Raw genomic sequence first — 40,464 nt, 5'->3', positions numbered from 1 at the left:
AAATTACAAATGCAAAGCTTGACTGCAAATCAACTACGTGAAGCCGTAGATCATGTGTTAAGTCTCTCATCTTTCAAGAACTCTGTCGCAAATATTAGGGAATCCTTTCAAAAATCAGGTGGGTATCATCAAGCTGTTGATGAGATTTTCGAATTTAAAAGTCAATATCATATCTAAATATAAAAATTTTTTGGCTACTACATTGTTGAGCAGGCCCTACAAGTCTGCTCTTTTATTAAATTAACGTGCAGGATAACCTGGTTCTCTTTTAGAATAGTGAGCATAGAGAAATCAATCTAAGAGGAGGCAAGCTATGATGATTAAAATGTCACTTTCGAATATGGGAGATTTTAAGAAGTCGAATGAGAATAAGGGCTTTATTGTGTCAGGACGGATTGTACCTAAATATGAGAACGACAATTGGACATTTATAGAGGAAAATTCCCCCTTCCTTCACGAGATTGTAATTCGAAAAGAGGCGTGGAAATCAACACATCCAGTCTAATACTTTATTTCCCTTGAATATTTACGAGACATACTTTGGGTAATGCAGCGTTTCTTTAGGGCATGCTGAAATGGTTTCATTTGATAGTGCCACCCTTGATCAGAATGTAGAAGTAATACATCCTCTTCAGCTAACCTTACGAATACCTTGTCCAGCATCTCTGATACAAGTCGTGCCCTGCTTGATATCTCAGAACGGCATCTTTTTTCTGTTCTAAATTAAATTTAATCATGAAAAAACTGCACCTCCAATTGTTATTGGTGTCTAACAATTGGGTTGCAGTTCAGTGATTCCCAGCCTGCCTTTTACACTTGCTCCAAATGTAATGAAACAGTCGAATATTCATATGCAATTACGGACGTCCCAATTCAGAACGACTGTCGTTATCATGGCACAGTTTGTTTGATACGTTCCAGAATTTCGGTGTCCGGTAGCTTATAATGTTCTGGTAACGAGGTGTTAATCCGGTTCCATATTTCATAATCCACCTCAAAATGCGGGTGCGATTGCTCAATTTCAAAAATACGGTTGTACAAGTCTCCAACTACAGGAAAAGTCATGTTCCCCCTCCTCACTATCGAATCAACGTACTTGATTGAGTGCTTGCCCGTAAATATTGATGAGTTGTGCAATCATGACATCCAGAGACCAATGCGCAGTTCCCCATGTCTTGGCACGGTTCCCCATAGCCATGCGCACGTCATCCTGAGCCAGCAAATGCTGCAAATGAGCTGCCAACACCTCCAAATCGCCAACCGGGGAAACCAGTCCAGTATGTTCATGCTCCACCATTTCCGGGAGTCCACCCGCATCCGATATCACTGCCGGAAGCCCTGAAACCTGCGCCTCCATAACCGAAAACGGCTGATTATCCTGTATGCTCGGATGAACAAAAATATCTGCCAATTGCAAAAGGGCTGGCACATCTTCACGATGCCCGAGGAAAACTACCTCTTCCACCAGCCCCAGCTCCTCCGCCTGTGTTTGAAGCTCTTCCCTTTTGTCTCCCTCTCCAACAATCCAGCAAACCCAGTCTGTACGCTGATCTTTTAGCAAACCAAGAGCACTCATTAAGTAATGCAACCCTTTGATATATACCAGCCGTGAAGGACAAATAATGACCTTTTTTCCTATGGGTCGTGTCATGTCCGTTCCCTTTGCTTGGACTTCCCAGAAGTGTTCAGTATCCAGGCCATATTGGAAAGTAGCAATCTGTTGCTCAGGCACTTCAAACTCACGAACGAGCGTCTGCTTCATCCATTCCGTAGATGTAATGGTAATATCAGCAGATAGTGCCCCATAGTGCTCCAGCGCCCAATAATATTTCCACATCAACGATTCCCGATATCCCGTCTCCTGATCTCGTTCAAGCGCCATCATGACTTCGCGGGCCAACGAGCCGTGAATATTGGCCACGAGTGCGCTATCCTTACGTTTGACCCGGCTTAGGGCACGTGTCGCAATGACATCCTGCGTATGAATGATATCATACTGTTCAACTCCAAAATACGCCGCCGCCAGTTCCATACAGTATCGGTCCTTTTCCACCGTCTGCACCCAGGAGTCCTTGTGTAATATAGGTACAGCCGCCTCATTCAGCTTCGTGTTCAGCATGGGCAACAACTGATCCTTCAGCAGTTCCCTATTTTTAAAAACAATATGGTATTTGGGTATATCCGGCCCGTTGCCCATCAAGTCCACGGTGTGACCCTGCAGTTCTAGCCGTCGTTTAATTTGCAGCATAAACGGCCACACGCCTCCCAAATGAGGGATCGGCCAGTAGGTAGCCAGTAAAATTTTCACAACAACCTCACCTCCCCTGTCTAGTACGCTACGTTCCGTCACTCCCGTAAATTTGCTGAAAGCCGGATAACGCATCTGTCCATACCGCAAAAAATCCGTTATTCGGCACGATGGTCACATGTCACATCAATGAAATTGCCGATCGTGACGACCGGAACCGGACTATTCTCGTTAGGATTAAAGGAGTTGTCTGTTACTCTGCAGTTCGTAAAGGTCTGCCCCCGTCCGCTGATTCGGCCAGAAATACATCTAATGTTATCCCTCCATCCTGTGAACGCTCGAAAAACATGACTGAGCCGCCGAAAAAGTCAGGATTGAACTGATGCGTATAACACAAATAGATTTTTCCGGTATAAGAGCTAACCTGAGATGTATCAAACTTCACACTCACCTCAACATTATTGACAAATGTACCGTATCTTTGCTGGGCAATCACGGGCGTATCAAATGTATTGCCGTTGTCCCTGGACACATGACAGGCTACGATGAACAAATTTGGAAAACCGCTGGGTGTCACCTGAAAATTAAAGGGCATGACAAGCATTCCTTCATTACAAATTAGTAATCATGGAAGAAGTATCTCCAAAAATGTACCTTTTTTCAGCATAGCCCACCGACAAGCATACAAGCTTTCTATTCAATAGATTCATAGTATAGGAGCATCCCTTCTGGGGTTTTCCAATATTCTGTTTTCGAAAGGATGATTCATTTGGCTTTTACAACCGGCTATATGACAAACACTAGGGATTTTGGTACTGCCTGCTCCAATGTCGTTGTGAATCTGGTGAATGAGGATACGGTAAACGCAGCAACCGTGACCATACAAATTTTTTTCTCGCTCGTACCGGATACCAAGATCCCATTGTACGTGTCATCGGTTAACGTACCTGCAAACTCTATTGCCCGACGCACCTTCTTTATACAAGGAGTACTTGCCTACGAGGTACAATACAACGTAGTCTCCGCTGCACCCGCAAATGTTGTACTTTCCAACTTCGGACTGGACCAGTTCGGCAATGTTGTACAGGAGCATCGTGTCCTTCAGTCAGAATTGACCACGATCGCCGCACTGTCTCCTGTTAGCTAAAAGCGACCCTGTTCCAGCACCTGATGCAGCCCGTGAGTGAAATACACGTAATTCCATTCCGGCGGTACGGACTGAACGCCTCGGCCGCTGCCTATGGTGGAATGATCATCTGTATAGTAGGAAAAGGCATGTGTATCCTGTAGCGGGCGCAGCAAATCGGTCAGATACAGCAGATCCGTCACAGCGATATAAGGTTTGACACCGTAGCACACAACAAAGCGGGTAACCGTTTCCCCAATCGCCTGAACCAGTGCTTCCGTGACAGAATAATGCGGTCTCGGCGTTATGATTAGCCGAGGATCGAGCATCATCGGCAGGAAGGAAAAGGCGCCCTGTTCCGGCGTAAGATCCAGCAACCGCACCAAGCAATTGCTGTAATGCTGCTCCAGCAACTGATCCAGCAACGGCTCAGCCTGAGTCATATCCGTGACAGGCATTAAAATGGTCATTTCAAGCGGAATACCCCGGCGCGCTCTCGCCTCATGCTTGGCGACTTGAAATGCGTGCCGCCAGCGTCGATGCTCCTTCTGGCTGTGCAAGCTGGCCGATACACTAAAAGCGGAATCCACCCGGTAATCCATAAGGACCTCCGGGATGAATTTCATGCTGCACGTCTCGGTCAGCCGCAGCCAGTAATCATAATCCTCCACGGGTTGCAACCGATAGCCGCCGATCCGGCGGGCATATTTGCTTTTGTACATAAATGAAACCCCAACAATGCTGGCGTTCAGCAGTTCCTCATGCGACTGGCTTTGATACCGGATCAGCGCTTGTTGATGCTGCTCATCATACAACGGGCTTCCTGAAGCATCAATCTGGCGGAAGGTGGAGAATACAAGGCCGAGCGAGTCCGGCCCATGGTTTAGCTCTCGTCGCAGTCGTTCTATAAAGCCGGGATAATATACATTGTCACTGGATACCCAGGTTACATATGTGATCGCAGGATATTGGAACAACTCGTCAAAACCCCGGTTGAGGGCATTGGATACTCCTTTGTTCTCAGGAAGTGTAATCAACTGGACACGAGGGTCCCCCCCTGCTGCGTGGAGCGCTGGTCCCACCATTTCTGGAGCTCCGTCAATAACGATGATGAGGCGGAATTCCCTATAGCTCTGAGCCAGCACAGATGAAATCGCGGCTTGCAGATAGCCGAAATCCTGTTTGTATAGCGGCATTACAATACCTGTATCTACCATATCAATCCCCCCTGACAAACTTCCGCTTTATTAGGAAAAACCGTTCAACAACTGACTGAAGCGATCTCGATACCGTGCTTGAGTTATGCTGTACTCCCGCTCAACGGCCGGCCAATGCTTTTGGGTTCCCATTTCATCATGCCAACGGTAGTTGACCAGCGGTTCGTTCAGAAAAGGAAATGGATATCCCGCCAGCATCACTCGGTACCACATATCCAGATCATGGGTATACGGCAGTAATTCATCGAATAGACCGATATGTGAGAACAGCTCCTTTTTAAACATGACCGTGCATCCGTTGACCGGATTTCCTTGCTGGAAAAAACGGTAAAACTCCGGTAGGGAAGGAAACACAGCCGCCGCCTGATGGTTTGTAATCTGGCTGTAGTTATTGATGAAATTGAAATTGGTGTGAGAGATATACGCGCCTTGTTCCACCATAAAAGATACCTGGTTGTTTATTTTATCCATATGATAGGTATCATCCGAGCTGAGCCACGCAATGTATTCGCCACTAGCATGCCGAATGCCATGATTCAGTGCGCTGGCCGTTCCTCCATTGGATTTTCCTAAATAATGTATATATGGAAGATAAGGTTGAAGCATTTCGGTATGTGTCGTGGAACCGTCATCGACGACAATAATTTCAAGCGGACCGTAGGTTTGCTCTAATGCGCTTTGCAGAGCCTGATCCACGTATCCACAGTTATAAAATGGAATGACGATCGTTACACTCGGTCTCATATCGTTCCTTCCTTTCCTGCTCGGTGGTATCGGATCATATCCTCCAGCGATTGCCCCAGCGGTATGATCGGCCTCCACCCCATGTCCTCCAGCTCCTTGGCCCGGTATGCATCTGTAGATGCTGACTCTGCCGCGTCCCCCCATTGGATGGCGACAGGTGTATCTGCCAGTGCAACCATGCGTTCCACGATGTTGCCCAGTTCCACGATTCGGCCTGTGCAGACCGGATAAACCTGCCCCAACACCCCTTGCTCCAGCAGCACACCGTATGCGCGGACGGCATCGCGCACGTCGAGAAAATCACGCTGCGCATGCCGGGAAGATACCCGGAACGGTGCGGGTTCGAGTGCGGGCAAAGACTCAGGTGCTAATTCGGTTGTCAGCTCCGTGTACGTGCGCTCTGTACTGATGATATGACCTGCCAGCAATGCGCAAAAGCCGGTGGAAGGACCCGGTCCAATCAGATTGCAAGGCTCTGCCAGCATGACGGATTGGCCGAACAACGCGCTCCAGGAGAGTGCGACTGCTTCTTGAAGGCTTTTACTGAGACTGTACGGATGCGACGGATGATACGGAGCCTGCAAAGCCGCTTTCAGCCGGGAACCCGCCACGACAATCCGGGTTTTTGGAAAAGGGCGTAGCGCATCCAGCAGATACAGCGTGGACAGCACATTGGATTCCATATAGAGCAGCGGGCTTTGCCATGATTCGGGCACCGAATTTTTACCACCCAGATGAAGCACATAATCGGGCGCAATCTGGCATATCACTTCGCGAAGATGTTCCTTATCGAGCAAATCGCATACATAAGACGTGATGTAGAAGCTGGTGCAAGAATCTGCGCTAGAGTTCTCATTACCGTTCAACTGCAAGATCAGCTCCCGGGCGGAAGCAGCCGTGCGGGTCAGCGCCGCTACCTCCCAGCCGAGCTTTGCAAAATGGCGGCAGGCGTGCATCCCGGTATAGCCTGCCGCTCCGGTAATTACAATGATGGGCCGACGTTGTTCCGCTGTGCTTCTGTCCATTCCAGCAGCTCCTTCAGCATGATGCTGTAGTGAGGAACATCGTAGAGCAGATCGGCCCGGGTAGAACGAAGTGTCCGGTCTTGCACCGGCTCATCCTTCGGCACGATCTGAATATCCTCCCTCTTCCAGATATCCTTGAACAACAGCAACAGATCATGCTTGCTGATCGGTTCAGGATGAACCAGATGAATGAGTCCATCCAGCGGCCCATTCATCAACACCCGTATAGCCTTAGCCAGTTCCAGCGTAGTAACCCCGTTCCAAAAGACACGGCGATACCCGTCAACGTCCCCGCTCTGCTGCAAGAACCAGTTCAGCAAACCAATGCCCCCCGGCCGGATTTCCGGGCCGATAATGGAGGTGCGAATCGTCAGATGTCCCGGCGCCTTCACTTCTCCGAGTATTTTCGTCAATGCATAGGCGCTTGTCCCGTCAGGCTGATCCGTCTCTTGATATAGACCTGGCACTCGCTTCCCTTCAAATACGCAGTCCGTGCTGATATGAATGAAACGGGCGCCGATGCTATCCGCCGTCCGCTGGAGAAGGTGCGGCAGCAGACCGTTAATTTGATATGCTGTAACCTGATCCTCTCCGGCATACTGGTTCAGCACACCCACCGCGTTAATAATGATGTCAGGCCGCACGCTCCGCACCAGTTGCTCCACCATAAAACTGTCGTTCACATCCAGCAGCAGGCCACCTTTATTCTTGGGATCACGCGTGGTGTAGAACACATGATATCCGCCCTGCTTTTGAAAGTATTCGACCAGCACATGGCCTGCCATGCCGTTACCGCCCAAAATAAGAAGCTTCATTTAATGAACCCCCCGCTCTGGAGAATCCTCCGTATCTCCTCTTTGGACATCAGATTGAACTCCGAGCTAAAGCTGCTGAACGACACTGGAGGGCATTGCTTGTAGCGATCCTTTAGTTGGGGGATATTCAGCGTTGGCAGAATGACCAAATACTGCTCGTCGTACACAACCGTCGTCAGGCTTTCAAAGTCACTCATCAAAATCTCATGAATCTTCTCACCAGGACGGACACCTTTTTCAACAATTTCTACATTCTCCACGCCCGAATCCTCGATGAGCACCTCTGCTAAATCCACAATGCGGCAGGTTGGCATGGTCATGATAAATATTTCGCCGCCGACACTTTCTACCGAAGCTTTGAACAAGAGGCTGATGGCATCACGCAGGGTCAGGAAAAAGCGGGTCATGTTCATATCCGTGATTGAAACGGTACCCTTTTGGCGAATCTGGCTCTGAAAAAGATGCACCACACTTCCGTTCGTGCCCAATACATTGCCCCCACGCACCGTAACGAACTGCGTATCGCTGTTCAGCAAATTGGCGTAGACAATCAGTTTTTCACCAATCGCCTTGGTCATCCCGTAAAAATTAGATGGGTTCGCGGCCTTGTCAGTCGATATATAAATGACTTTCTTTACCTGATTGGCGACAGCGGCTTCGATCACGTTTTGAGTGCCTACCACATTCGTTTTGAGCGCTTCATAGGGCTGATCTTCACACACAGGTACGTGCTTGAGAGCCGCCAAATGGAATATATAGTCCACACCCTGACAGGCGGCCAACAATGCATCCTTATCCCGAATATCCCCGATGCAGAAGCTAAGTCGTTCATCCTCAAACTGTCTGTTCATCGCAACCTGACTCGATTCTCCGCGCGAAAAGATAATGACCTCTTTGGGGTTACGCGGCAGTAACTGGGTAACCAACTCATGCCCCCAGGAGCCGGTGCCGCCGGTAACCAAGATACGTTGGTTTTCAAACATGCCGTTTCCCTCCAAGCAGAAATTTAACTACCTTATCAGACACATCCTGCGCCAGATATCCTGCGGGACACTGCCACTTATGACTCATCCTGGTCATTAAGGCTACCGCGTTCGCTATGACCTCTCCATCCAGTCCGGACACGATATTGCTGCCGCAATCTACGGTTTCTGGCCGTTCCGTCGTCCGGCGCATCGTGACCGTCGGCACACCCATGACGCAGCATTCCTCCTGCACAGTGCCGCTGTCCGTCAAAGCGCAGCGTGCATGCTGCTCCAGCAGTACGAAGTCAAAAAAACCGAACGGTTCGTGGAACTCCACCAGCGGATCAAGCTGGATCGGCGGATGGCTCGCGATACGAGCAGCAGTGCGGGGATGAATACTGCAAATGACCCGCTGTCCGGACTGCTGCGCTACCCGATTCAGGCCATCCAGTATAGCCAGCAAATGCGGCGGATGATCGACATTTTCGGCTCTGTGGGCGGTCACCAGGAAATATTCCCCTGGCGACAGTCCCAGCTTCTTCAAAATATCGCTGCCGGACACCTCTTTCTCGTAATGCTGCATCACTTCGTAAATCGGGTTTCCGGTCAATATAATTCGTTGGCTCGGAAAGCCTTCCCGTATTAGATGCTGCTTGCTTTGCTCCGTATATGGCATATTAATCGTAGAAATCGCATCAATGACGCGGCGATTCTTCTCTTCCGGCACATCCAGATCGTAGCAGCGGTTACCCGCCTCCATATGCACGACCGGGTAGCCCATACGTTCCGCAAGCAAGGCGCACAGGGCGCTGTTCGTATCACCAAGCAGCAGCACATGATCCGGGCACTCCTTGTTTAAAATATCCTCCATCTGCGAGTACATGGCAGACAGTTGTTTACCCAGCGTCCCCGCCTTCTCCTGAAGCACATAATCCGGGGCACGCAGCCCCAGTTCGCGGAAGAACTGCCCGCTCAGGCTTTCCGTGTAATTTTGGCCCGTATGCACAAGCACATGCTGATCCGCATGGTGATCCAGTTTCGGAATGATCAGGCTGAGCCGTATGATTTCCGGTCTTGTGCCGAGCACGGTCAATATTTTCATCGTGTTGGAACCCACCTTTGTTGTCGTTGTTTTCCAGTTGACTGTCTGTGCTCCAGCTAAACGTTCACCTCAACGGTCCGGTGTGCTCTCACCCGGACCGTTGTTTTTTGTGGCGTCCAGCCTTGAGCGCTAGTCGCTTCCGCTTGTTCGGATGCAGATGCCTTGACACGCGCTTGAGCTTGAGTCTCCGTTTAAGCTTCCGCTTCAACCTGGGCTTCTGTTTCGACCTGGATTTCGGCAGAAGCCCTGATAGTGGAAACCAGTGAACGCTGCTCATGCGATGGCTTCTACTGTTAGTGTTGCTCTTACCCCTGCGTTTGCGATTACGAGATCTGCTATGCTTGCGACCCACTGGCCATCTCGCCCGAATGCCACGCTTGTCGTGATGCGGGTCTGGCAATGGCTCCGGCACAGGAGCAGTTGGCTGCGGCAAGCCCGGAATGGCCACATACTCGATAGGCGGCAGACCAAGCACAGGCAGTTGGCAGACCACCGATTCGGGAAATTCCCGAATGGTGCTGGTAAAAGCCTCTGGTATCGCAGTGACCTGACGAAGCCCTTCCCCCTCACGCGTCCATATCGGTCCTCCCGGCTGCCGAATCAGCGGGAACCATTGCGGATCATGGCACACCCATTGGCTGACCATGACATGCAGGTTGTTTTTATAGGAATCAGGTCCGTATACACGCATAGCAGCGCTGTTGTTCCGTACACCGATCCGTTCCACTTCCTGAGGATGATTGAGCAGATAGCCCACTTTTTCCGCCAGCATATCGCTGTTTCCCGGCTCTACCAAAAACTCTGTATTTCCGGTCGCCTCCATCAGCTCCACAAGTCCACCCTGCGCAAAGGCCACAACCGGCTTGCCGTAAACCAGTCCCTCCAATGCCGTCAGACCAAAGCCTTCTTCCACCATGCTCGGGATAACGACCATATCCATCGCGCTATAGGCAGTGGATACAGATTCCTCAAATGAGCTGAACTGGAATCGGCGACTGTAGGGGGATTGGCGGATTAAAGAGACGCATTTTACGTAATATTCCGAGTCCACCGAGCTACCGATGATCCAGAAGCGACAGCGCGAATTCGTTTCACACAGCTTTAGAGCCATTTGAACAAAAGGTAGCAATCCTTTGGCTTCGTAGATAAAGGAAGAAATATAACCAATACAAATATGTGATGCCTTTAATCCCAGCTTTTCACGTTTGCGTTTCCGTTGCAGCACATGCTCTTTGTGAGGCGGCATATCCATATCCCGGCATGGAGACAACACCGTGTGGGGACGCGTCAGCCCCGCTCCGTGCAAAGGCCGCAAAACAGCTTGTGAGATGCCGATGACCCATCGGCTGTAACGCTCGATGATGGAAACCGAGACAGGTGTATGCTCATTCTGGTTAATGACTTCGGTTATTTTCCAGACCACCGGAATATTCAACTCATGGGAAGCCATCGCGGGCATGACGTTCACACAGGTATTGACCAGCACCACATCTGGACGTGCTTGTCGTAGCAACTGGAGCAAAGGTGCGTACGCGGCATGATTTCGCAAATTCTCCGCATCCTGCTCCAATCCCTCATACGGGGTATACATGCCGTGCAGCATGGGCAGGTTCTGAATTTGGACGGTAATTCCGCGCTTGCGGGCAATTGTGGTCAGCCGTCCTTCAGCGGGCGTTACCAGAATGCAGTCGAAGTACATACGAATGTCTACACAAAATTGCAATAACAGCTTCTCCGCTCCCGTAATGCTGCGGACATTGCTAACATGGCTGAATAGCATCATTTTCGGTTTGATCGGAGTTCACCTCCTTTAAAATAACGACCATCTGGCGTATGAACCGAATTAAGGAAATACGACCGACAGCAGCTGGTCAATCCGGTGACCGTACGTATGCTCACGCAGAGTCCGTTCCAGAGCACGCAGGGCAATCTCACGGCGTTCCTTTTCGTGTGTCAAATAAAACTCGATCTTCTCCAGCAGATCCTGCTGGGAACTGTACGTCTCAATTTCTTCTCCCGGCTTGTAAAAACGAGCCAGATCATCCCGTGTGTCGGTGAGCTGCAAGGTGCCGCTGGCAGAAATTTCGAACGTGCGTGGATTCGGCGACACTCCCGGAATTTTCAGAGCATTGTTATTCACGGAATCATCCTGATGTGAACGATGAAGATTAATGACAATTTTGCTGCCGTTATACGTGTCATTCGTCTCGGCTGGAGACATCCAGCGGCCCAGCTCGATTTTATCGCCGTACGATTGATAATCAGGGAGACGATCCCACCAGATTCCGTTGATTTTAATATTACGGGCCATAAGCTGCGGCATAATCGGATTAAAGAAATAGATGCGATTCCAGTAAGCCGAGCCGGTAAATCCGATTTCACGCCGTACGGAAGCGGGAGAGCTAAGCGGGAAATATTGAGTCAGAAAGGCCCCAAAGGGCAAGTAATGTACAGACGAACAGCCGAGCTGGCGGTACATTTCGATGCAATTCAGCTCCAGCGTGAACACATGGTCATAATGCGTAACAATTTTGGTCGTCGTGTCCGTGTAATAGGGATCATCCGTCAGCCAGATTGCAGTCGGAATGCCCAACTGACGTACCGCTTTCACCTGCTCCAGCGGAAGATCCATCCCATCCAGCGCCAGCATCAGATTCGGACGGAGCTGGGTAGCAATATCACCTACTGGCTGACGCGGGTCGGTTACGGTAACCTGAGCCGTCATACTTTGCAACGTGGTGATCACCGCTTCATCCAGTGGAGAATAGGGAAGACCCTTACCGGAGACTACATACAGCACATGGATTTGCCGAAAAGGGAAGACCGCCTTCGTCCGGGCAAGAATCGCATTTGCGCGTCCGCGCAAATAGCCTTCGTCGTATCCGTCACCGAGTCCCGCAGCTCTCCCCTTTTCCCAGGAGGTTGTGGCCGGGTCAAACGGCCCTGTCGTAGATATCGTCATCACTTTCACTCCTCACTGTTTTTGGTGTTTACTCTAGGCCATCGCCTTGTCCAGAAATTCTTCCATACGATTCGTGTACATATGCTTTTGCATGGTGGTGTGCAGCCCGCGCCAAGCCATGCGCTCACGTTCCCAGTCATGCTTGAGATAGTAGTCCAGCTTGACCTTCAGCTCCTCTGCTCCACCAAAGGTTTCAATGTCATAGCCTGGTCTGTAATAGCGGTCCAAATCTTTCCGAATGTCCGTCATCTGGAGCGTGCCGCAGGCAGCAATTTCGTAGGTCCGGGGATTAATGGACTCCGCGGATAGCTGATGCGTATTCCGGTTATCCAGTCCGGGGTCCGTTGGACGGTGCAGATTGATAACAATTTTGGAGCCGTTATAATATTTGGCTGTTTCCTCCGGCTCCATGAAGATTGGACGGATAAATCGTTCCAGCACATCCCGTCGGGTCAGCCGATCCCAGTGCCCACCTACGATCAGCACTCTTTTGTCCGCCAAGAAGGGAGCGAGGTGGTCAAACAGCTTCACACGGTTCCAGAAGGCATTTCCAATGAAGCAAATGTCATGCTGCTGCTCCCGCTCCACCCGCCGGGGATAAAAAATCCGGGCTGACGCAGCAAGCGGCAAATAGTGTACCCGTGCCACTCCCTGATCTCGATAAAACGGCAGGCATGACATCTCGTGCGTAAATACAACATCGTAGGATTGGCAGATCAACGCCGTATCCTCCGTAAAGTAGGGATCATCTACAAACCATATGGCCGTCCGAATACCCAGGCCCCGTATTTGCTGCACCTGCTCCAGATGATCCGCCGGAAAAACATGCAGCCCGTTCATGACCAGTACGAGGTCTGGACGGTGAGCCTCGGCGTCAGCCAGCATCGTGGCAGGAGTACCGATGACCAATTGGCTGCATGTTTGGCTTAATGCCTCTTGTACCCCGGTGTCTATGGCGGCGAAGCCTTGCGGAATGTACAGCACTTTCAACTGGCGAACAGCAGGCTTCGTAGCCACGACTTGTGACAGAGCAGCCGTGCAACCGCCCATTCTGCGTCCTTCCCGGTAGCCACATTGATAGGCTTCGCGTTCATTTTCGCTTCGTTGATCGTTCACATCCTTCACCCTGTCCTGTTGTAGAATAAACTTCTGTCACTCCTAAACTATATGCGGAGGGGTCAAACGCATCATGGACGACTGCCACTGCCCGGACAAAATTGGCGTTTGCCCGTCCATCTGCCAAACCACAAATAACCCCGAAGCTGTTAGCTTCGGGGGATCAGCGGCAATAGATGATGTTCACAGTTTACTGGGCCTTGTAAGCGACCTGGTGCCCGTCTTCGTAGCCTTTGGCAAAGCCTGAATTGAAGCCCTCGTTATAGGCCGCATCATATCCCTGCTGAAATGCCTGCGGATCATGCTCCAGCACAACAGGCTCGGGCTGTGGATTTTCCGCAGCAGGGGCTGTCGCCGGGTTGGGCTGAGGCTTTTTCTGCCTACGCCGAAGAGAACGACTTCTACGGGCGGAATGAAGCCCTCTTTTACGACGTCTTAAAGCGAGCAGACGTTTTCTTCTCAGCTTTAATCTTCGGATACTCGAACGCCGGGTACCTTTGCGTCTTTTGCGGACTTTTCCCCGCGTGACGCGTTCCCACCTTATACTCATTCTCATTCCTCCTTAGCTTCCTCGTCGTTCTTGCGTTTTTGAAACAGGCAACTGGAGCAACGGCTGAGCCGGTTTTCCGTATACCTGTCGTCTTAGCGGGATGCCAGCCAACATTTGCGTGATTTCCCCCTGATAGTTGCTGAGCAAACGAATGTTTTCTTCCAGACGGGCAGCGGAAATATCCGCATGGGGCGTCAAGTCCGCAAGACTGCTCAGCATCCGGGCAACCGCGTGCTGGCTGGCAGCAATGGACTCCATCATATCCAGCTTGATCTCACGTTCGCGCCTCATGCTCATTAGTTCATATCCCCCGCTCCCATTCCTCCCATCATCCCTTCCATTCCGCCGCCCTGCTCATCCTGATCCAGTAATGCCTTGAGATTGCTGCACAGTCCGGTTTGAAGCCGGGTTAAACCCTCCAGCATTTCCACCATCTGCTCATGAATTTCCAAAGGCCGTCCCAACTGCTCTTCATCTGTTTCAAATGCGTTAGGCTCCAGATGATTCAGCGTCCAGTTACGCATTTTTTCAGCTTCTACTGCCTTGGCCTCCAGGATTATGGACACATTCCACTGCATTTTGGAGGCTGCGTCCAGCATATGGAGCATCGCTTGTTCCCTGCTCATGTGTTCACTCCCTGCCCTCGGTTAGTGCGTTACTCCTCGTCCGGGTATGACGTTTCCTTCACAACGCGAACGAGCATTTCAGCCATCGCCTCCTGAAGATCGGCAATGCCGTTCAAGTAGGCAACGATGCTTTTGTTTACTTGTCCCGAGCTATCAATAATACCCGGGATTCCGTCAAAACGCGGCTCCTCGTCCGGCAGTTCATGTATGACCTGCGACATGCGCACGACTACCTGACGTTCCGCATCCAGCAACCTTGCCATCTGCTGCTGCGAGTGCGAAATATGGATCAGCAAATCATCGATTTCGTTATGCATAAGCCCCTCCTTAATGTGTTCCGCCGTGCGGAACGCACGAATTGCCTACGGGCTTTCCGCTACTACAGCGTATGCGGCAGCGTGGAGTCGGTTCCGCCTAAAAGCGCCTATTCCGAGCATTATAAATGTCCGTGCAATACCGGCGGTGAAATAATGGGTCTTTCCTCCGTCAAAGCCGATAAATCAGCGGCGGGCAACAGCCGAATCCGGTAGTCAGCCGCCCGCCAGCTCATAGCGTTATACGGCGTTAGGAACGGCCTTTTCCAGCCGTTCCCGATCTGATACAGTTGCCCGCCCTCAGCATAAAGGACCTCAATCCATCGCTTGCGTTGATCCGGGGCATTAAGCGTAGGCAGTGAAGGCAAATTTTCCAGTTCCGGAGCGACCAGCACAGGTGCATACTCGCCGGGAATATGCACAGTTTCCGCATTTTGCAGAACACCTGGCTGTGCAGTTACGGGTGCATCCGTGACATCAGAGATCGTCACCTCTGGCTCCGGTACCAGCGGAAGGGCCAGCAGATCAAGCTGGGATACCCCGACCGGGGCAACGTCCTCACCTCCCGCACCACTGACTCCATGCAGAAGGCGTCTTTTCCCCGGCTCCAGCCGATATATTGCACCAGACGGTCCCTTAACGAGTGCTCCAACGGGATAAAAGATTGCCGCCGACCCGTGTCGGGCCTTGGTTGACGATGTCGGGCTGTCCGGCTCTGATGTGCCGAATTTGAGGCTGTGGAGCAGCTTATCCGCATCCCCCCACTTTTGGACAAAAAAGGATCGGTTCCGGCTACCATCCTCCGTCAAACCGCCTTCTCCGGTCGTCTGAGGGAAGGCATAAGCCGTATCCCGATCACTTTCTGTGCAATGGATAAACGCATTTCCCGCAATAGCCAGACGTGTCCCCAACAAACGTACACGCAACAGCCAATCTGCATCTGCCTCCCGACCGCTGTGACAGGCTTCGTCCCAGTAGCCCGTCTTTTCCAGCGTCTCTCTGCGCAGCAGCAAACAAAATCCGGCCAGGCTTTGGGTTTCCCGCCATGCGGCCGAATTGGAAACATTATGAGAAATTGCGAAATGACGCGCTTCATGTTCGTTCGTATAAGGTACCTCAATCTGTTGCTCTCCGAACGGACCGTTCGCTACAGGCCCAACGACACCAATATGCGGATCACTGTGCAGGCACTCCAGCATTCGATCCAGCCAGCCTGGCGTTACCAGCGCATTGGGGTTCAGCACCACAATGGTGGTGCCTTTCGCCATCATCAATCCCTGATTCAAGCTGCCTGTCAAATGGATATCCTTTTGCAGTAGCGCATAACGCACAGCGATGCTTTTACGCAGCAGATAGGTGCGTGTCCCGTCCGTTGAGCCGCAATCCACCACGATGATTTCATGCGGACAGCTTGTATTTTCCTCAATACGATCAATACAGGTGCGAAGCCGATGAAGCTGATTATAGGACGGAATGATAATACTGACTCCTTCAAAGACCTTGCCGAACGAAGCCTGGCCCAATCTGTTACCCTGCTCCTGACCCCTTTTATATCCCGCCCAATAGCCTTTCTTACTGAGCCGCTTGCTGTGTTTCCTTTTTATACTCAGGCGTTTCATGCCGTTCACTCCTCCGGGTGGCATTATGCCCATAATATATGCCTGGCCCGGCCGGATGGTGTATCGCTGAGATCAGGGCAGAAGCCCTTTCATTTTCACCCCGGCTTCCTGAAGGGAATCGAAGGTCCCCGCATCGCTCCAATACCGCCGCAAAATGTCGTATTCAAGCTTGCCTTCTGCCGCATAGCAGTTGTTTACATCCGTGATTTCAAGCTCGCCACGCGTCGAAGGTGTAATCTGCCGGATCTTATCGAACACGGCGGTATCGTACATGTAGATGCCAGTTACACAATATCTGGACTGGGGATGCTGCGGCTTTTCTTCAATCCGCGCTATGCTCTCAGGCCGCTCGGGATCAAACACGGGTACTCCGTAGCGGTGGGCATCTGCCACCTTTTTTAACAATACTCTGGCGCTCCCCGAAGGCTGCTGCCCGAACCGTTCAATAACAGGTCCCAGATCTTCCTTGAACAGATTATCACCCAACAAAACGGTGAATTTTTCTCCTGGCTCCATGTAGCTTTTCGCCAGTTCGAGTGCTTCCGCAATGCCGCCCGCCTTTTCCTGAATCCGGTACGTCAGTTGAACATCATAATCGCTGCCGCTGCCCAGAAAATCGGTGTACAGCCCAGCCGATTGTTTGCCAATAATAAGAAGCATATCGGTAATACCCGCCTGTCGCAGTCTTTCAATACCATACACGATCATGGGATACTTGCCGACCGGAAGCAGATGCTTGTTGAGTAATAAAGTCAACGGATGAAGGCGCGATCCGGTTCCTCCTGCGAGAATAACCCCTTTCATATCTTCCTTCCTCCTTCGACAGCATGTTCGGTGCCTAAAGCTCCGCTATTTCCAGTCTCAATAAACGCTCTGGGGTCTATGTTCCATTTGTCCATAAACAAACGATGATTCCGCTCAATCAACTCTTCGACCCAGGCAGATTCCGAGCGTGAAAAGCTCGCACTCCCCTGGTGATATACAAAACAGTCACTGCACATCAACAGTTTGTAGCCATGTACACGTGCGCGCAGACAATAATCGTCATCCTCATAATGCCCGGGGTTAAACCGTTCATCCAGTAATCCGATCCGTTCCATCAGCTCACGCCGGAACATCAGACAAAACCCGACCAGCCGCTTGACCTCCTGCCATCTGGACGGATTACTTGCATTATTCTGCTCTGCAAACTGGAGACAGCTATCCAAATCCCCTGCTAATCCGTCAATCTGCTGAGTGCCGCTAGCATAATTCGTCACTGGTCCCACCAGTCCCACTGTGCTTTGGCTCCGCAATGCAACCAGCATATTGGATAACCATCCCCGTGTAACCGTCACATCATTATTCAAAATGACGAGCTGATCACCCGAAGCCAGCCGAAGCCCTTGATTACAAGCTGCCGGAAAACCCCGGTTTTTGGGGAGACGGATACTAATCAGCCGTTCGGCTTCACAAAAATCATCCGTTCCGTCATTTGAAGCGTTGTCCGCAACAATAATTTCATAAGGCACATCTGCTGTATGTGTCCGAATCGCCTCAATACACGGCTTGAGCAAGTGAAGACCGTTAGAGGTTGGAATAATAATGCTCGTCAGACTCATCGTGCATTCCTCCCTTTGGCGACGTCGGCCCGCGCTGGAACAGGTCCGAGCGGGGAAGCTCCGGCTACCTGAAACACCGCAGCCAGTGCCTCCGCATGATCGCCGACAATCAGTTGCTCCATGACATTCCCTTTGCCGATATTGAAAGCCCGCTTGCGGTTTGTTCCAATGACGTCAACAGCATGTACTGCCGTCACCTTCATACCGTGCAACACCGTCATAGCGTGGGCTTTCGGCGGAACAGCGAGCATGGCCGGACCGAGTAGCTCCAGCGAACGCCGTGATAACGCGTGCGGTACAGCAGTCAAGGAGCTTGCCCCCAGATCCGGCCTGCGCAGCACGCGGTTCAGAAATCCTTTGCATCGGGTCACGCTGTCCTGTCGGAAGTATGGCGGCAAATGTCTGCTCAGATCATTAAGCGCCACATCCGTTCCTTGATCCACTGCGTTGAGGAAAGGCAGCAAATCAGCCGCAGGAATCGGAAGATCCCCGTCCACAAACAGCACGATATCAGCCTGCGTTATACGTGCGCCTACCGCCCGTCCGACATCATGCCCGAGCCGATCCGGCACGCTGACGAGGGTCACACCCGGATGATACTTCGCTACTATAGAACGTGTGCCGTCCGTGCAACCGTTCAATACGACGATGATATCCGTAAACGGCAGCTTTTCCAGCTCGCTCAGCACCCCGCCAATCGTAGATTCCTCGTTGCAGGCACTGACCACTGCGGCGGCGGTTCCCCGCAGTAGGATATCCCCGGGCAATGCCCGAACCTCCCTGGGATGAACTTCGATCATTTCCCCCCGTCGGGGCGCAGGCTTCCTCACCCTGCGGCTGTTCATCGCGGTCGTCGTTCCATGTCTTCGCTGAACCCGACGTATGCCCCGGCTTCGGTCATCATATCTCCCTTTACGATACGCTCTGCTCACGGCTTCACCTCGTCTCTGATCCGTTTGCGTTTCAAATCCGTATATCCTGCACGCGTCCCCAGATGTGATGTAAGCCAGGCAATCGCGTCAAGATGATCCTGTACAACCACATCCGTAAGCAGGTCCCTGCCGTTCATTTTTTTGCGGGTCGCATTCACTTTACCCACGGCTATTCCGCGAACAGTCACCACCCGCAAGCCAGAGGCGATCGACATGGCCTGAAATAACGGAGGTTTCTCTAAGGACTTTAGACCTATTTTATTTAGAGCCCTTAGACTTATGGCATGCGGGATTCCCGTCATGGATGCCCCTCCTAAATCAGCACGGTTCGACAAAATATTCAATACATGCTTCGCTTCAACCACAGGATGCACCGACGTACGGTCTACCGGCCCATGGTAATCATTCAGTGCAACATCCGCTCCAGCACATACGGCTTGTATGAATGGCTTGAGTCTGACGCAGGGAATGACGATATCACCATCCAGAAAAAGCAGTACCTGCCCGGAAGCCGCTTCCGCTCCGACTCGGCGGCCAATATCATGCCCCAATGGCTGCGGGAAGGAAAGCACGCGCGCACCCGCTGCTTTTGCCGCCTTGGCTGTCCTGTCTCTTGATCCGTTCTCGACGACGATGACCTCGGTATGTGGATGAACATGGCGTGCCTCACGGACCACAGCCCCGATCGTTTTTTGCTCATTCATAGCCGGAATGATGACGGATACGAGCAATTTTCCCGCCGAAGACGAACCGGGTGGCCGTTCTTCACCTGTCTGTACTTCTGCTTCTGTGCCTGGTCCCCTCCTTGTTACAGGGGTCGGGGTGATATGCACGGTTGGCGTTCGTACAGGCAGCCACACCTTCGGGTAGGGGTCATGCGCATTGGAATGCCGCCTGCGATTGGCCTTGAATCCAAATCTTGCCTGCTTCCTCATGCTCCCACCTCACCTCCCTTGCTGCTATATGGATAGACAGCATAATTAGGACAGTTCAACATAACCTATGCGCTCTAAAACCCGTGTGTAACGGCAAGCGTGGAGTCTTTTCGACAAAGCAATTTTCGACTTTATTTGATATTTCTTATTAATCCTATTAAATAAATGAGTTATTAGGGTCTAAAGAATCATTTTGGATAAATTTGTGACATACATCTTCTCGTCCGTCATTCTCTGTGCTAATATCAGAGCCAGATGATGGGAGTTCAAAAAATCAACATTTGTTTTTTTTGCATAAGACAACTTTTTTCCATTATCCACCTTTATTCCACTTTTACTTATACGACAGGAAAGGAGGAGTTTGTTACCTTTTCAGACTGTAAGCTTCACATGCAGTACCCTCTTTTCACGCACGCTTCATGAAAGACACTTCGGTTTTTCTTCTTCACGTTCCATTTTCTTCATGTTCCAGACGACAACACGACCTACATAAACGGCGCAATGCCTATTTATTAACAGGATGGTCTTCATCCTGACATTAACCGGGGAGAGTGAATTTTAAATGAAAAAAGTATGGGTTTCGCTTCTTGGAGGAGCTATGTTATTAGGGTCGGTAGCGTCTGGTGCATCTGCGGAAAGTTCCGTTTCAGAGCCAAGTCAGCTTACGCCAACCTTCCACACCGAGCAATGGAAGGCCCCTTCATCAGTGTCGGGTGATGACATTGTATGGAGTTATTTGAATCGACAAAAGAAAACGTTGCTAGGTACGGACAGCACCAGTGTCCGTGATCAATTTCGCATCATTGATCGTACAAGCGACAAATCCGGTGTAAGTCATTATCGGCTGAAACAGTATGTGAACGGGATTCCCGTATATGGAGCTGAACAGACGATTCATGTGGGCAAGTCTGGTGAAGTCACCTCTTATCTGGGGGCCGTGATTACTGAGGATCAGCAGCAAGAAGCTACGGAAGGTACAACTCCCAAAATCAGTACTACCGAGGCCGTATATACCGCTTATGAAGAAGCAGCTACACGGATTCAAGCCCTCCCTTCCTCCGACGATACGATCTCTACAGATGCTGAAAAGCAAAGCAGTGTAAGTAAAGACACTTACGCAGAAGCTGCTAACAACGACAAAACAACATCTGTTGATAAGGACGAGCTTAGTCTTGATAAAGCGTCTGCCCTGAAAGATAGCAAAATTGAAGCGGTGGAGACAGAACAAAGTTCCATTGCCAAAATTGCTAATCTGCAGCCTGAAGTAGATCCTAAAGCCGATCTGTACTTCTATCCTAACGGGGATACCCTGCAGCTGGTTTATGTGACAGAAGTCAATGTTTTAGAGCCTGCGCCACTGCGTACTCGCTACATCATTGATGCCAATGATGGCAAAATCGTATTCCAATATGACATCATTAATGAAGCGACAGGCACAGGTAAAGGCGTGCTTGGTGATACCAAGTCGTTCAACACTACACAGTCCGGAAGCAGCTATCAGTTAAAAGACACAACACGCGGTAACGGAATCGTGACCTACACGGCCTCCAATCGTCAGACCATTCCAGGTACGCTCCTGACGGATGCCGATAACGTATGGAATGATCCAGCAGGCGTAGATGCTCATGCTTATGCGGCCAAAACATATGATTACTATAAGGACAAATTCGGACGTAACAGTATCGACGGGCGTGGCCTGCAACTCCGTTCGACGGTTCATTACGGCAGCCGCTACAACAACGCCTTCTGGAACGGCTCCCAAATGACTTATGGAGACGGGGACGGTACCACATTTATTGCTTTCAGTGGTGATCCCGATGTAGTTGGTCATGAACTCACGCACGGTGTTACAGAGTATACTTCGAATTTGGATTATTACGGGGAATCCGGTGCGTTGAACGAGTCCTTCTCGGACATCATCGGCAATGACATTCAGCGTAAAAACTGGCTTGTAGGCGATGATATTTATACGCCAAGCATTGCGGGTGATGCTCTGCGCTCTATGTCTAACCCTACCCTGTACGATCAACCAGACCACTATTCCAACTTGTATAAAGGCAGCTCGGATAACGGTGGCGTTCATACCAACAGCGGTATTATTAATAAAGCATATTATCTGTTGGCACAAGGTGGTACCTTCCATAACGTAACTGTAAGTGGAATTGGTCGCGACGCAGCTGTCCAAATTTACTATAGTGCCTTTACGAACTACCTGACTTCTACTTCCAACTTCTCCAATACACGCGCCGCTGTGGTGCAAGCAGCAAAAGACCTTTACGGTGCGAATTCAGCGCAAGCAACCGCAGCCGCCAAATCTTTTGACGCTGTAGGCGTTAACTAAATCATAATTGCAATCCCTCTTATTCATCCTCGTCCATAGACCATTGTCGTTGTGCAGCTGTCATCCAACCCTGCTCATAAAATGGACGAAAAAATAGGGGTGCAGTGTACAAGTCTGCGCCCCTTCCCCCCTTATGTATAGGGCGTCCCCTCAAAGGGACGCCCTTTTCTTGTCTTCTGTACGTTTTCGATCAATTTCGACTAAATAAGACAAATACAATCTAAATAAGGGTCTTTAGACTCATTTTGGAGTAATTTGTAATATACATCTTCTCGTCCTACCTTCTCTGTGCTAATATCAGAGCCAAGACGGTGGAATCACAAAAAAATAAAACTTGTTTTTTTGCATAAGTTCATTTTTTTTCATGATCTTCACGTTTTAAAAAAGCAACAAGACCTACATACATGGCGCCATGCCTAAAACAAAACAGGATGCACATCATCCTGACCTAAATTTGGGGAGAGTGATTTTTTTAATGAAAAAAGTATGGGTTTCACTGCTTGGGGGAGCTATATTATTAGGGGCTGTAGCACCCGGTGCCTCAGCAGCGGAGAATTCCGTTCCTGATCCCACTCAGCTTACGCCAACCTTTCACGCAGAACAATGGAAGGCTCCTTCATCCGTATCCGGTGACAATATTGTATGGAGTTATTTGAATCGACAAAAGAAAACGCTGCTAGGTGCAGACAGCACCAGTGTTCGTGACCAATTTCGCATTATTGATCGTACAAGTGACAAATCCGGTGTAAACCATTATCGGTTGAAGCAGTATGTAAACGGGGTTCCCGTATATGGAGCCGAGCAGACCATCCATGTGAATCCGTCCGGTAAAGTCACCTCTTATCTGGGCGCCGTCATTTCAGAGGATCAACAGCAAGACGCCACCGAGGATACCACTCCAAAAATCAGTGCTACCCAGGCCGTCTATACCGCGTATGAAGAAGCCTCTACACGAATTCAATCCTACCCTTCCGTCACCAATAACGTTACCGAGGGCAGCAAGGATCAAGGCAGTGTAAGTAAAGACACTTACGCGGAAGCATCTAACAACGAAACATCCATCTCTATTGATAAAATCAATCCCAGTCCGGAACATGCAGACGAGCTGAAGAACAGCCACATTGAAGCGACAGCAGCCGAACAAAGCTCCATTGCCACAATCGCCAATCTGGAGCCAAGTGTGGAACCTAAAGCAGAACTGTACATCTATCCTGACGGTGAGACTACACGGCTGGTTTATGTGACAGAGGTTAATATTCTGGAGCCTGCACCTTTGCGTACACGCTACTTTATTGATGCCAAAGACGGAAAAATTGTATTCCAGTATGACATCCTCAACTACGCAACGGGCACTGGTCGCGGCGTAGATGGTAAAATAAAATCGTTCACGACCACAGCTTCCGGCAACGGATATCAGTTGAGAGACACGACACGCAGTAACGGGATCGTAACCTACACCGCTGCCAACCGCCAAACGACACCAGGTACTATTTTGACGGATGCGGATAATGTATGGGATGATCCGGCGGGTATTGATGCCCATGTCTACGCCATTCGAACCTTTGATTATTATAAGAAAAAATTCGGACGTGACAGCATTGATGGACGCGGCATGCAAATCCGTTCGACCGTCCATTACGGCAAAAAATATAACAACGCCTTCTGGAACGGCTCTCAAATGACATACGGCGACGGCGACGGCAAATTATTTACCTTTTTCAGCGGTGATCCCGATGTCGTGGGGCATGAACTCACCCATGGTGTCACAGAGTTCACCTCCAATCTGGAGTATTACGGTGAATCCGGTGCGCTGAATGAAGCCTTCTCAGATATTATTGGTAATGATATGGATGGCAGCAACTGGCTCCTTGGCGATGGCATTTATACGCCTAACATTCCGGGCGACGCTCTGCGCTCTCTATCCGACCCTACAAAATATGGCCAGCCGGATCACTATTCCAATTTTTACCCGGACCCTAACAATGATGATGAAGGTGGAGTCCATACAAATAGCGGTATTATCAACAAAGCCTATTATTTGCTGGCACAAGGCGGTACGTCTCATGGCGTTACGGTTAGTGGTATCGGACGCGAAGCGGCTGTATACATTTACTATAATGCCTTTACGAACTATCTGACCTCTACCTCCAACTTCTCTAACGCACGCGCGGCTGTAGTGCAGGCGGCCAAGGACCTCTACGGTGCTGATTCGCCAGCAGTAACCAGCGCTATTCAATCCTTTGATGCTGTAGGAATCAAGTAAATCATATCCCGTATTCCTCGAAAGTGTTCCTCATTCAGTAGATAGAAGCCTGTTATGTGGCTATCATTTGATCCTACTTATAAGTGGACAAAAAATAGGGGTACAGTGTAAGTCTGTACCCCTTCCTCCTTGAGTCTAGGGCGTCCCGTTCTACAGGATGCTCCTTTTTTTGAATTTGTTTCGACGATATACGACAAATAAATTAATATTTTGGGACTATTGAATCATTTTGGGGTTATTTGTAAAATAATCCTTCCCGTTCGACAATCTCTGTGCTAACATCAGAGCCGAGAAGATAGAATTGCAAAAAAATATATATGGTTTTTTTGCATAAGGTAATTTCTTTTCATCCTCTTCACGTTTCAAAAGAGCAACAAGACCTACATACATGGCAAAATGCCTATTCAACAGGATGATTTTCATCCACACATTAACTTGGGAGAGTGAGTATTTAATGAAAAAAGTATGGGTTTCACTTCTTGGAGGAGCTATGCTATTAGGAGCAGTAGCACCCGGAGCATCCGCAGCGGAGAATTCTGTCGCCGAGCCCACTCAGTTTACGCCAACATTTCAAACGGTAGACTGGAAATCTCCTTCATCAGTATCAGGTGACAATCTGGTCTGGAGCTTTTTAAATCGACAACAGAAAAAATTAATGAGTATGGACAACAGCGGCACCAATGCCCGTGAGCAATTTCGGATTGTGGATCGAACCAGTGATAAATTCGGTACGCAACATTATCGCCTAAAACAGTATGTGGATGGAATCCCCGTATTTGGAGCCGAGCAGACCATCCATGTGAATAAGGCTGGTAAAATTACTTCTTATCTGGGAGCTGTCATTTCAGAAGATCAACAAGCCGACGCTAAAGAAAATACAACTCCAAAAATCAGCGCTACTGAGGCCGTATATACTGCATATGAAGATGCCGCTATACGCGTTCAATCTCTCTCTTCCTCTGCTAATACCGTTGCTGAACCTTCCGGGGACGTTAGCAGTGTGAGTAAAGACACCTACGCAGAGGCATCTAACAACGAAGGATCTTCCTCTATGGACAAGGATAAGCTGGATCTGGAAAAAGAAGCTGAACTGAAGAATAGCAAGTTGGAAGCGGTAGAGCCCGCATCTGCACCTATTGCCAAAATCGCCAATCTGGAACCAAGCGTAGACCCCAAGGCAGAGCTGTACATCTATCCCGATGGAGAAACAACACGTCTGGTTTATGTAACGGAAGTTAATATTTTGGAGCCTACTCTACTGCGCACACGTTACTTTATTGATGCTAATGACGGCAAAATCGTGTTCAAGTATGACATCCTCAATGAAGTAATCGGCACAGGCCGTGGTGTATTCGGGGATACCAAAAAATTCGAAACAACAGTTTCAGGAAAAAAATATCAATTAAAGGATACAACTCGTGGTAAAGGCATCTTAACTTACAATGTTCACAATACCGAGACGCTTCCAGGAACTCTTTATACAAGCACAGATAACGTATGGAAAGATCCGGCTGCGGTGGATGCCCATGCTTACGCCATTCGCACCTATGATTATTATAAAGAAAAATTTGGTCGTGACAGCATCGACGGACGTGGCATGGCTATTGCCTCGGCAGTCCATTATGGGGAAAAGAACTACAATAATGCCCACTGGGGCGGCACCCATATGCTATACGGAGACGGTGACGGCACGTTATTTGCCCCTTTCAGCAGCGACCTTGAAATTGTTGCACACGAGTTGACTCACGGCGTGACCGAGCATTCATCCGGTTTGGTGTATTTCGCCGAATCTGGTGCACTGAGTGAAAGCATCTCGGATATTATCGGTAACGACATTGAGCGTACCAACTGGGATTTTGGCAAAGTAGCTTATACACCTAACATTAAGGGTGACGCCATTCGCTCCCTTTCTGATCCTGTCAAATACGGTCAGGTCGATCACTACAGCAATTTTGATACAGATCCTAATAACGTGGATTATGGTGGTGCCCACTCTAATAGCGGCATTATTAACAAAGCCTACTATCTGCTGGCACAAGGCGGCACCTTCCATGGTGTCAAGGTAGATGGAATCGGACGTGATGCAGCCGTATATATTTACTATAATGCCTTTACTAATTACCTGACCTCCACCTCTAACTTCTCTACTGCACGCGCCGCCGTTATCCAGGCAGCCAAGGACAGCTATGGTGAAAATTCAATAGCAGTCATTTCTGCCATTAAGTCCTTTGACGCTGTAGGTGTGAAATAAATTGAGCTTAAACAAGCAAACATCTGGCTCTACTTAGGATGTACAAAAAGAGGGCGATATTACCATTACAAGTATGCCCTCTTTCCTCTCATGAATACGGCATCCCTTCATCGGGATGCCTTTTTCTTGTTTTAAGCAAATTCGCAACCATTATTTAGGCATCTTTTAATCGTGCCCGATTGCAATCCACAGAATCAAACCTTCACAAACCGAACCTGCATGTCCGCGTTCCACCGTGAACACCGTCGAATCTCTCTGACATTTCGTAACAGATATCGTTACCCCCGGTATGCTCGCATTTCCTGTGATTGCATAATGCACGTCCTTGAATGGCTGCTCAAACACAATACTCACTTCATCCCTGCACGATTCTGCGCGAATGTGAAAAGGAATGCTGCCAAACCGTGTTGAAGCCGCTCTTGAATTAAATGTGTGCTCGCGGAGAAGCCCGTCATCATAGGTCATGTTAAGTGGAGATTCGTCATCATCCGTAAGAGCAGCAACGGGCTTGTCAGCGGACAACGCTACCCCCTGCTGCTTGGGGCGATGTCTGCCTTCGGCAATGTGGATACTGGTAATGGAGCAATCAAGCAACGATTCCTGCTCTGTCTGACCTCTGGACGTTACAGACGTTTTGCCGTATTCCGTCCCAGGTTCCGCATCTGTCTCTGGCACAGACAGCAGCAGTACAGACCCACGGTTCATCAGCATGGCTTCCTCCAACGTCTTGGGAAGCTTGTGCTTCCTCCATGCTGCTTCATCCACTGCAATAAGGTCATGTGCTTGAGCTTGGCTTTCCACGATAGACTTTACACTCACCGTCTCCCGCTGGATCGGTTTGCTGTTGTCGGATGGGGAAGCCGTTTTATTTTTGTCTATACGAGGGGAAGGAACTGCATTGGAATGGTTACGCCGTACTGTTCTTTTATCCTTACTATTATGGTTCATACGATGGTTCATAATGACCGCTCCTTTGGCACAGAAGTGAACCAGCGGTCGCTCCGCTTCATTCACCCGGCTGGGAATCATGGCTAATGCCTATAGGATAGCCTATGCTCACAGCTGGGCTCACGTCACTACGTTACGCAATCCAGCATGATTTGCGCCCAGCGCTGTGCTGAATGCTGCCATAAAAACCGTTTTCGTACCTCGGCAATCCCGGCCTCTCCCATGCGCCGCCGCAAGTCAGGCTGCAGGAGCAGTCCGATGACAGCAGCAGCCATTTCCTGCTCCCCCGGAGATGGAGACACAAGCCAGCCCGTCTCCCCGTGCCGTACAACCTCTGGGATGCCGCCCGTACGGGAAGCAACCACAGGTACACCTGCGGCCATCGCTTCCAGATTAACCAGCCCGAAGGCCTCACTTCCCACCGAAGGAACAACGGTCACATCGGCCAACTGATACAGCGAGGCCAACGCCGGATGGGGAACATAGTCGAGAAACTTGACGTGCTTTCCCAATCTCAGCTTACGCGTCTGCCGATGCAGCGACGCCGAATAGGGCGTGAAGCGGCTCTGCCCGTAATAGGCACTGCCTGCAATGAGCAGCAGCACATCCGGGCAGGCACGGACGATGCCCGGCAGGGCCTTGAGCAGCCGATGAACGCCCTTGCCCGACACCAATCTGCCCGCGTACAGCACGATCCGGCGGCCTGCCCAGCCGTAATCGTTCAGCCGCGCCGTTCTGACCGCTTCTGCCGCAGGTGTCCAGCGCGGCAGAAAATCGCCGGGATGAATGCCCAGCTCATTTATAGCGATGCGTTCCCTGACAGCATCAGAGCTGTCAGTAGCTACGGTTGCCCCCATATAGGCGCTGTTCACGATGATCCGCTCCAGCGGCTGCAGCAGTCGATCCACTTCCTTCCGTTTGAGGTGCGGCTCCCGGATGAAAGTGGTCGAATGTAAAGTCAGCACGATCCGGCTATTGGGCAAAGCGTTGTGGATCGCATATGCCACAGTCGGGCGGTTGTGTACATCAACCACTGCAGGAGACCACCTTTTTAGGTCGGCAATCACCTCGGGAATATAACTTGGCCCTTGCTTATAACGTATGCATGGCACCCCGTCCACATCGGCGTTATCCGGCACCTCTTCTCCCCGTATGCCATATATCTGTACCTGAAGCTTATCGCTGGCCAGCGGTACCATATGGGCAATAACCCGCTCCACCGAGCTGCTGCGGGGCGAAGGTATAACAAAAGAGCCCGGTGTAACGACTGCCACCTTCGGCCTCTGCATCAGCCCAGCACCTTCTTTCCTCTTTGATTCAAGCGCTCACCTGTAATTCTCTTCAACACTCATGGTGTATCATATCGCCTCCCTGCTTGAAAGGTGCCTGGCTTCTCACTTTGGGCATGCAGTAAGGCTACCGTCCATGCCTGGCCGATCTTTGATACATATGATGGACTAGAACCACTGAGTTGTCAGTTGGAGTCTCAACAAGGAAGGGCGGACATACCCATGCTGCATGTCGGCGTCATGCTCAACCCGGTGACGTACCGGGGCATCCCCGCCATGAGGACGGGATATGAATCACTCGTTAATTACGAAGACGCCGGATTGAGCTACGAGCTAATCCCCTGCTTTCTTCGTCTGGAGGATATTCATATACCGACCGGAACATGCCGGGCTTTTGTTAAACATGGTAACGGCCATCGTCAGATGACTCTCCCGTTGCCACGGGTCATCCATAATCGGACCCTCTATCGACAGAACGAAAATGCCAGTGAAATCAACAGACTGGTGGAGAACGGAATTTACATCTTTAATGAACAAAACCGTTTCCGTAAGGACCACATACATGCAATATTGCAGGAAGACCCTCTGCTCCACCCCCATCTTCCACGTACGCTGCAAGGCAACCGGACTTCGATTCGTACCTTGATGGAGCAGACCGGAGATGTCATCATCAAGCCAAGCAGCGGGAGCATCGGCAGAGGAATTATGCGCCTGAGACATTCCCGTGGTGACTGGACTTTACAATGCGCACATCCCGCTGTACCCGATCGGTGGATCACACTGCGCCTGTACGCCGGAGAACTACCTTCATTTCTACACAAGCGGTTGCTGCGTAGTCCTCATATCGTGCAGGAAACATTACCGCTCGCTTTGTATAACAACCGTCCTTTTGATATTCGTGTGACGGTGCAACGCGGATATGGCGGTATTTGGAGCGTGACAGGCATGTTTGCCAAAATTGCTCCCTCCCACACCTTCGTTTCCAATGTGGCGCAGGGTGGCTCGGCCCGTTCCTTGCCAGAGGTGTTGTCACAGGAACAGACGGCTCAGCCATGGAACGCAGCCCGTCTGATGAATGAATTGGAAAGACTCGCGCTGCAAATCGTTCATCGGCTGGCACAAAACCTTCCCCGGCTGGCTGACGTCGGTCTGGACCTGGGCATTACGCAGGAAGGCAAGATTGTTTTTATCGAATGCAACGGCCGCGATCAGCGCTACGGCTTCAGCCAGGCAGGCATGAACAATGTCTGGAAGGAAACGTACACTCAGCCGATAGCTTATGCGCGTTGGCTTCTCGAACGGATGCCCCCGGCAGACACCGACCGTTCACTGTATTGATTTACGTCACATTCTGTGTCAATATAGTTCAGAGCGGTCGGACAGGTTCCGGCCAAGACGGCTCGGAAATGAACAAGGGGGATCTGAAATGGCAAAACAGTGGCTGCGGCTCATGACCGAGCTATCATCGCGCAAGTGGGTGTGTCGGGTCGTGGGTTCCTTCGCGCAAAGCGGTGCAAGCCGACTTTTTATCCCCACCTTTATACGTACGTACCAGATCCAGACGCATGAGGCTGAGCAGGAATGGAAGGAATATCCTTCCCTGAACGCCTATTTTACACGCAAATTAAAAGCGGGCATGCGCCCGATTGATACGAACGCCGAGGTGATGACCAGTCCGGTGGATGCGCGGATTACATTCACTGGCCCAATTACGTCCGGCACGATTTTGAATGTCAAAGGTCAGGACTATACGCTGGATGAGCTGCTTAACCGTTCGCCGCGTCTTGAGAAATACACGCATGGCTACGCTTTTGTACTGTATCTCAGTCCGACCGATTATCATCGTATTCATGCGCCGGTATCCGGTACACTGGTGGAGAAGGAGCATTTGCGCGGCAAGGTATATCCGGTGAATGACTTCGGCTTACAGCATATGAGAGCGGTTCTGAGCCGCAATGAACGGCAGATTACGTACATTGCCCATGAATACGGCGAGGTGGCGGTCGTCAAGGTTGGCGCGATGAATGTAAGCAGCATCAAATATACCGATGATGAAGCCGTCTCATGGGAAAAAGGCGACGATCTCGCATATTTCGAGTTTGGCTCAACCGTCGTTTTGCTGACCGAAAACGGCACGTTCGATCCTGACCCTGCGTTGAAGCTAGGAGATGTAGTAAGAATGGGGCAGCGACTCGGTTGCTTCCGGCACGCTCCCAAAGCGTAAGCGAGTTTGTCGTTACAGCATGACTACGACAACACATATGAAAGAGGACCCGGCAAAATTGCTCGGGTCCTCTTTCATATGTGTTTATCTTTTTTATTCGTTATATGACGATCCTCAGAACCACACGTTCATTTCCACTTCTGGCTGATAGCGTCGCCGGGAAGCTGAAAATACTCCATATCCCTCTCCTGCGACCTCACGTTCACCCGCTTATTCCTTTACCTGATCTCGGATGGACTTTTTCCCGTGTGTTGCTTGAACTGGCGGCTGAAGAAAAAAATATCGCGGTATCCCAAAGCCTCTGCCACCTCAGTTACATTCATTCCGGCATGCAGCAACAGATGCTGTGCGCGCTCAATTCGCATGCTGATGATATGAGATTGCGCAGAAACGCCCAGCAGCTCCTTGAACTTGATTGAAAAATAACGTGATGACAACCCTGCCCGTGCCGCCAAATCCTCGACACGATGAGGAAGCCCCGGATGCTGGCGCACATAATTGGCCGTTTCCCGGATGACCTCGGTGAGCTGGTGGCTGGCCGGCTGCTCCTGCGGCTCCTTGCGGTCGGCACGCAGCAGATGTATCATGAGCTGCTTCAGGATTAGCGCGCCCTCCTCCTCTGCCCCGTAGGCGCGTTCCAGGCGCAGACGGACGTACCTTGCAAGCATATGCTCCACCTCGACCGTTTCCTCCAGCATACGATAGCTGGCAGGGATGATCTTCGGCGGGTCGGTTAGATCAAAATGAATATAGGTAAGTATGAGCGGTTTTTGCGGGTTATGTGTGGCCCGGGTATCATCCCCCGGCTTGAACAGGAAGCAGCTTCCTTTGCTTACCGAATAAGACTCCCCGTTCAATACAACCGTTCCTTCACCGCTCCATACATAAAATAAATCGTAGTTTGGCATCGGTCTTTCGCGTACCTGCCATTTCCAGCCCGGCTCACACACAATTTTGGCAAAGGCAGGCAACAGGATAAACGATGACGCAGACGTATCCAGCAAAATCTGCACCTCCTTATGCTATTCTTTCGTTGTCCCATATCCCGTTAAATTATAATATAAGCGCAGAACTGCCATTACGCAAAAAATAAAGCCTTCTCTCCCCGTGGATTCATGCTCCAGCAGGTCAGGAAAGCTTCGTTAGATCAGAGTGTCAGTTCACTCATGTTATCCTTCGCTCTCTTGGGAAATGAAAATTATATTCAAACTTACCGGATGTGAATTTATATATTTAAACCATTATAGCAGGCGTTTTTATCGAGGTATATGGCTATTTACGTACCAAAAGCTTGTCATTTTGTAAGCATATTCAAGAATAATTCATCAAATTTGCATGTTTTCCGATCTTGTGTAAGCGCTTCTCTTTTTCTATGACGCTTTTGCGTGACGCTTACCGTGTGTAATGCTATAATATGTAATCAAAATGACTTGGAAGGATGAAACCGGAATGAATCCACTGGCAGCGCAGTTAAACCGCAACATTCAGGCAGGCAACGAGCATGTATATGAAATGCTTTCTCTTTTAGGTAAAGAGATTTATTTCCCAAAAGAAGGGATTTTAAGTCAATCCGCTGAGGCGGGGAAACTTGCTAAAAAGTACAACGCTACAATTGGTATTGCTACCGAGGGTAGCGGTCCTATGCATTTGGAGGTCATTCAGGAGAAGCTGTCTGCATACAGCCCCAAGGACCTGTACCCTTATGCGCCTCCTGCGGGCAAGCCCGAACTGCGTAGTGTATGGCGGGAAAAAATGCTGAAGGAAAACCCGTCGCTCGCTGGAAAAAGCTACGGCCTACCTGTGGTTACGAACGCGCTGACTCATGGTTTGAGCATCGTTGCTGACCTGTTTACGGATGAAGGGGATGCTGTCATTTATCCGGACAAAAACTGGGAAAATTATGAGCTGACCTTCGGTATTCGCCGTCATGGACGATTGGTGAATTTCCCGTTGTTCACAGAGGATCAACGTTTTAATAGTGAGGGGTTACGTGAAGCGCTGCTGGCGCAGAAGGAATACGGCAAAGCCATCGTTGTGCTGAACTTCCCGAACAACCCGACCGGCTATACACCGGGAATCGAAGAAGGCAAAGCGATTGTTGCTGCCATTCAGGAAGCAGCAGAAGCAGGCATCAATGTTGTAGTTGTGACGGATGACGCCTATTTTGGCCTGTTCTTCGAGGATTCGCTGCATGAATCGCTATTCGGCCAGTTGGCTGGACTTCATCCAAGAATTTTACCAGTCAAAATTGACGGAGCTACCAAAGAAGAATTCGTGTGGGGCTTCCGTGTCGGATTTATTACCTTTGCTTCGGAACATCAGGATGTACTGAGCGCACTGGAGCAAAAAACATTGGGAATCATTCGGGCAACGATTTCCAGCGGCCCTCACCCGTCGCAAACCTTCGTGTTGGATGCTCTCAAATCACCGGATTTTGAGCAACAGAAGGAAGAAAAGTTCCAAATCATGAAAGGCCGGGCCAACAAGGTCAAGGCGTTACTTGATAGCGGAAAATACGGAGATGTATGGAGTTACTATCCTTTCAATTCGGGTTATTTCATGTGTCTCAAGCTGAACGGCTTGTCCGCCGAACAACTGCGCACATATCTGCTGGAGCAATATGGTGTGGGAACGATTGCGCTGGGTGAGCATGATCTCCGTATCGCGTTTTCCTGTATTGAGGAAGAATATCTGGAAGACTTGTACGACATTGTTTATCGTGGTGTGCAAGACTTATTGAACCCCTAATCTAATCGGTCGGTATTAACTGGTTAGACTTATAGCTGGATTAAGCGGTGTGCCGGATGTTGCGGCATACCGTTTTTTATATCCCCTGCTGAACAATTCATTCACACTCGAAGCACTTATCCCTCAGCAGCCAGCAAAGATTCTTGTGCCAGCGGCAGCAAAATGATAACCTCTGTACCGGCTCCCGGCTCGCTCTCATACCGTATACTGCCGTTCATCGCTTCGATCATGCGAAAGGAGACTGCCGTTCCCAGCCCTGTCCCTACTTCTTTGGTCGAAAAAAACAAAGTGCCTACCCGTTCCAGATGTTCTGGGCTCATGCCTTTTCCAGTATCCTTGATATTTAGACATGCCTTCTCTTCCTGAACTGCCAGCTTTATGTATACCTTGCCTCCATCTTCCGCAGCCTCAATCGCATTTTTCGTGATATGAATTAGCGCCTGCAACAGTTGATTACGATCCGTATGTAGATATATTTCATTCCTCAGCTCCGTCTGCATTCTTACGCCTTGCTTGGCCGCCATCGGTTTCAGGAGCAGAACAATCTGTTGAACCATACCGGACAGATCCATCAGCTCCGTCTTCCCAATCTGCGGCTTGGATAAATTCAAATAGTCGCTAATGATTCTTTCAGCCCGATCGACCTCCGCCAGCGCCAACGCCATATATCTGCGGTTTTTTCCTTCCAGCCCTGACTGGGCCATTTGCAGGAACCCTTTTACGACCGTCAACGGATTACGAACTTCGTGAGCCATGGAAGCGGCCAGTTCCCCTAACGTATTGAGACGTTCAGCATATTTGATCTTTTTTCTCATCTCTTCCCGTTCGAGACTAAACTCCATCCAGCAAGAGGCAGCTCCGATACTTAGAAATTGAATTATAGCAAACCAAAGGACCCCCTTGATCAGCTCGACTTCATCCTCATCCAGTCTGCCGTTGGCCCAGGAATGCATCATAAGAATAACCAGCATGATCACATTCATCCACACACTCATGAGCAAGTTTATCAACACCCGGGCCAGCATGCCTTTGAGATGCATAAATTTTTTTCTCACCAAGAGAGGTACGAGATAACATAACAGCATGCTAATCAGCCCCACTCCGATGGAATCAGGTCCAACATAAATGCGGGCCATCATCATGAGTGTTATATTCACCAGTCCTGCTCCGGGACCAAAATATAAAACGGAGAGGATCAGCGGAACATATCGGAGATCCCAAAACAAGCCGTACCAGCTATACGAGAAAATAAGACAAAGCACAGAAGAGATACCAAGCACCCCTCCCATGAGCAATGGGGTCTGTTTCATATGTCGATAATCCGATAAAGCGCTGTACACCAGCAAGGGTACAAAAACCAGAAATATATTCACGAGCAGCTTGTCTGCCAGCATCTCGTCGTTCCCACTTTCCAAGTAATAATGATTACATACTTCTTCTATTCTCGACAAAACGTGTCTTTTCCTCTCTATCCCCTCATATCCGCTGAAAAAAATAAGGCGATCCGGCAATGTACCTCCACGTTGGCCCACGCAATCCGAAAATCCGCTTCATAACATACGGTGTATCCTACATCACAATGACCGAGAGGAGAATGATCATGGGAGCAGAAGAAACAAGAGGCGGTTACGGTGGTTTCGGAGCATTCACAAGCACAGGAACGATTCTGGTACTGTTCATTTTGTTAGTAATCATCAGCAAAACGATTTTTATTTAAGCAGAATGACATCTGCGCCCACGGCTGACCCATAACACAGTACCCACGCAAAAAGGCTATTCTGCAAACAGCGCTTGCTGCTTACGGAATAGCCTTTGTTTTTACTTTATACACACAGGATCAAACTTCTTCCTCATCTTGACCGTCCAGACGCCATTTTTTCGCCTGAGCGCCTCGTACCAGGTATACCACCAGCACTCCACCAGCCAGCGTAAGCAGCGTGGAAATCAGCTCTTCAGTTCCTCTCAACATAAAAGGAAGCCACAGGACAACCGCAACCGGCAACAGCAGCCGGACAACAAAGTCCAGAAAAGACGCACGGCGGGTATGGGCAGGAAGCGGATAGAGCTGAAGCCATAGCGAATCCTTGTGGTACTGCCTTAGCGAAGTAATCTGCACGCCGATCAGGAATATAAAAAATAAATACACAGCCATACCGATCCAGCTCGTATGCGTGATCCATATAATCAACAGGCCGAGGATACCCAGCCTAATCACCATCCCCACAGGCTCTGTGCGCACAAAGGTTTTGAACAGCAGGTAACGATAAGCTCCCCTTTTGTCCCACGGTATGTTACCACCCAACCAGGACAACCAGCGACGCGGAGTCACTCTCTGCGTAAGGGCCGGCACATCAACAAACCAGCCCAAAGTACGCATCACACGGGCAGCCTGAATGCCTTCTGTACGGATCAGGTTTTCCCATGCCACCAGCAACTTGACCGGAAAACGCAGAACAAGCACATACACCACACCCACCAGCACGATAAACGGCAAGCTGCGCAGCGGAGGCTGCCACAGCCATGCGGCTACCAGCAGCACTGCCAGCACCCAGCGAAGCAGACGATACCCCATACTTGCGCCGCGCGATACCATACGCAGCTCCTGCCAGCCGCCATAGCTGAACAGCAGCTTCAGCAGCACGAACAGCAGTATGGTCAGCAGCAGTGGCTTAGGCGCAGTATCGCTGCGGATATACAGCGGCCACGCGATCACTAGCAGCAACAGCAGGCCGAATATTTTATACACCACGCCACGGATACGGCTGGACTTAAAATATTGGTGCATCGCATGCTCCTGCGGGCGCAGGAAGACGATATCGGCTTCATTCAAATACGTACGGAAGCTTACATGAGCGACCGGAACGGCTACAATGAGCATAATCCAGCGGATGGGCAAATCCGGCGGGATATGCATAATCAGCGACGTATACCAGGCGGCAAAGGCAATCAGCGCAAAGCCGAAGACGACCGCCAGGCCGCTCTGAATGACATAGCCAAGATAAGGCAGCACTTGTCCCCAGAACGCAACACGTCTTTCTTTATGCAAGCGTTGCAAATCCATGCTCATTCCCTGCCCTGTACCAGCTCATAAAATGCATCTTCCAGCGGCATGCCCGGCTTACCCGCCTGTGCTGTCACTTCGTCCAGCGTACCCTGTGCAATGATGGCACCCTGATGAAGCACAATGAAACGATCACAATAATTTTCAATCGTGGACAAGATATGAGAACTGAGCAAAATGGACGAGCCCGAGCGCTTCATTTCCAGCATAAAATCAAGCAGGGAACGAATACCGAGCGGGTCCAGACCCAAAAATGGCTCATCAATGACATATAGCGGCGGTCCCGCCAAAAATGCGCACATAATCATCACTTTCTGGCGCATCCCTTTGGAGAGATGCATCGACATGCTTCCGCTCTTATCCCGCATACGGAACAAGTCCAGCATTTGGTCACTGCGGGTGCGGAAATCAGCTTCACTGACTCCATACGCTCTAGCGGTGAATTCCATATGCTCCATCACGGTCATTTCGGGATACAGCTCTGGAGACTCGGGTACAAAAGCAATGGCTCCTTGATACTGCTCGGGATTTTCCGCCTGCTTATGTCCCTGCACGCGGATTTCTCCCGCCTGCGGTGTCATCAGTCCCAAAATATGCTTCATCGTCGTACTTTTCCCGGCTCCGTTCAGACCGATCAGCCCCACCATTTCGCCCGGCTTCACATCCAGAGAAATCTGGTGCAGCACCGGGCGCTTGGCGCTGTATCCGCCTGTCAGTCCATTAATTTGCAATACAGGCTGTTGTTCCATGGCTCCCCCTCTTCTCACTTATCCGTTCGGTTTTGACCCTTTTTCCTTCAGCCATCTTGGTGCTCCCTTATTTTTACGATCACGCTCGCGCTGCGCTTTCCCTGCTTTGGACAAAGCTGCTCCTTTGCCCTTACTTGGAGCCGAGCCATTTGCCGTAGTTCTGCCAGGACGACCGTTCTCATCGCGGGCAGGTGCCTTGCGGCTTTCCGTGGCTGCTCCGTCGGAAGTGGATCTGGCTTCGGATGGCCTTACAGGCGCACGCTTGGCATCCACCGGACGCGGCACGACAACTCGCCCTCCATGCAACGCACGCTCTGCAATGTCGATGCCCAGTTCACGGGAAAACTTACGCATGATGAATGTTTCGCGATCGGTAACAACCGACGCAACCAATCCTTTGCGCCCCATCCGTCCGGTCCGTCCTGCACGGTGAACATAAGCCTGACTATCCGTAGCCGGATCAAAATGGATCACCATTTCCAGTCCCTCAATATCCAGACCACGGGCTGCCACATCGGAAGCAATCAGCACCTTGAGCTTGTCCGCACGAAACTGGGCCAGCACGTTGGTACGTGTAACTTTGTCCGCATCACCGTACAGGGATGCTGTAGTCAGTCCCATATGCTTGAGCTTGGCCTCAATCTCCCCGATAGCATTGGTGGTATTGACGAACACCAGCGCTTTTCTCGGATTAAAATGACGCACCAGTCGGCGCAGCATGTCCACCTTATCCCGTTCTTCGGATACAAAGTAATAGTGTTCCAGACCGCTGGCCGTCTTCTGGTCGGGATCAATCCCGATTTCCACATAATCCTTCATTTCCCGCTTGGCCAGCGCTTGAATTTCGTCGTTCAGCGTTGCGGACAAAAATACTAACTGACGGTCACGCTGGGCGGTGCCCAGGATGTTCGTGACATCGCCTGCTCCGCCGAGCTGGAACATCTGATCCACCTCGTCGATGACGATGGTTGTAATGTTGTGCATTTTCAGCTTCTTGGAAGCGATGAGTTCCCGTACACGTCCCGGTGTGCCGACCACAAGCTGCGGATGGTCCTTCAGCTTCTCGATCTGGCGCTTGACTGCCGCTCCACCGATCAGACCAAGCACACGGATGCCGCGATGCTCCCCATAACGCTGACCTTCACGTACAATTTGCATCGCCAGCTCCTGACTGGGAGCCAGGATCAGCTTTTGCGTAGCCTTTTTCTGTGGATCAATGGCTTGTAGTAATGGCAGCAAATAAGCCAGCGTCTTCCCTGTGCCGGTCTGCGAACGAGCCAATACATGCCTGCCCTTCATCATTTCTGGTATAGCCTGCGCCTGAACCGGCGAAGGCTGCGTAATCTCATGCTCAGCCAGCTTGGTCAACAGGTCTTGTTCAATGCCGAGCGATTCAAAATTCAATGTCATGAAAAGGTCCAACCCCTATACGTAAATTCGTTACTCTCCATTATATGCGAAAACAGCCCTGCAACCAAATGCGGATATTTAGTCCCGCCCTCCTTTGCTACGAAATAACAAAAAAAGATGTCCCTCCACCATCACATGGTTTGCGGGACATCCTTTATTTTTTGTTCATCACGCCATGCCCCAGCCTATCGGTCAGTCTGGGAGCAAGCTGATACAGCTTGAGAAAAGGAGATATCCACCGTGGCAGATTAACCTCCTCCTTGCGAAGCTCCATCGCTCTCACGATGTGCTGCGCGACCTTGTCCGGCTTTAGCATAAACCAGCCTACGTTACGGACATATCCGCCCGAAGGATCAGCGAGGTCAAAAAATGGCGTGTCGATCGGTCCGGGATTAATCGTAGTTACCGTAACTCCGCTCCCGCGCAGCTCTTGCCGAAGCGCATTGCTGAACCCTAGCAGCGCATGCTTTGTTGCTGTGTAGGAGGACGATTTGGCTGTCCCGATTTTTCCGGCCATGGATGCCACATTGACGATCTGACCTGTACCTCTTGCTGTCATTTGCGGCAGAAATGCCTTGATACAACGGACAGCGCCCATATAGTTCACATCCATCATTTGTTCAAACTCTGTCAGGTCTGTCTCATGAAAATACTCAAACTTCCCGTAACCTGCGTTGTTGAGCAAAATATCGACCCGTCCGTACTGCTCCATCACACGGGCAGCCACGGCCTCTACCTGCCCCTGACGAGTGACATCCAGAGGGATCAGCTCATGCCTGCCGCTAATTCCCGCCGACACTTGCTCCAACCGTTCCTGCGAACGCGCTGTCAAAATAGGAATCGCGCCCTTTTCGCTCAGCAACTGTGCGCAAAGGGCGCCAATTCCACTGGATGCCCCTGTAATGACAACCACCTTGTTTTGCAATGTACTCATGGCCATCCCTCCATATTAAAGAAACCTGTTTCTTTAATACTAAGAGATCATCACCTGAATATCCAGTTCACCGATTCCTTCCATCGTAAGCGGAATATAAAGGGCACGCTGAGGTACGAAAGAGGTCAAGTTTTCCGACTTCATGACCTGCGGAGGCGTAATGTCGACTACAATCCCCTGATTGGACAAAATCGTGCTGGCATTACCGCTGATCATATTGCCCAATTCCGAAATGGCGCTTTTGCCCATCTCATCAATTTCAGTCAAAACGAATCCGCCCATCATCGCCGAAACCATGCGCAACGCTACCTGTTCATTCAGGCCGAACACAATATTTCCGCTAAGCTGT

At 50.3% G+C, this 40,464-nt stretch carries 39 protein-coding genes and 2 pseudogenes (1 of these 41 cut by a window edge); 10 read left to right on the top strand and 31 right to left on the bottom strand.

Annotated features, from left to right (window positions below; translation table 11 throughout):
• Positions 1-177 (top strand): annotated as a pseudogene (locus ACWXW9_RS16915) (macrolide family glycosyltransferase); the annotation flags it as partial.
• 136 nt (positions 178-313) lie between these two features.
• Positions 314-505 (top strand): hypothetical protein, encoded by a 192-nt coding sequence (locus ACWXW9_RS16910; RefSeq protein ID WP_494930327.1) that lies wholly within the window; start codon positions 314-316, stop codon positions 503-505.
• Between the two features lie 20 nt (positions 506-525).
• Here ACWXW9_RS16910 and ACWXW9_RS16905 read toward each other — a convergent pair.
• The 4 genes and pseudogenes from ACWXW9_RS16905 to ACWXW9_RS16890 all read right to left on the bottom strand — a co-directional run.
• Positions 526-675 (bottom strand): annotated as a pseudogene (locus ACWXW9_RS16905) (IS3 family transposase); the annotation flags it as partial.
• 216 nt (positions 676-891) lie between these two features.
• Positions 892-1,065 (bottom strand): hypothetical protein, encoded by a 174-nt coding sequence (locus tag ACWXW9_RS16900; protein WP_494930326.1) that lies wholly within the window; start codon positions 1,063-1,065, stop codon positions 892-894.
• 22 nt (positions 1,066-1,087) lie between these two features.
• Positions 1,088-2,308, bottom strand: a complete 1,221-nt coding sequence (locus ACWXW9_RS16895; RefSeq protein WP_494930325.1) for a glycosyltransferase family 4 protein — start codon at positions 2,306-2,308, stop codon at positions 1,088-1,090.
• A gap of 193 nt (positions 2,309-2,501) precedes the next feature.
• Positions 2,502-2,843 (bottom strand): hypothetical protein, encoded by a 342-nt coding sequence (locus ACWXW9_RS16890; protein ID WP_494930324.1) that lies wholly within the window; start codon positions 2,841-2,843, stop codon positions 2,502-2,504.
• Between the two features lie 195 nt (positions 2,844-3,038).
• Here ACWXW9_RS16890 and ACWXW9_RS16885 point away from each other — a divergent pair, with 195 nt between their 5' ends.
• Entirely contained in the window at positions 3,039-3,395 is a 357-nt protein-coding gene (locus ACWXW9_RS16885; RefSeq protein ID WP_494930323.1) for a hypothetical protein, read from the top strand.
• Here the strand turns inward: ACWXW9_RS16885 and ACWXW9_RS16880 are convergent.
• From ACWXW9_RS16880 to ACWXW9_RS16795, 18 genes are all read right to left on the bottom strand, one after another.
• The gene (locus ACWXW9_RS16880) at positions 3,392-4,591 is read right to left on the bottom strand and encodes a glycosyltransferase (RefSeq protein ID WP_494930322.1); all 1,200 of its coding nucleotides are present in this window, start codon (positions 4,589-4,591) and stop codon (positions 3,392-3,394) included. The two genes, ACWXW9_RS16885 and ACWXW9_RS16880, sit on opposite strands and share 4 nt — an antisense overlap.
• Before the next feature lie 30 nt (positions 4,592-4,621).
• Complete coding sequence (locus ACWXW9_RS16875; RefSeq protein ID WP_494930321.1) at positions 4,622-5,335, bottom strand: glycosyltransferase; 714 nt, start codon at positions 5,333-5,335, stop codon at positions 4,622-4,624.
• Positions 5,332-6,360: an NAD-dependent epimerase/dehydratase family protein gene (locus ACWXW9_RS16870; protein ID WP_494930320.1), complete on the bottom strand. Its 1,029-nt coding sequence runs from the start codon at positions 6,358-6,360 to the stop codon at positions 5,332-5,334. Before ACWXW9_RS16870 ends, ACWXW9_RS16875 begins: the two co-directional genes overlap by 4 nt.
• Positions 6,318-7,175 (bottom strand): dTDP-4-dehydrorhamnose reductase family protein, encoded by an 858-nt coding sequence (locus ACWXW9_RS16865; RefSeq protein ID WP_134912925.1) that lies wholly within the window; start codon positions 7,173-7,175, stop codon positions 6,318-6,320. The genes ACWXW9_RS16870 and ACWXW9_RS16865 overlap by 43 nt, the downstream gene beginning before the upstream one ends.
• On the bottom strand, positions 7,172-8,158 hold the full coding sequence (locus ACWXW9_RS16860; RefSeq protein WP_494930319.1) for a polysaccharide biosynthesis protein: 987 nt from the start codon (positions 8,156-8,158) through the stop codon (positions 7,172-7,174). The genes ACWXW9_RS16865 and ACWXW9_RS16860 overlap by 4 nt, the downstream gene beginning before the upstream one ends.
• Positions 8,151-9,242, bottom strand: coding sequence for a non-hydrolyzing UDP-N-acetylglucosamine 2-epimerase (wecB, locus tag ACWXW9_RS16855; protein ID WP_494930318.1), 1,092 nt, complete (start codon positions 9,240-9,242; stop codon positions 8,151-8,153). The genes ACWXW9_RS16860 and wecB overlap by 8 nt, the downstream gene beginning before the upstream one ends.
• 88 nt (positions 9,243-9,330) lie before the next feature.
• Entirely contained in the window at positions 9,331-11,025 is a 1,695-nt protein-coding gene (locus tag ACWXW9_RS16850; protein ID WP_494930317.1) for a glycosyltransferase family 4 protein, read from the bottom strand.
• A gap of 60 nt (positions 11,026-11,085) precedes the next feature.
• Complete coding sequence (locus ACWXW9_RS16845; protein WP_494930316.1) at positions 11,086-12,204, bottom strand: CgeB family protein; 1,119 nt, start codon at positions 12,202-12,204, stop codon at positions 11,086-11,088.
• A 33-nt stretch (positions 12,205-12,237) separates the two neighbouring features.
• Positions 12,238-13,329: a CgeB family protein gene (locus tag ACWXW9_RS16840; protein ID WP_494930315.1), complete on the bottom strand. Its 1,092-nt coding sequence runs from the start codon at positions 13,327-13,329 to the stop codon at positions 12,238-12,240.
• Positions 13,330-13,510: 181 nt separating this feature from the next.
• Positions 13,511-13,870: a FliH/SctL family protein gene (locus ACWXW9_RS16835; RefSeq protein ID WP_431087115.1), complete on the bottom strand. Its 360-nt coding sequence runs from the start codon at positions 13,868-13,870 to the stop codon at positions 13,511-13,513.
• A gap of 12 nt (positions 13,871-13,882) precedes the next feature.
• A complete protein-coding gene (locus ACWXW9_RS16830; RefSeq protein ID WP_431087114.1) occupies positions 13,883-14,167 on the bottom strand; it encodes a hypothetical protein in 285 nt (94 codons plus the stop codon).
• Positions 14,167-14,496 (bottom strand): alpha-helical endospore appendage domain-containing protein, encoded by a 330-nt coding sequence (locus ACWXW9_RS16825; protein WP_494930314.1) that lies wholly within the window; start codon positions 14,494-14,496, stop codon positions 14,167-14,169. The genes ACWXW9_RS16830 and ACWXW9_RS16825 overlap by 1 nt, the downstream gene beginning before the upstream one ends.
• A 29-nt stretch (positions 14,497-14,525) precedes the next feature.
• Positions 14,526-14,813 (bottom strand): nucleoside-diphosphate sugar epimerase, encoded by a 288-nt coding sequence (locus ACWXW9_RS16820; RefSeq protein WP_494930313.1) that lies wholly within the window; start codon positions 14,811-14,813, stop codon positions 14,526-14,528.
• A gap of 119 nt (positions 14,814-14,932) precedes the next feature.
• Positions 14,933-16,429, bottom strand: a complete 1,497-nt coding sequence (locus ACWXW9_RS16815; protein ID WP_494930312.1) for a glycosyltransferase family 2 protein — start codon at positions 16,427-16,429, stop codon at positions 14,933-14,935.
• Between the two features lie 72 nt (positions 16,430-16,501).
• On the bottom strand, positions 16,502-17,233 hold the full coding sequence (locus tag ACWXW9_RS16810; protein ID WP_494930311.1) for a sugar phosphate nucleotidyltransferase: 732 nt from the start codon (positions 17,231-17,233) through the stop codon (positions 16,502-16,504).
• Positions 17,230-18,030, bottom strand: a complete 801-nt coding sequence (locus ACWXW9_RS16805; RefSeq protein WP_494930310.1) for a glycosyltransferase family 2 protein — start codon at positions 18,028-18,030, stop codon at positions 17,230-17,232. The genes ACWXW9_RS16810 and ACWXW9_RS16805 overlap by 4 nt, the downstream gene beginning before the upstream one ends.
• Positions 18,027-18,875, bottom strand: a complete 849-nt coding sequence (locus tag ACWXW9_RS16800; RefSeq protein WP_494930342.1) for a glycosyltransferase family 2 protein — start codon at positions 18,873-18,875, stop codon at positions 18,027-18,029. The genes ACWXW9_RS16805 and ACWXW9_RS16800 overlap by 4 nt, the downstream gene beginning before the upstream one ends.
• An 83-nt stretch (positions 18,876-18,958) precedes the next feature.
• Positions 18,959-19,897, bottom strand: coding sequence for a glycosyltransferase family 2 protein (locus ACWXW9_RS16795; protein WP_494930309.1), 939 nt, complete (start codon positions 19,895-19,897; stop codon positions 18,959-18,961).
• Positions 19,898-20,459: 562 nt separating this feature from the next.
• Between ACWXW9_RS16795 and ACWXW9_RS16790 the strand changes: the two genes are divergently transcribed.
• The 3 genes from ACWXW9_RS16790 (at position 20,460) to ACWXW9_RS16780 (ending at position 26,752) form a co-directional block, all read left to right on the top strand.
• A complete protein-coding gene (locus ACWXW9_RS16790; protein WP_494930308.1) occupies positions 20,460-22,238 on the top strand; it encodes a M4 family metallopeptidase in 1,779 nt (592 codons plus the stop codon).
• 475 nt (positions 22,239-22,713) lie between these two features.
• Positions 22,714-24,501, top strand: a complete 1,788-nt coding sequence (locus tag ACWXW9_RS16785; RefSeq protein ID WP_494930307.1) for a M4 family metallopeptidase — start codon at positions 22,714-22,716, stop codon at positions 24,499-24,501.
• 454 nt (positions 24,502-24,955) lie between these two features.
• Positions 24,956-26,752: a M4 family metallopeptidase gene (locus tag ACWXW9_RS16780; RefSeq protein WP_494930306.1), complete on the top strand. Its 1,797-nt coding sequence runs from the start codon at positions 24,956-24,958 to the stop codon at positions 26,750-26,752.
• Between the two features lie 165 nt (positions 26,753-26,917).
• Here ACWXW9_RS16780 and ACWXW9_RS16775 read toward each other — a convergent pair whose 3' ends face one another.
• Entirely contained in the window at positions 26,918-27,781 is an 864-nt protein-coding gene (locus ACWXW9_RS16775; RefSeq protein ID WP_494930305.1) for a WIAG-tail domain, read from the bottom strand.
• Positions 27,782-27,828: 47 nt separating this feature from the next.
• A complete protein-coding gene (locus ACWXW9_RS16770; RefSeq protein WP_494930304.1) occupies positions 27,829-28,989 on the bottom strand; it encodes a glycosyltransferase family 4 protein in 1,161 nt (386 codons plus the stop codon).
• Positions 28,990-29,211: 222 nt separating this feature from the next.
• On the opposite strand from ACWXW9_RS16770, the gene ACWXW9_RS16765 reads away from it, so the two are divergent.
• Both ACWXW9_RS16765 and asd read left to right on the top strand, forming a co-directional pair.
• Positions 29,212-30,327: a YheC/YheD family endospore coat-associated protein gene (locus ACWXW9_RS16765; protein WP_494930303.1), complete on the top strand. Its 1,116-nt coding sequence runs from the start codon at positions 29,212-29,214 to the stop codon at positions 30,325-30,327.
• 88 nt (positions 30,328-30,415) lie between these two features.
• Positions 30,416-31,213, top strand: coding sequence for an archaetidylserine decarboxylase (gene asd / locus ACWXW9_RS16760; protein WP_134912905.1), 798 nt, complete (start codon positions 30,416-30,418; stop codon positions 31,211-31,213).
• A 218-nt stretch (positions 31,214-31,431) separates the two neighbouring features.
• Here asd and ACWXW9_RS16755 read toward each other — a convergent pair whose 3' ends face one another.
• Positions 31,432-32,217 carry a helix-turn-helix domain-containing protein gene (locus ACWXW9_RS16755; protein ID WP_494930302.1) on the bottom strand — a complete coding sequence of 262 codons (786 nt, stop codon included), beginning with the start codon at positions 32,215-32,217 and terminating at the stop codon, positions 31,432-31,434.
• Between the two features lie 445 nt (positions 32,218-32,662).
• Here ACWXW9_RS16755 and ACWXW9_RS16750 point away from each other — a divergent pair, with 445 nt between their 5' ends.
• Positions 32,663-33,961: an aminotransferase class I/II-fold pyridoxal phosphate-dependent enzyme gene (locus tag ACWXW9_RS16750; RefSeq protein ID WP_192510666.1), complete on the top strand. Its 1,299-nt coding sequence runs from the start codon at positions 32,663-32,665 to the stop codon at positions 33,959-33,961.
• A 116-nt stretch (positions 33,962-34,077) separates the two neighbouring features.
• Here ACWXW9_RS16750 and ACWXW9_RS16745 read toward each other — a convergent pair whose 3' ends face one another.
• Complete coding sequence (locus ACWXW9_RS16745) at positions 34,078-35,412, bottom strand: sensor histidine kinase (RefSeq protein ID WP_494930301.1); 1,335 nt, start codon at positions 35,410-35,412, stop codon at positions 34,078-34,080.
• A 149-nt stretch (positions 35,413-35,561) separates the two neighbouring features.
• On the opposite strand from ACWXW9_RS16745, the gene ACWXW9_RS16740 reads away from it, so the two are divergent.
• Positions 35,562-35,678: a YjcZ family sporulation protein gene (locus ACWXW9_RS16740; protein WP_209440990.1), complete on the top strand. Its 117-nt coding sequence runs from the start codon at positions 35,562-35,564 to the stop codon at positions 35,676-35,678.
• A gap of 120 nt (positions 35,679-35,798) precedes the next feature.
• Here ACWXW9_RS16740 and ACWXW9_RS16735 read toward each other — a convergent pair whose 3' ends face one another.
• From ACWXW9_RS16735 to ACWXW9_RS16715, 5 genes are all read right to left on the bottom strand, one after another.
• On the bottom strand, positions 35,799-37,022 hold the full coding sequence (locus ACWXW9_RS16735) for an ABC transporter permease (protein WP_494930341.1): 1,224 nt from the start codon (positions 37,020-37,022) through the stop codon (positions 35,799-35,801).
• A 2-nt stretch (positions 37,023-37,024) separates the two neighbouring features.
• Positions 37,025-37,771 (bottom strand): ABC transporter ATP-binding protein, encoded by a 747-nt coding sequence (locus ACWXW9_RS16730; protein WP_025685414.1) that lies wholly within the window; start codon positions 37,769-37,771, stop codon positions 37,025-37,027.
• A gap of 18 nt (positions 37,772-37,789) precedes the next feature.
• A complete protein-coding gene (locus ACWXW9_RS16725) occupies positions 37,790-39,181 on the bottom strand; it encodes a DEAD/DEAH box helicase (RefSeq protein WP_494930300.1) in 1,392 nt (463 codons plus the stop codon).
• Positions 39,182-39,335: 154 nt separating this feature from the next.
• Positions 39,336-40,115 (bottom strand): SDR family NAD(P)-dependent oxidoreductase, encoded by a 780-nt coding sequence (locus ACWXW9_RS16720; protein ID WP_494930299.1) that lies wholly within the window; start codon positions 40,113-40,115, stop codon positions 39,336-39,338.
• A 39-nt stretch (positions 40,116-40,154) separates the two neighbouring features.
• Positions 40,155-40,464, bottom strand: the 3' portion of a protein-coding gene (locus ACWXW9_RS16715) for a chemotaxis protein CheX (protein ID WP_137060098.1). It continues 149 nt past the right edge of the window; only the last 310 of its 459 coding nucleotides appear in the window; its start codon lies off the right edge, out of view; the stop codon is at positions 40,155-40,157.

The organism is Paenibacillus sp. LT-B23, from assembly GCF_059417685.1.
Note: the sequence above shows the minus strand (reverse complement) of the source record. Positions and strands in the feature narration are given on the sequence as shown.

Excerpts from the sequence above, each read along its gene's own strand:
- ACWXW9_RS16910 (WP_494930327.1), top strand. The coding sequence starts at position 314 with ATGATGATTAAAATGTCACTTTCGAATATGGGAGATTTTAAGAAGTCG.
- ACWXW9_RS16900 (WP_494930326.1), bottom strand. The coding sequence starts at position 1,065 with ATGACTTTTCCTGTAGTTGGAGACTTGTACAACCGTATTTTTGAAATT.
- ACWXW9_RS16890 (WP_494930324.1), bottom strand. The coding sequence starts at position 2,843 with ATGCCCTTTAATTTTCAGGTGACACCCAGCGGTTTTCCAAATTTGTTC.
- ACWXW9_RS16885 (WP_494930323.1), top strand. The coding sequence starts at position 3,039 with ATGACAAACACTAGGGATTTTGGTACTGCCTGCTCCAATGTCGTTGTG.
- ACWXW9_RS16880 (WP_494930322.1), bottom strand. The coding sequence starts at position 4,591 with ATGGTAGATACAGGTATTGTAATGCCGCTATACAAACAGGATTTCGGC.
- ACWXW9_RS16875 (WP_494930321.1), bottom strand. The coding sequence starts at position 5,335 with ATGAGACCGAGTGTAACGATCGTCATTCCATTTTATAACTGTGGATAC.
- ACWXW9_RS16870 (WP_494930320.1), bottom strand. The coding sequence starts at position 6,360 with ATGGACAGAAGCACAGCGGAACAACGTCGGCCCATCATTGTAATTACC.
- ACWXW9_RS16865 (WP_134912925.1), bottom strand. The coding sequence starts at position 7,175 with ATGAAGCTTCTTATTTTGGGCGGTAACGGCATGGCAGGCCATGTGCTG.
- ACWXW9_RS16860 (WP_494930319.1), bottom strand. The coding sequence starts at position 8,158 with ATGTTTGAAAACCAACGTATCTTGGTTACCGGCGGCACCGGCTCCTGG.
- wecB (WP_494930318.1), bottom strand. The coding sequence starts at position 9,242 with ATGAAAATATTGACCGTGCTCGGCACAAGACCGGAAATCATACGGCTC.
- ACWXW9_RS16850 (WP_494930317.1), bottom strand. The coding sequence starts at position 11,025 with ATGATGCTATTCAGCCATGTTAGCAATGTCCGCAGCATTACGGGAGCG.
- ACWXW9_RS16845 (WP_494930316.1), bottom strand. The coding sequence starts at position 12,204 with ATGACGATATCTACGACAGGGCCGTTTGACCCGGCCACAACCTCCTGG.
- ACWXW9_RS16835 (WP_431087115.1), bottom strand. The coding sequence starts at position 13,870 with ATGAGTATAAGGTGGGAACGCGTCACGCGGGGAAAAGTCCGCAAAAGA.
- ACWXW9_RS16830 (WP_431087114.1), bottom strand. The coding sequence starts at position 14,167 with ATGAGCATGAGGCGCGAACGTGAGATCAAGCTGGATATGATGGAGTCC.
- ACWXW9_RS16825 (WP_494930314.1), bottom strand. The coding sequence starts at position 14,496 with ATGAGCAGGGAACAAGCGATGCTCCATATGCTGGACGCAGCCTCCAAA.
- ACWXW9_RS16820 (WP_494930313.1), bottom strand. The coding sequence starts at position 14,813 with ATGCATAACGAAATCGATGATTTGCTGATCCATATTTCGCACTCGCAG.
- ACWXW9_RS16815 (WP_494930312.1), bottom strand. The coding sequence starts at position 16,429 with ATGAAACGCCTGAGTATAAAAAGGAAACACAGCAAGCGGCTCAGTAAG.
- ACWXW9_RS16810 (WP_494930311.1), bottom strand. The coding sequence starts at position 17,233 with ATGAAAGGGGTTATTCTCGCAGGAGGAACCGGATCGCGCCTTCATCCG.
- ACWXW9_RS16805 (WP_494930310.1), bottom strand. The coding sequence starts at position 18,030 with ATGAGTCTGACGAGCATTATTATTCCAACCTCTAACGGTCTTCACTTG.
- ACWXW9_RS16800 (WP_494930342.1), bottom strand. The coding sequence starts at position 18,875 with ATGAACAGCCGCAGGGTGAGGAAGCCTGCGCCCCGACGGGGGGAAATG.
- ACWXW9_RS16795 (WP_494930309.1), bottom strand. The coding sequence starts at position 19,897 with ATGAGGAAGCAGGCAAGATTTGGATTCAAGGCCAATCGCAGGCGGCAT.
- ACWXW9_RS16790 (WP_494930308.1), top strand. The coding sequence starts at position 20,460 with ATGAAAAAAGTATGGGTTTCGCTTCTTGGAGGAGCTATGTTATTAGGG.
- ACWXW9_RS16785 (WP_494930307.1), top strand. The coding sequence starts at position 22,714 with ATGAAAAAAGTATGGGTTTCACTGCTTGGGGGAGCTATATTATTAGGG.
- ACWXW9_RS16780 (WP_494930306.1), top strand. The coding sequence starts at position 24,956 with ATGAAAAAAGTATGGGTTTCACTTCTTGGAGGAGCTATGCTATTAGGA.
- ACWXW9_RS16775 (WP_494930305.1), bottom strand. The coding sequence starts at position 27,781 with ATGATTCCCAGCCGGGTGAATGAAGCGGAGCGACCGCTGGTTCACTTC.
- ACWXW9_RS16770 (WP_494930304.1), bottom strand. The coding sequence starts at position 28,989 with ATGCAGAGGCCGAAGGTGGCAGTCGTTACACCGGGCTCTTTTGTTATA.
- ACWXW9_RS16765 (WP_494930303.1), top strand. The coding sequence starts at position 29,212 with ATGCTGCATGTCGGCGTCATGCTCAACCCGGTGACGTACCGGGGCATC.
- asd (WP_134912905.1), top strand. The coding sequence starts at position 30,416 with ATGGCAAAACAGTGGCTGCGGCTCATGACCGAGCTATCATCGCGCAAG.
- ACWXW9_RS16750 (WP_192510666.1), top strand. The coding sequence starts at position 32,663 with ATGAATCCACTGGCAGCGCAGTTAAACCGCAACATTCAGGCAGGCAAC.
- ACWXW9_RS16740 (WP_209440990.1), top strand. The coding sequence starts at position 35,562 with ATGGGAGCAGAAGAAACAAGAGGCGGTTACGGTGGTTTCGGAGCATTC.
- ACWXW9_RS16735 (WP_494930341.1), bottom strand. The coding sequence starts at position 37,022 with ATGGATTTGCAACGCTTGCATAAAGAAAGACGTGTTGCGTTCTGGGGA.
- ACWXW9_RS16730 (WP_025685414.1), bottom strand. The coding sequence starts at position 37,771 with ATGGAACAACAGCCTGTATTGCAAATTAATGGACTGACAGGCGGATAC.
- ACWXW9_RS16725 (WP_494930300.1), bottom strand. The coding sequence starts at position 39,181 with ATGACATTGAATTTTGAATCGCTCGGCATTGAACAAGACCTGTTGACC.
- ACWXW9_RS16720 (WP_494930299.1), bottom strand. The coding sequence starts at position 40,115 with ATGAGTACATTGCAAAACAAGGTGGTTGTCATTACAGGGGCATCCAGT.